Below are 56731 nucleotides of genomic sequence, written 5' to 3'. Positions count from 1 at the left end.
GGGACGTTCAGTATCAACCGCGGCTTGGGGGCGGCGCCGTCTTTACGGTGTGGTTTCCAAGCCGTCCGCGGCTGGCGTCTTCGTCGTGAGCAGATCCCGGACTAGGCTTTGGAGTTGGGCCAACTTAAAGGGTTTCTCCAGATACGCGGCGGTATCGGCTTCTTCGGCGGCGCGGGCGAGTTCGGTCGAGGCCGACATAAACACGATCGGAATCCGTGGATGGCGCTGCCGAATTTCCCGGGCGAGCTCGGTTCCAGACCGATCGGGAAGTCTCAAGTCCATCAGGATAATATGGGGAACCATGTCTTCCAAGCGAGCCAGAGCGACCGCGGCCGTTTCTGCCTCTGTGACCTCGATGTCAATTCGGCTTAAAGCCAGCTTGACAATGTGGCGAATGCCGAACTCATCGTCAATGACAAGAGCGCGAAACACCAGGTCATCTCCTCAAATTGGTATTTTTACCAAGGAATCCGGTATGATTGTATAGACTTGGGGTTGGATACGCAAGCAATTAGGGTGAGACGGGATGATGGCGGATGTATTTGATTAGGGAAAGCTGGCGGGAGCTCTGGCAAAGAAACCGTGGCGGCGGCGTCTTAATGTTGGCCTTTTGGTATACCATGCTCACCACCTTCTATCAGTATCTGGTGATTAGCCGATTGGGACCATCGTTTCCCAAGAGTTTTAGCAAGTTTTTGTCTCACCCCGGGACCACGGCCGTACTTCCCCATTTGAGCTCCAGCTTGCTATTTAAGCTGGGGTTGGTTTACCTCACTTTTATCCTGATTATTTGGCCTTTCGCCTTGGGGGGCCTCTATGGCGGCATCGCAGAGGCCATGAAAAAACGCCCCGATTACACGCCCATTTTGTCTTTCTTCCGTTTCGGATATCACGAATTTTGGCGAGGGCTGGCGCAGGTGGTGCTCGCTCTCTTGTATTTCGCCTTGACGTTGGTGGTGCTAGGGTTCTTGTATGCCGGCTTGGGGTCGATGGGTCCAATCGGCACCACCCTCTTTGTCATCCTGTTTTTTGCTATTCTGGTATGGACCATGGGAACGGTGCTGTTCTGGTTTGGCCATACCTTTGGGACGGGGCTCCCTCCCAGCACCGGTTTTATACCGGCACTGCGCTGGGCAGCAACGCACCTGTCCCGACTTTATACTGAGGTGCTGCTGCTCATTGGGCTCTTAATCGCGGCTTTGCTGGTGATAGATATGCTCGCGGCTGTCCCGGTCATTGGGGTGCTGGTGATGATTATTGGCGAGGGTATGATTATCCCCGCTTTTTTGGCTATCTATGCCCTATTGATGTATCGGCAGTCGGAAGTCTAAGAAGACATCGGGGATTGATGACCTCCGGCCATTCTGTGCTCCGACAACTCCTTTCTCCACCGCGTGCATAATTCTCCACCAGCACGGGAAATTTTTTCCCGGAGGGATCGCATGGAAAACACTCTCACGCGAAGGGGATTTATGGGCGGCGCACTGGCGGTGGCGACTGCGGCCCTGACCGGGAAAATCGCGGAAGCTAAGGTGCCGGCTGGACTTCCGGCAGCGGCTTCGCTCCGCATCGTCCATCTAAGCGACTTTCATTGGGGATATCGAGGAGATTGGAATCGGAATCTCTCGGCCACGGTGGATCGCATTTTGCAAGAGGTTCTGAAATTAGATCCCAAGCCGCAACTGGTGCTCGTGACAGGCGATCTGATTCAGGCAGTCGGCGAGAGCGCCGAGCGCAACAAACGGCTGGAGGCGGTCAAGGCTAAGCTGGATGGGCTTAATGTGCCGTGGTTGGCCGTGCCGGGCGAGCATGACACGTTTGGCGATCAAGGGCAGGCTTTCAAAACCATTGTGGGACCGCTTTTCTTTCATCGCAACTTTCAGGGGCTCCATGTATTGGGCCTGGACAACGTCAGCCAAGGACCCTTTTTGGGGCAAGCGCAAAGCGCTTGGGTGCAAGACCAACTTGGCCGGATGGCGCCCACCGCGCCGTTGGTGGTCTTGACTCATCGACCGCTCTACGATTTGTTTACACCCTGGAACTGGTACACCTATGATGGCGACTCCCTTTATGGAGCGATTAGCCGTTTTTCCCATCGCGTGTGCCTCTTCGGTCATGTGCATCAAGCCATCTCCCATCGAACCCACCAGACCAACAACACCTCGGGACTGCCCGCGTCCTGGCCGCTTCCTGCCCCTGGACCATTGGAACGATTGCAGCCATGGCCCCAAGGGGCCAGCCACCCCGACATGGGGTTAGGATTTCGAGTCATGGACTGGACTGGGAGCGGGTTTAAAGTCCATACCACCTGGTTGGAGTCGCCCCAGCCTGAGGCGGTGCTGACATGATGGCGGGGCGCTGGCTTTGGGGAGCCACGGTCCTCGCGTCCCTGGCTTGGCCCTTTCACCCCCAACCCGGCCATCCAGGCCATGAGCGACCCAAGACACCCAGCGTGGTGGAAGGCGCCCGGTTATATCAACGGGCGTGTCTCTCGTGCCACGGGCCGCGCGGCGACGGCCAAGCGTTGGTTCTGCTCCCGGATGGAACCACCGCTCCGCGTCTTGATCAGCTTTCGGAGCAGGGGAAAAGTCTACCGCGCTTGACCCAGATTATTTCAAAGGGAGATGGGCCGATGCCGGGGTGGGGATCGGTGATGTCACCGGTGGAGATTGAAAGTCTGGCACGCTATGTGGCGTCACTCAATCCCTCTAGCCCGCCTTCGCCTTCCCCGAAGGATGGCCGTTCCAATCCCTAAGGCTTTCCCAGAGGCTCCACACGCCGGCTAACACGAGACTGTAGGGGAGCAGCAATAGGGCGAGACAGCCCAGCCAATGGCGACGAATTAAGAGCCGGAGGCCAAGAAGGGCAAGGTATATGAGCACCGCGATGGCCACATCGAATCCCGGCAGGCCCAGGGCGCGGAGCCCGAAAATGATCACAATTAAGGGACCCCATTCCCCAAGGGTGCGGCTTCGGGCCGCCCGGATCTTTTGCCGCTGATAGTGGCGGTTGCAGAGCGACCGGCGGAAGCCCAAACATCCCAGGCATAAGGGCTGGCCGCAGCGCTTGCACCGTCCCATGGCTTGATATCCATGATCAGGACACATGATGGGCGGATCAGGCCGTTGTCCTTGACGGTCCGAACCTGGGGGATGGGTCGGCCCCGGCGCGGTGGTGGTCGGGGGGTGACGCAACGCCCACTCATAGGCAAAATTAATCCGCTTCATCATTTCTTCTTGCTGTCGATAACGGGACGGGTCGAGGCGATAGCGGTCAGGGTGATGTTCTTTGACGCGCGCTAAATAGGCTTCGCGAATCGTGTCCTTGTCCGCGGTCGGCGGAATGCCGAGCACCTTCCAAGCATCGGTTTCGGTATTGGCCAGCGCTCTCGCCCCCTCCGCTCCTAGGACAACATTCGCGTAGAGTATAGCGTTTTCGCGCCAGACGCGTTGTCGATTGGCGCCTGGCGCAAACGAGAGTTTTGTCGACGCTCCCCCTAACGATCCCCTTGATGGATGAACGCTGAGGCGGGAATGCCGTCCACATGAAATAGCTGCGAGGCCCAGGAAAAACCGGCGCCAAACGCGACCGACAGCAAATTTTGGCCGGGCTTGATCAGCGACTGTTCCAGCATATCGGCCAGAGCCAATCCAATTGAGGCCGATCCGGTGTTGGCGTACTGCGCAACATGGGAGAACACCTTATTGCCCGGGATGCCTACTTGGTGCGCTACCGCGTCGATAATCCGCTGATTGGCTTGATGGGGCACGACCCAGTCAATGGCGTCCAGCGTCAAGTCCGCATCAGACACCACCTGGCGTCCCACTTCGCTCATCATGGTTACCGCGTGTTTGAATACCCGCGGGCCATCCATGCGAATTCGATGGTGCTTGCCCTCGGCCACCAATGCGGTGGTGATTTCGTGCCGCGTGCCACCATAGGGCTTGCCTAGAATCTCCGCCTGGCTTCCGTCGGTCGACGAGAGCCCATGGCCAATGCGAATGCCGGCGCGTCCCGGTTGGGAGGGCCCCACCAAAAAAGCGCCAGCGCCATCGCCGAAGAGTACGGCTGTCGATCGATCGTTCCAATCCAAAGCATGGGTTAGCAACTCGGTGCCAATGACCAAAAGATTTTTCCCTTGAGCCGCCAGCGGACTGATAATTTGCAACGTCTGTAAAAATCCGGCGCAACCGCCGGTCAAATCAATCGCGGAAGCATGGCGTGCGCCCAGCATGTCCTGTACGAAACAGGCTGTTGCGGGAGACCACATTTCCGGGGTGTCGGTGCAGACGAACACCCAGTCTAAGTCCGCGGGGTCAAATCCAGCCGCTTGTAAAGCAGCCTGTCCAGCACGCGTCGATACCGAGGCAGTACTTTCATCAGGCCCGGCCGTGCGCCGCTCACGAATACCGGTCCGGGTTCGAATCCACTCGTCGCTGGTATCCATGCGCTGGCTGAGCATGTCATTGGTCAAAACATGAGGCGGAGCGTAACCGCCGACCGCCCAAATGGTAGCCTCCGTCATTAATGGAAAACCTCCTGAATCCTGTTTCGCGGATCCGCGGGTGATTTCCTGCCATGGTCAAAGCGGCCGGCGAGAAAAAGGCTTCCGCGCATCCCAATTCAGTCATTACCACCCCTCACTGTAGCACGTGGCAAAAAGTCGGTAAACTGGGGGTATAAGGAGTTTCGTTTTTATCCGCTAATCGGTAAAATAATAAAGTTATATCGGATGAATGGAGGTGAGCATGGTGTGGGAAGACTACTTGAATCTGGCGGTCCGGGATGTGGCTGACAAATATCAGGCGCGACGCCTTAAGGCACGGGTGCGTGCTCAGTTATTAGACCTCTATGAAATTTATCGATCGCAGGGGATGGAGTCTGACCAAGCGCTCGGCGAGGCCATGGCCCTGTTGGGCGACCCGCTCAAGCTGGGCGCAGCGTTGGCGCGCCCAATAAAGCACCAGCGCGGCTGGCTATGGCTCTTCTCCGTGGCGCAGCTGGTTTTGGGCGTCGGCATCATGCTGGCCAGCTACCGCACCGAATCGTTTGCCGCCCTGGCGCTTGGCCGCATCATGGCGCTTTGGGGGATGTTGGCGACCGGATTTCAGACCCGGAAGAGTGGACAAATTTTGAGCCACCTTCAACTTCTGCGCTGGCACGTGCGGCGGGCGGGCCGCAGTGTGCCGATGGCCGACTTTTCGCGTATGGTCGCGGTTGGCTTTGGATCGGGCATTTTGGTTGCCTTAGTTGCGGGTGTGCCTTGGAATCTGGTCACTGCAAATACGCTCCATCCCGTGGTGGTTTCCACCGGATCGGCTATTTTAATTAGTGGAGTTGCCGCAGCCATCCCCTGGGCGCTGTTCCGCCGGCGTTTAGGGCCGGCCTTTTATTGGGTTACGCTGCAGGCATGGGGGGCGTTGGGCGCCGCCCTGGGCGCCACCCTGCTGGTGCTGTGGAATCAAGGATTCGCGCCACCCCCGCTCTACAACTGGCAACCCGAGCTGCTCTTGGTTGGCGGATGGATTTTCAACTTTGCCGTGCTGCGCTTGGTGGCGGCCCTAGCATTGCTAAAAGACCGCGTGTTAATTGGACTTGATGATGAGCGCACCGTCGTCTAAACAAACGATGGTGATTGCTGGCGCTGGGCCTGCGGGATTATCCGCAGGCCTCTGGGCTGCACGCTTGGGGCTTCGAGCAATGGTGTTGGAAGCGGCTGATGAACCTGGCGGTCAACTTCGCTCATATTCCTTGCCAGTGGTGGATTTGCCCGGGTTTGAGTCTGACCCCGCCCCGGCCCTGATTGCGACATTGACGAAGCAGGTGGCGGAAGTTGGGATTCCCGTATACCTCCGGTCTCGAGCAGTGCGGTGGAATGGAGCAGCGCTTACCGTCGAGGCGTTATCGGATCCAATTAAAGCCGATTGGTTTTTTTACGCCCCGGGCCTCCGTGCCCGGGTTCTTGGCATTCCTGGCGAAGAATGGGCCAGCCAGGAGTCGATAAGCGATGCGGTACGGTCGCCTTCGGGGTCGGTCCTCATTATCGGCGCGGGTGATCGGGCGGTGGAAGGAGCATTTCGCCTGGCAGAAGCGGGCCACCAGGTCACACTTTTATGCCGCTCGGATCGTCTCAAGGCTCGTAGGGCATATCGGATGCGACTTCGGGAGAGTGGCGTCACGGTTAAGTACCATACCCGCCTGGTGCACCTTGCGGCCTCTGGGAAGAGACGGCATGCATGGCTTGAAGGGCCACAAGGAGCCCAGGAATGGGAAGGAGATCGGGTTATGATTCGCATCGGTATGGAGCCTCGGGTGGATCCGAATCTTGCCTCCGTACGGGGCGATTTGGCCTATCCTCGCGCGCTTCGCATGTCCATCATCGGTGACGCGGCTCTGGCTGTGCCCGACCGTAGCTTGGTGACCGCGATGGCGTCGGCGATGCGGGCTGTTAAGGCAGTTGCGGTCAATCTAGGGGAGGCGTAAGGTGGGTTTGCCCGACATTGTGATGGAGCATCTCGATGTCCTTTTTGTGGGGTATAACCCGGGGATGCGTTCAGAAGAGACCGGGCATCATTTCGCTGGGCCCGGCAATCTCTTTTGGGCGCTGTTGGCCGACTCCGGACTGACCGGCCAGCGGCTGACCTTTGAGCAGGACCGCGAGCTCTTGTTTTGGCGAATCGGCATTGTCAATCTTGTGGATCGCCCGACACCCGGCACAGCTGACTTAGATCCCATAGAGCTTTTGCAAGGGGGCCTACGGTGTCGCGCACGTGTGGACCAACTACGACCGAAAGTGGTCGCCTTCCTGGGGAAGGAGATTTTTCGCTACTATCGTCAGATGTCCAAAAGCGCACCGATAACCTGGGGGATCCAACCCGACGGTTTGGTGGCGGGAGTGTGGGAGGCAGTTCTTCCCAATCCCAGTCGACGTTCCACCATGGCCTACGAACTTCGCCTGCGCTATTTTCGGGAAGTGAAGCAACTTTCCGAGTGGGGCCCCCATCCTCGTCCCTAGGAGGGGAGTGTCTTATACAGCGCGACAAAGTGGCTAGGCCCGGGCCAAATGATGCCTTCAGCACTTTGGCTGAACAGGCTCGCGGTGACGTTAAGCGGATGAATGGCCTTCGGCGTAAGGACGGCCAAGTTCCCCTTTTCCTGCGATAGATTTTCTACGACCAGGTGATTCTGGAAAACCCCAACCTCTGGAGGATTGGGCGACGCGAAACGATACCACCGAACCGAGGTCCCATTGACCCAAATAATGAGATAGCGGGGAATGGCGGTCGGCCGTTCCAGTTCAAGAGCCACCCCGTTTCCCACGGCGCGTGCCGTGAGCAGTATCGGCCACCGTTCTTGGCGCACCCGCGCCAGGGTGCGGACCTGTCCGCTGGGAATCAGGGTGGCGTCCAATGTCCCGTGGTTATCGCTAATAATTGTGGTCGCCTGATGGATGAAAGAATGGGTGTTGGCGGCGACACCGGGAACATGCCAAGGGAGCAGGTGCCCGTTGTCTACCACCTGCCCAGACTCCAAAAGCCATACTGGTTGGCCATTGGCTGTGAGCGCCATCGCCTGGGCATGAGAAATCACGCGGGAGGTGCCACGGGCAGCCATGACTTCAGCTCCGCCACCAGGAATGGTCCATCCTAGCATAGTCCCGTTGCGTGACGCGACAAATTGATCATTCGGGTCATCGGGCGGGTTCTTTAGCGTATAGGAATGACCGTCCACCACCCATCGTGCCCGCCCATCATGTAGAATATAGGAGACGCTGGACGAGCGGGTAATGGGCCAAAACCATTCAGCGGTCGCCAGTTGGGACTTTGGAAGATTAATCGATCGCGTCTTGGCTACCCAGGACGATCCCAGCGGCAAGGGATGGCTGGGGGGGCTTAATACGGGGTTCTGGGTGTGCCAGGCGACTGGGGTGGTCGGGGCCTTCGGCGAGCGGGACCGCTCCACGCCAATGGCGACTGCGGCAAGCGCGATGAGGGCATAGACAGCATAGAGCCAGCGATTCTTCATGGCGACCTCCAATCGAGGTCAGCATACAGAATTGGTTTCGTGCTTTCAACCACGGCGCGTTGGACGGGAGGCCATCCATACGACCACTCCGATCCCCAAGCCGCACTCTAGACCGAGGCGCAACCAGTCGTCCATGGAGATCTTGAAGGCGGCTAGCCCGCCGACAATGGCGAGGATGGGAGCAAATTTATACATAGCATGACCCTCCCAAAAACCCTTTTGCGAAGGAAACGCTTTTGGGTCAAGGGAGGTTTCGCATCATTGCAAATTTGGAGGCGATGGCGTGCGCATTCACACGATTCAAGACAAGTTGGCCAACGATACAGTACTAGCCTTGGCACCCGGTGATGACTTTCGCTATGCTGCAGAATGGTCTCCCTTGGGAGACGAACGACTTACCTTTCTCCTCGTTGGGAAAGAGGGCGCCCGCTTGGTGATTGCGTCGGTCAATGCCGAGGAGGCGGTGGCGCATTTGCCGGACGGGTTTTCAATCGCCCGGTTTTCCGATGATGAAGGCCCTGTGACGGCTCTCAAGGACGCCGTGAAAAATTTTCATGGGAGCCGGTTCTTAGTCTCTGACGATGCTCGGTTTGCCCACGCGCAAATTTTGGCAGACGTGGTGGAAGGTAGTTTGGGCCTGGCCTCGACAATGATGGCAGAACTCCGCATGCAAAAGGATGAGGAGGAAATCCGTCTGTTGGCGGAAAGCCAACGCATCAACGATCTGGCCATGCAGGCGGGTTATGAGGCCATGCGCCCCGGAATGACCGAGTTGGAACTCGCCGATGTTGTCCGCCGCGCCTTTATCGCCCATGGGGCTGACCGCGAGGCCTTCATTATTGTGGCGGCTGGCGCGCACAGCGCTCTTCCCCACCATACTCCCACAGACACCAAGCTGGAGGAAGGCCCGGTTTTATTTGATATTGGCTGCTACTATCATGGCTACGCCTCTGACATGACCCGCGTCGCCTATCTTGGGACGCCGAGCCAGAAATTTCGTCAAGTTCACCAACTGGTTGAGCAGGCGGTGCAATCCGCCCACCGGACGGCACGGCCCGGGGTTCCGGCGGAAGAGGTTGATCGGGCGGCACGCCGGGTGATCGACCAGGGAGGCTACGGCCCGCAGTTTGTGCATCGCGTAGGCCATGGCATTGGGCTCTCAGTTCATGAGCCGCCCTCGGTCATGGAAGGCAACACCCTGCCGTTGCCGGTCAATGCCGCCTTCTCGATTGAGCCGGGCATCTACTTGCCGGGCGAATTTGGCGTGCGGCTGGAGGAAGTGGTGGTGAATCGGCCGGGCGGCGCCCAAATCTTGTCGCAGGTACCGCGGGACATCTTCGTCAAATCGCTTAAATAACGCGAATGGAGGGTTAGAATGGAGGACGCATTGTTGGGCAAAGAGGCCCCCGATTTCACTTTGCCGGGGACCGACGGCATCGTGCACTTGGCGGATTTAAGAGGACAGTTTGTTGTGCTCTATTTCTATCCTCGTGACAATACGCCCGGGTGCACCACCGAGGCTTGCGATTTTCGCGACGCCTATGGCACCCTCCGCGACTTGGGGGTGGTCGTATTGGGAGTGAGTACCGACTCCTTGGCCAGCCATCAAAAATTTCGGGCCAAACACCAGCTGCCCTTCCCCCTTTTGTCAGATGAGAATGCTGAGGTGGCGAGAAATTATGGGGTATACAAGCAAAAAACCCTGTATGGCAAGGTCAGCTGGGGCATAGAGCGCAGCACCTTCATCATTGATCCTGAAGGCGTTGTGCGTCGGGTGTTTCGCAAAGTTCGGGTACCAGGCCATGTGGATCAAGTTCGGGCTGCAATTCAGGATCCCCGATGAGGAAGGCCCATGTCGCGCGGGTGCTGGCACAGTTGGAACAACTCTATCCCGACGCCAGCACGGAGTTGAACTTTACAACGCCCTTTGAGCTGTTGGTCGCCACCATGCTGTCGGCGCAATGCACCGATCGGCGGGTCAATCTGATTACGCCCAGGCTTTTTGCCCGCTGCCCGGATGCGTTCCATATGGCTGAGGCGACCGTGGCGGAAATTGAATCGCTGATCCAAGACTGTAATCTCTTTCATACCAAAGCGCGCAATTTAGCTCAAACGGCGCGGCTATTGGTGGATCGCTGGAGCGGTGAGGTGCCGGCTGATCGTGACCAATTAATGACCTTGCCTGGGGTGGGACGAAAAACCGCGAACGTGGTCCTGGCCAATGCCTTTGGTCAGGACGCCTTGGCGGTGGATACTCACGTGTTTCGGGTGGCCCACCGGTTGGGATGGGCGACAGCCAAGGATGCTGAGGGAACCGAGCAGCAGTTGACCAAACTTCTACCCAAGAAAACCTGGTCTCGGGCTCATCATTGGCTGATCCTGCACGGACGTCGGGTCTGCATAGCCAGGCGGCCCCAGTGCGCCATCTGTCCACTGTCAGCCCTGTGTCCTAAGGTTGGCGTGATTAACCTGGAGGCTCCGATTTCATGAATCTTGGTATCTTAGAGGACAACATGATGGTGGCCGCGCCGTTATTGGATTTGGCGCGTCAAAGGGGATTTGCCGTTGAGGTATGGCGCACCGCAGATGAAGCCCTTTCTCGGCTCGATGCGGTCCAGCCAACCCACGTGTTGCTGGCTATGCGGCTTGTCACCCGGCCGCTGGCGGAACGCGTTGTTCAAAACGGCGTTAAAACTGCCGCCTACGGCCCACACGTGGAAGGCGCGATGTTTCAAACCATGCGGCAATGGGGCATCAGTGCGGTGTGGCCCAACTCACGGATACAGGACAAATATCCAGCCTGGCTTTCGTCCTGAGCGAATCGCCCTCCGCGTAAGCTTAAATGGGGTGATCGCATGACAGCGTTGGTATTGAGTGGTGGTGGCCTATGGGCCCTGGCCGGTATCGGGGTCGCCGAAGCTTTGACCGACCATGGGGTGACCGTGGATGCTTATGTGGGATCGTCGGCGGGAGCGCTGGTGGGGGCGCTGTTAGCGCTGGGCCATGCCCCGGGCGAATTGCGCCGGTTGGCTAAGACGCTGACAGCCCGAGATCTTAAAAAGCCCTGGCGAACCTGGATTCGGTCTCTTGTTGAGGGGCGATTGCCGCCTGCCCTGGTGAGCGACGAACGGCTCTTTCAGCGTCTTTATCCCTATCTGGCAGGCAAGGAGTGGTCCTCACTCCAGCGTCCGTTATGGGTGGTGGCCACGTCAATCACCAATCGCCATCCTCAAGTGTTTGGCGTGGGCTCGCCGGTTCGGCTCGAATTGGGACGCCGGCTGGATTTGGGTTGGCGGGGGCAGGAATTGGATCTGAAGACGGCGCTCCGCGCGTCCAATGCCGTGCCGGGGCTTTTTGCGCCGGTGCCATTGGGAGCGGAGTGGCTGGTCGACGGTGGAGTAACGGATGATTATCCGCTCGATGTGGCTGCCTGGATGGGGGCGGAGCAGGTGATCGGGGTGTGGGTGGATGAACCGCATCCTCTGGTCATGCGCCCTCGATGGAATGCCTTTCATGTATTGGAAGCGAGCATGACGGCGATGATTCGGGAGCTTTCGGTTGTTCGCCAGCGTCAGTTGTCCCTGCCGGTGACGACGGTACGCTTGGAGATGAAAGGCGGCCACCGTGTCTGGGAACGCGTGACCGCCATTATTGACCTGGGATATCAGCTGGCGTCGGAGAATATCGATGCGCTTGCCGAACTCCCTAATGCCCATGTTTAACGGTGGGTTTCGTGACCTCGTGTTTCGAATCGTGCTTTTTGGGGCTTTGGTAGTGTTCTGGGTGCTTTTTCTCCTTCGGTTGGGCATTAACCTTAGCATTAAGGCTAAGCGCAGTGAGTTTGCCATGACTCTTCACTACCCGAGCCGTAATATAAAGATGGTGGCTGTTGATGGCTGACAGCATCGCGCCCGCCGTACCGTTGGCCTCTAGATGCAAATCCGTCTTGGCCGTAATGTACACGGTTACGTTGCCATTGGGCGTCTTCACAGAGATGGACGAATTGCCTAAAATCGTGCCCACGCTGCCGCTGGCGTAGACGCCGTGAACCACGTACGGATGATTTGCCGGCTTGGCGTCACGATGATGGCTGTCGGCAAAGGTCGCACTTGAGACGAGGACACCGCCTGCGATGGCCGCGGCAGCGATTGGTGCGAGGGTCTTAAGCATTGCTTTCTCTCCTTTTTCCTTTTTCGGAGGGTTTTATGTAGCCTAAGTCATTCGCTGCCCAATCCACGACTCCTCTTTTTTCATCGACCTTTCTCTAGGGGACTCGACCGGTGTCGTCAATCGCCATCCAATCCTCGGCCCTCAAAAGCTCCTCGAGCGTTTCCACTAGGGCCACTAAATCATGCCAGCGTGTGGTGGTGGGTACTGGGGCGAGACGGATGATATGCGGATATCGAAAGTCCGAGATGGCGCCACGGGCCCGAAGCTTCACGCTGAGTGAGCGGGCCTCAGCATGGGATATGGCCAGATGGCCGCCGCGCATCGTCTTAGGGGTCATGCAGCGGACGCCCAACGGGACCAGCGCTTCCTCCGCCATTTGTTCCAAAAAACGCAACAGCGTATGCGACCGGCTCCAGAGAGCTTCGACCGGCACATCTGCCACCGCTTCCAGAGCCCCCTGAAGTCCCGCCAGCGCCAGCATGGAGGGGGTGCCCAGCTGCAGCGCTGAGGTATCGGCGGCACCACGAAAATCGTCTGGCATTAGAAATTGCTGATCGTTGGCCGACCCCCACCACCCTTTGAGACCGGGGTTCAGGGGCCAATGGCGCTGGTGGACAAAGGCCGCGCCGGGGGAACCGGGTCCACCGTGAAGATATTTGTAGGTGCAGAAAACGGCCGCGTCGATGTTTTCATCGTGGAGTTGATGCGTGAACAGTCCCGCCGAATGGGACAAGTCCCAAATCACCATCACGCCTCGGTGTCTCAGTTCTCGGGTCAATTCTTCCATCGGCAGCCGCTGGCCGGAGGTGAATACTACTGATGGCAAGATGGCCACACACACGTCGTCGGTGGCGCAGCGCACAATATCTTCCGGATTGAGCAAATCGCCTGGCCCACTGGGCACCACCACCAGCGATTCTAACCCACGTCCTCGTTGGCTAAGAAAGCTCTCTGCCACATACCGGTCGGTGGGGAACGCCAGGCTGTCGATGAGAATGTGACCGCCCGTGTAGAAAGTGGCTAGTAATTGATGCAGCATTATCGTGGTGGATGCTCCCAGCACTACCTCGCCGGGCCGTGCGCCGATGCGCGTGCCAACCGCGTCGGCAACTCGCTCAGAGCGGGTAAACCATGGATCCCGACCCCGGTCCCAGCCCAGCACTGCGAGTGTAGACCACTCGTCCAAAACAGCCTCGACGCGTTCACGGCTCTTCTGACTCATTAGTCCGAGAGAGTTGCCGTCAAAATAGAGGGTATGCGGTGGGATGACGAATCGGTCAGGCAGAGCCGCCCAGGGGTCGGCCGCTTCCTTCGTCTTCGCTTGCTCGAGCCAATCTTCTCGCACTATGATGCTCCTTTCTGTTGTTGTTCGATTTCGGCTACGCGTCAGGAAAATCCTTTTTGGCTATTCCGCCACGAGATACGCGCGAAAACGGGGTCATTAGGATGCTCGAGCTGGGGCCAGACGCCCTCGTTTGATTGTTGATAGTGGTGGTGTGCCCTGCCTTTCCAATGCTAAAGTGAGAGGGATTATGGGGTGTCCGGTACGGTGGGCATTCCCGCGAACCAGAGATAGGGAGAGTGACCAAGAGATGTTTACGAATCGGTGGCATTGGACTCCGGAATTTACGGAGACCGCCGTGGATGTCTGGGTTGTGGAAAAGCAAGCCTGGGAGAAACAATTTAACGGATCGTTGCCTATGCACGGTGATGTCCCGGCCTTGGTTGTGGGAAGCAGTCAACGCCCGCTCGTTGTGGTCCCGCCCAAGAAAACTGCGAGACGGACAAAGGCCGCCTTCGGTGAGGCTGTGAGAGTGGCTCGTGGGCTCTCTCCGTCGAAAATTGGGGTGTTGGTGGACGGATTGGACGCCGCGTTTTTGCGCGCCGCCCTGTGGGGAGTCGGACAAGGTCTATATCAATACAAACCGGAACCAGCGGCGGTTGAGGGGCCCGAGGTGTTGGTGGTTTCCCATGCGCCGCTCGAGGTGGAACTTACGATTCTTCGTGAGCAAATGCGGGTTCGTGACTGGATAAACATCCCCTCCAACCTTAAGCCGCCGACCCACTTGGCGGACTATTTCCAGGAGGGAAGTTCCGAGCGCATTCAATGGCAGATGTTTAATCATGAGGCGTTGAAAGACATGGGCGCCGGAGGTATTTTGGCTGTTGGCCAGGGAAGCCATCGGCCTCCGGTGCTGTTGACGGGACGCTATGAAGGCAAACCCGGGGCTCCGTGGATTGCGCTGGTGGGCAAAGGCATTACGTTTGACAGTGGCGGCATTTCACTCAAGCCCGGAGAAGGTATGGGTCGTATGAAGGGGGACATGGGCGGCGCTGCCGCGGTGGCCGGCGCCATTCGGGCGGTGGCCCAAATGGGCTGGCCCGTGAATGTACTGGCCGTTTTGCCCCTGGCCGAGAATTTACCCGGAGGCGGGGCGTACCGTCCCGGGGATGTCCTTACTATGATGGATGGAACGCACGTCGAGGTAATTTCCACCGACGCCGAAGGCCGATTGGTGTTGGCCGACGGCGTGACCTGGGCACGGCGTCAGGGAGCGCAAGCGGTTGTGGACATGGCCACTCTTACAGGGGCTAATGTGGTCGCGTTGGGAGGCATTCGAAGCGGCCTCATCACCAACGATGATAAGCTTGCCAATCAGGTCAAAGCCGCAGCTGACTGGGCAGCGGAACCCACTTGGGAGCTGCCGCATGATGAGGACTATGGCGACTTGATTAAGACCAGTGCCGCAGATATTAAAAACAGCGGCGGTCGGCCTGCTGGCACGGTGACGGCGGGGCTCTTCATCGGCCATTTCGCGGGATCGACCCCTTGGGCGCACTTGGACATTGCCGGTCTGTCGTTTTCCGGGGAAGGCGGCCAGATTGGCGCTGGGGCGACAGGATATGGTGTGGCCACCCTGGTCGAGGTGTGCCGACTCTGGGCCCAAGAAGACTAAACACTAACACGCCGATTCTCCCACTTAAATCAGAGCACCTCCGAACGGGGTAACACACCTTGTTGGAGGTGCTCTTTCTCTCGCCGGAAATCAACGACGGGATGTTGCTCATGAGGCTCGCTCGCATCCAAGTAGGATTCTGCGCTCGGAATAATGCGATCAGCGTCGACGATTGTCAAGGGTTGGAAAATCTCGGCAGTCAGGGCATAATAGTTGTAAAGGGAAGGGCAGGTCGGTGCTAAGTAAGCCAAGCATTGTCGGACACAGCGTTGGTATGGCTTTTCTGTGCTGGTTCCTTCCTCGGACTTGCATATCCCATCTTTGGGAATCCCCAATGGATTTGTGTCCCCAGAAACTGACATGGGTTCCAAAATAATAGACTTGGCGCCTTCCTGAAACTTCTCGACAATAATTATAGAAGTCCCCGTAGCCGCGTGGGACATTTTCTTCATCAGGGGGAAGCGTCTTGCTAGTTCTTGAGCAGGTTGGCAAAATCTATCCCGGTCGGCGCAATGCGCCGGCTTTAAGCGACGTGGATTTGACCGTGGCTGATGGCGAATTTTTGGCCGTGGTGGGTCCCTCCGGATCCGGCAAGTCGACCTTGATGAACATTATTGGCCTTTTGGACCGGCCGACAACCGGGCGATACTGGCTGATGGGCGAGGAAGTAGGGCGGTGGGCCGATCGGCGGTTGGCCAAGTTCCGCAACCGTACCATCGGGTTTGTCTTCCAGTCATTTAATTTGGTTCCGACTCTCACAGCCCGTGAAAATGTCGAATTGCCGCTCATTTATCGCGGTATGCCGCCTCGGCGGCGACGCGAGGTTGCGGACCATTGGCTTTCGGAACTCGGACTGGAACATCGCCTCGATTATCGACCGCAGGAGCTTTCGGGGGGGCAGCAGCAGCGGGTGGCGGTAGCCCGAGCGTTGGCCGCCGAGCCCAAGCTGCTGTTGGCGGACGAACCCACGGGCAATTTAGATGAGCAGAGCAGCAATGACATCATGCGGCTTTTTCAACAGTTGCACCGCGAAGGACAGACCATCGTGCTCATTACCCATGATCGTCAATTCGCGCGGGTGGCGGACCGGGCGGTGACGATTGAGAGCGGCCGTCTCGTTTCTCCTCGAGAGGGGGCACTTCATGCGAATGGATGACTTGGCTCGGCAGGCATGGAGACCCTTGTGGACCTACAAGCTTCGCAGTGGGTTGAGCCTGTTGGGCATTTTCATTGGGGTTGCGGCGGTGATTGCGCTGATGACGCTGATGAAGTCCGCGTCGTCGGGGGTTAGTGCTCGCATCGAGAATTTAGGCAGCAATTTGGTCGTGGTGACGATGAATCCGTTGGTTTCGGCTACCAACTCCCACCGTGACCTCACCCTCGCCGAGGCGAATCGGTTGACCACGGTCAAGGGAGTCGCCGTGGGTGCCCCCGTGGATTACGAGACCAGTGCCGTGACCGCACGGGGAAAGAAAGCTGTGGCGACCATTTATGCCAGTACGCCGCCCTTAACCTCGTCGGTATTGCAGTACCACCTTGCGTACGGCCGATACCTGACCCGGGTGGACGAAGCACGCCATCTCGACGTGGCGGTTTTGGGCGCCGAGACCAGCCGAACTCTCTTTGGGCCGGTCAATCCCGTAGGACGAACGGTCATGATTGACGGGGAGCCCGATACTGTGGTGGGCGTATTGGCCGCTAAGGGAGCGTTCTTTGACGTCAATCAGGATGCGGTGGCCATGGTACCCCTAACCGCTTTTCGCGACCAGCACGGCAGTCAAGCCGTGGACTCCGTCTATCTTCGCACCCGCTCGAGTTCCGTGACGAAGGTGGTGAACCGCCTGGGCCGTCATTTGAATCATTGGGTCGGAGGGAGCGCACGGTACACCATCCTCACCCAATCCCAAATTCTTAATTTGACGCAAGAGATTAGTCACTTGCTAACCCAGGTCTTAGTGGGAGTCGCGGCCATTTCCATCGTGGTTGGAGGCATAGGCATGCTGAATGTGCTTTTGATTTCGGTCTCCGAGCGCGTGCGCGAAATTGGCGTGCGTAAAAGTTTAGGCGCTCGCGGCATGGACATCTTGCTCCAGTTTCTCTTGGAAGCGGTGCTGATTTCTGGGACTGGAGGAATTCTTGGGGTTGGCGCGGGGGTAGGAATTAGTTGGGAGATTACCCGTCAGTTGCACTTGTCTATGCATCTCTCTCCCATCGTGCCCTTGGTTGCTTTAGCCTTCAGCGTGGGACTTGGCATGCTGTTTGGCATCTATCCAGCGGCTCGCGCCGCTCGTTTAGCGCCGGCGGTGGCTTTGCGATGCGAGTGAGGCGCTGGCATGTTCTCAGCCTTGGCCTTGCAGCGACGGGGCTTTTGGCCGGGTGTGGGGCGACACCGCATCCCACGGCACACCAAGCGGCGTGGCAATTGGTTCAGCGACGCTCATTGACTGTCACCCGAGAAGACTCCGGGGTGGTTGTGCCTGCTCAAACCCGTATTGTACGATATCAGGGCTTTTTGACGGAGGTTTCTCAGGACAGAGTCCATGTCGGGCAAACGGTACCGAGCGGAGCCCCTCTGGTGGCGATGAAGAACGGTCAGTTGGTTTCCGCGCCTGCCGCCGGTGTTGTCAAAGCGGTGGCCCCAGTGGGATCCTATGTCGGGACCCCGCCGCCGGGCGTGGCTGTGCCGGGTCCGACCGAGCCGACCGTGGCCGTTGTGGCCACAAAAGCTCCCTTAACGGTGGCAGTTCGGGTGCCGGCCGATCAGTCCGCCCCATGGCATCGGGGCGCGCACGTGACCCTGACGGGCAAGACAAAACCTGCGGGGACGATTGTCTCGACCGACTCTCCCCGTCAAGGATTTGTCACGGTGAAGGCCGTGTTTGCCTCCGCCGCGGCGCAACCGTTTAATACCGTGGACCTAGTGAAAGTGCTCTCGCGAACCTTGCCCGGGGTTTTGACGGTGCCCGCTGCGGCCGTGCTTTCGCATGGGTCGTCAGGATATGCGGTGCGAACGCCCAACGGACTGGTTGCGGTAAAGGTGTTGGCGGCCAATGCCAATTGGGTGGCGGTATCGGGGAATCTCTTCCCCAAGGAAAAAGTGTGGACTCCTCCGACCGAAGGCGCATCGTCCTTGTTTGCTCAAAATAGTCCGTAGCAGGAATCCATCAGCCAAAGGGCGAATAGCGTGGGGCACGAAAGCCGAAAGCTATGATTGTGTAACCCACGAAGGAGGGACCGCCCATGGCTGAGCGTCCGCCATATCGGTTGCCGCGTACGGCCTTGCCCCGACGCTACGAGTTGGTCATCGAGCCCAACTTGCCTGACGGGCGTTTTGTTGGAACCGTACGCATCGAGGTCGATGTTCACGAACCGCTGAACGAGATGATCTTAAACGCACTGGATTTGACCATTGGTGACGTGAGTTGGTCTGATGCCGACCACGCCAATCTGATCGCATCGGTCACCGACAATGCCGACGAAGAACAAATTGTGATTCACTTTGACCAAGCGATTCAGCCTGGCAGCGGAATCCTGTCTATTCATTACCAAGGCGAATTAGGCAACGATTTGCGGGGCTTTTATCGGACGACAGTTCAAGGACCGGATGGACAGCCGGTCATCATTGCTTCGACGCATTGTGAAGCCACCGATGCACGGCAGATTTTTCCGGGCTGGGATGAACCCGAGTTTAAGGCCGTGTTTCAAATCACGGCGGTCGTCGACGAGAGTCTGACCGCCATCTCCAATGCTCGTGAGGTATCCAACACCGTGGATGGGCAGGGAAAGCGCCGCATTGTGTTTGCTGATACCATGCCCATGTCTACATACTTAGTGGCCTTGGTGGTTGGCCCGTACAAGGCCACCAATCCGATCAACGTGGGGAAGACCCCAGTTCGCGTTGCCTATCGCCCCGGATTTGAGGGGATGACTGATTGGGCGGAGAAGGCGGCGCAGGAAACGCTGGGGTTCTTTGAAAATTATTTCGGCATTCCCTACCCCGGAGACAAGTTGGATCACGTGGCGGTTCCCGAATTTGCCGCTGGTGCGATGGAGAATCTGGGCTGCGTCACCTATCGCGAAGAGTATTTGCTGATGAACCCGGAACGGGCGGCATTGCAGGAAAAGGCACCGGCCGTAAGCGTAATCGCTCATGAAACCGCCCACATGTGGTTTGGCGACTTGGTCACCATGCGTTGGTGGAACGGCATTTGGCTCAACGAGGCCTTTGCCACGCTGATGCAGGAGTTGGCCAGCGATGCGCTGCATCCCGAATGGGAGGTTTGGACCACCTTTAGCCACGGGCGCGCCTATGCCATGACCATCGACGGGCTAGCCTCCACGCGCTCGATTGAGTTTCCGGTGGGGCGGCCGGTCGAGTCTTGGGCTATGTTTGACGTCCTAACCTATCAAAAAGGCGGCTCGGTGCTCCGCATGCTCGAGCAGTATCTGGGCCCTGAGGTGTTCCGACGCGGCATCTCCCATTACCTCACCACGCATAAATACGGAAATACCGAGACCAGCGACTTGTGGGACGCGCTCGAGTCCGTGTCCGGTCAGCCCGTGCGCTCGATGATGGATTCTTGGGTTTTTCAACCCGGATTTCCCTTGGTACACGCGAGCTTAAGCGAGGATGGCAAGACGCTCACGCTTACGCAAACCCAATTTCGGTATCAGGGCGAGGGTGAAGGGCGCTGGCAAGTGCCAGTCGTGGTCGGAATTCATGGCCAATCGGGAGAGTCCCAGACGGTCCGGAAAATCCTCGCGTCGGAACCCCTCGCGATTCCCGTTCCCCAGGACGTGCAATGGATTACCATCAATCAGGGCGGATGGGGATTCTATCGCTCAGCTTATGACAACCGCCTGTGGGAGAAGCTGTTGGGCGCTTTCGATCAAATGACCGCCATTGAGCGCTACCAGCTAGTGGACGATGCGTGGGCCGGGGTGGAATCGGGGGCAGTGCCGCTTCAGCAAGCGGTGCAATTATGGCGTGCCTTGGGTGCTGAACGCGACCCGGATGTATGGGGCGCTGTGGCGACCAACGTGAACCTGCTATGGCGTGTGGCGGACGAGGCGTCGAAGCCCGTGGTGGCCCAATTCATCCGCGACATTGCGGGTCCCATTTTTGCTGAATTGGGATGGGAGCCAAAGCCCGGCGAAGATGTGCGTCTTGGACGCCTTAGAGCGGCTTTGGTTCAACTTTTGGGGATATCGGGCAATGATTCCGACGTTGTTCATGAGGCGCGTCAGCGCTTCCCGGCCATCCTCAGGGGAGAAAGTTCGGTGGCGCCTGATCTCTTGACGCCGATTGTCAATGTGGTGGCAGCCAATGGGGATGCCTCGGACTGGGACGCAATTTACCGGGCGTTTAAAGAGAGCAAGACGCCGCAGGATGAAACCCGCTATCTGTTTGCTTTGGCGCGTTTTCGCAAGCCAGAGCTGATTCAGCGCACCATCAATCTGTATTACTCGTCCGAGGTACGGTTGCAGGATGCCCCCATTGCCTTGGCGTATCTCGTCATGAACTCACGCGCGACGGAGGCCGCGTGGGAATCCATTGAGCAGCGGTGGGATGCGTTGCTCGAGAAGTTCCCGAAGAGCATGTTCGCGCATTTTATCCAGCCGACAGCGACCGTCGTGGAAGAGACGCTGGCAGAGCGCATTCAGACCTGGCTTCGTGATCACCCTGTAGCCGAAGTGGCGCGTTCTACCACCCAGGCCATGGAATTCCAGGGCATCAATCGGGCCATGGCACGCCGCGTAAAGGATACGATTGCGGACGTGTTGAGCCGGCATTAAATGGTCAAATCGCCCTTTCCACGGACCGGTTGGATCAGGGACACCATGTTGGAGGAATCCCCGGGCAGTAAGGCCGCCCGGGGATTCCTGATTACTTCGGAATCTACGGCAAGTCCAACATCTTGGAGACATTGATGACAGGAGTCTCGACGTAGCCCATCAAGCCTTCGGCTCCATAATGACGGCCACTGCCGCACTGCTTGACACCTCCGAGCGGAAAGCTGACGTCAAGCCCTTGAACCGCAGCCGTGTTAATCATCGTCGTGCCTTCCTCGACACGCCTGGACACTCGGATGGCGTGATCGGTTTGGCCCCATACCGAACTGGTGAGCGGTTGTCTGGCGCATACCCGACAATTCCCCAGGGTTGGCGGGATTCTTCGTGGATGCTGTTTTTGCGTTTTCACCAGCTCACCATTGATGATGGCTTGGACTAGAACCGGCGTTTAACGATCGGTTCCAACAGCTCCTTTGGTTAGCATGTCAGCCCCTCTTTCCGGATTCAAATACGAGAAGCAATGCGGAGCATGCGTTTGGCTGCGGCCATATTTAGCAAGCTTGAGATATAGAAAGATTATTTGCTATAAGCCTGTGTTCCCCGCTTTCCTCTTGGCCATGTGGACCACTTAGCTAAGGCCAGAGTAGGGCGCGTGATATTCTTCGCTGCATTTTCGTTAATAGTAGTGCGGCCAATGGTTGCGTTTTGGCTTGGGATTCGTCTCTCTGATGAGGAGGCCGTTATATGTGCGGAGTGTGCGGTTTTGCGAGCAGCCAATTTGACAAGGCAGGGTTGGATCGGATGGTGGATACCATGATCCATCGCGGTCCGGATGACCGTGGAGTTGCCTATTTCGGGTCTGCAGGATTAGGTTTTCGACGGTTGTCAATTCTGGACTTGAGGGGCGGACACCAGCCGATGTCAGGAGAGGACCAGCAGATCGTCTCCGTCACGAACGGTGAAATTTATAACTACCGTCAGTTGCGCGATGCCTTAGAGGCTCAGGGACACCTGTTTCGATCCGACTCGGATGCCGAGGTGGTTCCCCACTTGTACGAACAGGGTGGTATCGACCATGTCGTGCGGCAGTTGCGAGGCATGTTTGCTGTGGCCATTTGGGATCGGCGCACCAATACGATGCACCTGATCCGGGATCACTTCGGCATAAAGCCGCTCTATTACACGGTCGGATCCGAGGGGCTTTTTTTTGCGTCGGACATCCGAAGCTTGTTGGCATCTGGGCGTGTGGAGCCGGCGGTTAATGCCAATGCCCTATGGCATTATCTCACCTTTCAATACGTGCCGGATCCCCAAACGATGTTTGCGGGCGTTTGGAAGCTCCCGCCGGACCACTATCTGTCCTGGCACGACCATCACGTCGAATTGACTCGCTATTGGGCCATGTCCTATGACCCTGATCCTCACTTCACCCTGCCGGAGTTGGCCGAAGCCATTCATCATACGCTCAAGGACTCGGTAGCCCGTCATATGATGAGCGATGTGCCGCGCGGTGCCTACTTATCAAGCGGAATTGATTCCAGTGCGGTGGTCGCATTTTTGCGCCAACATCAAGAACTGGATACCTTTAGTATTGGTTTTGGGACGAATCACGGCGAGATCGACGAGCTCGACTTTGCGCGTGAAACTTCACAAATTTTGGGGACGCGCCATCACGAAGTAGTGGTGGGAGCAGAGGAATACCAGGATTTGTTGCCGCAGATCATCGTTTCACAAGAGGATCCGGTGGCCGATCCCAGTGCGCCGGCATTGTACTTTTTAGCCCGCGAGGCTCGCCGACATGTGACTGTGGTGCTGTCGGGCGAAGGGGCCGACGAGCTCTTTGCCGGGTATCCCATTTATGCCGAACCATCGGCCTTGCGATTGTTCGACTACATACCTCGCGGACTGCGGCGGGCATTAGGCCAAGCTGCCCAAATACTGCCGCCGCAGATGAAGGGCCGGGGATTTCTTATCCGAGGTTCACAGCGCCTGGAGGAACGGTATTTGGGTAACGCCAAAATCTTCAGTGAGGCGGAAAAGGCGGAACTGCTCCCATGGCTCAATGCGCAGAAACCTGACCCGTATTGGACTGTGACCGCCCCATATTATCAGAAGACGGAGAATTTGGATCCCGTCAGCCGTATGCAAATGGTTGATGGCCACACCTGGCTTCCGGGGGATATTTTAATGAAGGCGGACAAGATGTCAATGGCACACTCCTTGGAGCTTCGGGTTCCCTTTTTAGACGTTGAGGTGTTCCAATTGGCGGCGCGCATTCCAGCGGCCTTCAAGGTTGGGCAAGGGACGACCAAGCTCGCCCTGCGTAAGGCCATGGCCCGGGAACTGCCGCCCGCTGTCCAACACCGGCCCAAACTGGGATTTCCGATTCCCATTCGCCATTGGCTCAAAAATCAACTGCGCGATTTCAGCAACGATATGTTGTCATCAGCCAACCTCCCGCAATTTAATCGTCGTGCAGTACAATCGTTGTTGAATGCCGCTCCGGGCACGGTGTTTAATCAGGATCGCAAGGTGTGGACACTATTAGTGTTTTCGTTGTGGCACCAACAGTTTATGGGGTCTCAGGCGGTGAACCTGGGGCGAGAGGGGGTGGCCAACGGGCATGGGGCGACGCCGACGTAGGGTCCGACCGCGTTGGGGCGGATTGGTGATTGGGATATTGCTGGTGGCTGGAGGATACATGGTCAGCCACCGGCTGTTTTCGGCACCCCGACCGGCCGTGCGAACTGGATTGCCGGCGATCGGGCATAAGCCGAAGCCTCCCAAGCGATCGGTCGCACCTTCACATCGATCGGCCCCAATGCCATCGCATGCTTTGATTCACGTGGTGGGTATCGATCAGTATCCACAGCTTCCCAATGGATGCGAGGTCACCAGCTTGACCATGTTGATGGACGCCGTCGGGCACCCGGTCAGCAAAATGACGTTGGCTGCGGAGATGCCCAAAGATCCGACCAAACTGGTGCTGGATACGACGACCAATGCTTCCGGACAAACCGTCCATCACGTGCAATATTGGGGAAACCCCAATATCGGGTTCGTGGGCAGTGTGTATCAAGCGGGGGAAGGCTATGGCATCTATCACGGGCCGATGACAAAGTTTCTCAATCAGCTGCTGCCGGGGCAAGCGGAGGACCTCACCGGATCCTCTTTTCATACCATCCTGCAACATGTGGCCGCAGGGATACCCGTGGAAGTCTGGACGACAATTACGTTCAAGCCGACGACGGACTGGGTCACGTGGCAAAGCCCCGAGGGCCCTGTGAAGGCGACGCCCTTGGAGCATGCCGTGTTGCTGGTAGGGTACGGACCGGGAGTGCTGTACGTGAACAATCCGCTCAACGGTGAGGCGGCGGAGAAGATACCCGAGGCCCCGTTTTTGCAGTCGTGGGACCAGTTGGGCAAGCAAGCCATCACCGTGAAGCTGCCGGCCTCGGGAACCCGCTAAGATCCGGCCTAGGGAATCACAGTAACGACGCATCGAAAATGGTTGGCCGTTTCCAATTTGCTGCCCAATTTCTAGTGTTAACTCACCCGAACGCTCTCCGCGACCGCCGCCAGCCAATTGATATTTTTGCTGGGCACCGTCATTGCCACCTCAACCCATTTTCCGCGAGCCCAGGTAATAAATAGCTGCTGAGAGGCCACTCGCGATGAGCGGCTTATCGGCGTGCCATAGGTGTGCGCTCCTAACCTCATGCTGGCGGATCCCGGTTTTCCCGAGACCACCGACACGGTCACATGATACGGGGTGTTCCGGCTTCCCCAGGTCCAGGATGTGGAGGATGCGGCGAGGCTGGTGTTCATGACGGACGGAACCTCAAGGCTAAACTGCACGTTCTGGTAGCGTTCATTTTCGGTCACCCAATGCTCCCCTGAAGTGGGGCTACGTGCCGGTTGAGAGACAGGTCCGGCGGTCGACGAATGGGGTGTAGAGGCTGAACGGACAGGCTTAGGATAGGTTGTGGTCGTCGTGATTACTATGGGGTGAAGAAGTGGGCTGCCGGCAGCGTGAGAGGGCTTCCCCCGGGCTTGACGAACCGCATGCGCATGGTATGACGCGATGTTTCCTTGACGCGCGTCGAGATACCTGGTCTCTGCAATTACCTGAGACTGATGATACACCACATAGGCTGCCGCCACCAGGGCTGCCACACCCACAATGGCCACCGGCCACTGCGACAGACCGAACCGTCGCAATCGCTGCTTTATGATGAGAAATTTGTGCATGGGCAATCGGCCGCCGCAGCGAAAACAGAACCTGTCTTCCGGCAATATCGTTTCGCCACACTGAGGACAGCTTAACTGGGATTGCGCCATGAGGATCCCTCCGTTTTCACCCGTATGCGAGTGCACCAATCGATGCACGATCCATTTACTGGAATTTTAAACGACAACTGCTCCTCCGGGATCACCGGTTTAGTTCTCGGGGTAGTAATCTGGTAAGTGTCAAACTTTCCCCACCTACCTTAGTTTTTTAGCTGAATCCTCTTGTTTCCGTAGACTCTTGTTCAATCCCGGGACCTCTGCGACCGTATGATCTCCATGATCTGGCTCGTCGCCGGTCGGTCCGACCAGCGAAATCCCACCGGGCGGCCTCTTTGGGTTATGTCACAGGCGAACCGTGTCGTACCTCTGACCGTGGCTGAAGTCCCTCGATAGATGGTGACCGGCGAAGACCTTGCGTCTCCCGCCGGGCAGACCGCGATTGGACTCCTTTGGGCGACAGGCCTTCGCTCAAGTGAACTCGTGACCCTCCGAACGTGGGCACACTGCTGAGCCACGAGGGCCCGATGCTCGCCATACACGCGATCACGATCCTGTCTGCGCCCGATATGGACGGCAAGCGCGTGGTTGCAAGCCCAGCGCCAGCGCCGAATTCAGGGACCGCGGTATCCATATGATCTTCCCGTTCTCATTTCGGCCTTTGAACGGAGGGTTTCATATTGTCAAAGAGCACTTCTTGCGGTCGACCGCCAAAGTATTGGACCGCATGGACCAAGCCGCGAATGACGGCGGTCCCATCCGTGGCGGTGCCGAATTCCGCATACGTCATCCGGGAGTGGCACAGAACCATCACAAAGAGCCAGAGTTTTTGGGGTCGACCCGACATCCTCGTAGCCAAAGAACCCGAAATCCACCTGAGCCTGTTGCCCGGGTTTAGTCTCGAACCGTAAAACCGCTTGAGGCGTGGGCGCCGGGCGGCGCGGTTGGAGGTAGTTCTTGACCAGCGTATACCCGTCGGCATACCCTGCTGCCAAACATCGTGAAACACCGAGTACCGTTGGTGACGCTTCGTGCTACCTGGCCGTCTAAATAGGCCGTGAAGGGCCGGGTTCGATGGTTCGGGGGTCCTTCTGCGTGGAGATCTCGGATCTTCATCACTTGCCCACTCCTTGTCACCTCGACACATCACCTTTGGTCGGGTATTAGCGTCGGATTTCGTAGGGTCAAATTTATTCTGGCGCTGACACATAAGGAAGTTCGTGACCGGGCTGCAAACAATACCCGGACGATAGCTCGCGATGAGACAGTGTTGTTGACGGTTTCAGACAACCGTGGTCCCCTGGATGCGATTAGATTGCAAACAAGAAGTCGCTCCCGGTATCCAAAGGGATTCCGGGAGCCAACCATTGCAATCCAGAGCACTTCCAGTGGTGGATGGTTAACCTCTTGTTAATGGGGGCAGGAAGGGACCAACAGGACACTCCGCCTGGGGTCCAGGTGGGACTAGACACGGCCCAAGGGTGATCACCTGCAGCTGGACCATAACAATGATCTTGATTTCTACACACACTTGGGCAGTCAGCACGACGGCCGTTCCTGACTGGTTTAGCGTAATACCGCAGTCCGGAACGCCATTGATTAGAGGCGTGAAGGCAAAGCAGGCAACCAAGTCTGACGCGTTCAATCCAGTCGGAACGGATAATACACACGTTGCGTAGCCCACAAGGTCAACTGGCGTGGCAACCCCATCACAGTCGTAGGTAGCGGGCTGAGTCACTTGAACCGTTACCGAGTAATCGTTGTTGCCGACTGGCGTTGGGGTGCCAAACAAGGTACAGGACGGGGCTCCGACGCAGGCCGCGGCACTGGCCGTACCTGTACAGGTCGACGTCCCGGTAACCGTGACCACTTGCGAACAGCTATCATACACCTGGTCGGCTAGGATACAGGTCACACAATCCTGATCCGCCATTATGAACTCCTCCTTCTTGGGTAGGGCGCGCTATCAGCGCGTTTTCCACTAGCACCGTATGTCCGGTATCGCGTTTTGGTTACATACTTTTCCGCCGCTGTCTGCATTTCCCAAAAAATACGTGCACGACCTCCCAGGGGCACGACGTGACTTAGTGTCAGCCGTGTCCTGAGTTCGGCGGATCCGGAAGGTTGATCGGCTTTGAGCTCGACGCATGTTGTGTCGAAAAGAATTTCGGTGGATACAGTTGTATTGGATTGTCGACGCTGGGTGGTGGTGTATGCTCAACAGGGGGAGGAGTTATCGTGGGAGACGTAATGGATGTAGTCACATTACGGTGAGAACGATCATTTGAATCCAGGGAATAGCGCAACATTATAGAGCCTCTGGAAGCAGAATTTGGTGTTCGCGTATTGGAGCTCCTCATCTGCGCTCCATGGGGAAGGTACCGACGCGTCTGCTGTTGTTCGACGTGGCGTCGAAGTTCGGGGACCTGTGGTTGAGACTCGGCTGTTTTGAACGACTCACGGGGCGTGATGGTAGATGCAGAATGAGATTGATCGTTTAGTGCCGTAGACGCTTCCGATGGGGAATCTGCCGTGCGCGCCAATTCGGAGTGAAGCTGCGGGGCGTCGGTCGGTTGGAGGGTCGGCGAATCTAAGGATGCCTTATCGGTTAGTGTCAGGCTTTGCTTAGTTGAAATGGCCTGTTCACCAGAGGAGCTTTTCACGTGGATTAAGATGTTCAGAGGACTATCAGCGGCCAACGCTTCTCTTGTAGGGCGTATGTGCGCAGTGGTTTCTGATGCTCCCATCGCCGCAGCAACTGCCAGGGCGTCGGGGTTCGAAAATTTCTCGATCGCGTACCACAAGAGAAGTCCTTTGGCTAGCGGCACGGCCATGTGCTCGTCGAATCCGTAAACACGGATGGTCGGACAGGACGGACCCCAGACCCATCCAGTACGCCAAGGAATGTTCAACTGCTGGGCGACAATGCGGGCGAGCAGACCATTACGAGAATACGGGAGTGGCGCGGTTATGTGGCCACCCGCATGCGATTCCTGCAATGAAATGACAACCCCCGTGGTGGAGATGTTAATGGCGATTTGCGCCCCCCACTCGGACAAAATGGTACTTAGGTATTGGGCCCGATTTAAAAAGTCCGACCGGTAATATATGGAAACAGTAAGACCACGGAGCGGATGTGTCGGGTTTAAGGTTGGCATAGAGGTCTCCCCTTGCATATAGGTTCGTTTCGCTAGTTTATGCAGAGCGAGATGCATTGGTGCAGTTACCAAGTAGGTCCTAGGAAAAGCTCGCTGATCAATATACCCGGGCGATATGATCTTGTTGGGATCACGAACGTATGCTCAGGGGGCTGGCGCCCCAGACCGTCTTCAGCACTTTGGGCAACACCTTGGCGCCATCGATCGCGATCAGAGCTCCATCGGGATCGCGAAACCCCCTATCTTCACACAAATAGCGCTGAATGACGATGCCTTCCAACATCCAATCCCAAGGCGGCTAGATATCAGAACGCCACGTTTCTGTGGAGCATCTAAGCCTATGTCGCGGGTCGGGATGTCAGAGGTAAATTTAGACTTTCAGGTATCCCAAGTGTATGAGTGCCCAGCACAGTGGGGACAGCTAAAAATGAGATGACTCAGGGAGCAATTGTCGCGCGGTTAAATGTCAAGGTCCATTTTTTTCGCGGGACAGTCGGCGAAAGCCATGATGAAATAAACCTTCCGGAAAGAATGTGGTAGTAAATGGAAAATTGGTTGCCGGTCCCCTTATTGCGGCATCAGCTTCTTTTCGTCGTAGATTTGGCCTCGGGTCAGCATCCCGTAGACCACGTCGACCAACTTGCGCGCCGTCACGACCAGCGCCCGCTTATGCGCGTGGTGCCGGGCCTCGCGATACTTCTTCTCATAAAAGGCTACGAAGTGCGGGTCCCCACGGACTCTCTCGGTTGCTTCGACGTAGTCGTACCGCAAGTAGGCGTTGCCCGACCGCGATAGCGGTCGGATGTCGGCATCGAAATCCCCCGATTGGTGGGGGCGCCACGTGAGCCACGCATATTTGGCCAAGGCATTTTCCGACGCAAAGCGTTCCACGGGCCGATTTTGGCCAGCAAGCCCGCACCGTACACCCGACCGATGCCGGGCACACTGGTCAGGGTCTGCTGGAAGGCCCGCAAATCCCGGCCAATCACCGCGTCCAGCGCGCGCCGTTGGCGCTCAAAGGCCCGGATGGTATCAGGTGCAGCACCAAACTTTAATGCCGGGCGTCCCGCTCTTCCGGGTGCAACCGGAAGGCGCGGAAAGCCAAGCGTTGCAGGGTCTGGGCAATGTCCTCCCGCGCCTTCTACCGATTGCGACCGGCCGCACCGATTTCCGCCGCGAGATCGGCCAGGGGGGTCTCTGAATGTTAGTCTGATCCATGGACACCGTGAATTCGGGGATGATACTCTAACCGAATGAGGTGAGCCAAATGGCTAGGAGATGCGACAAAGCGTTCAAAGAGCAAGCGATTCAGATGGTGATCGAGCTCCACCAGCCGGTGGCGGAGGTGGCTCGGGATTTCGGTGTTCCGGACACGACCTTGCATCAGTGGCTGAAGAATGCCCGAGAACATCCTTGGGAACCCCATGTTGGGAGTGGCCATCTGCGGGAAGCCGACCAGGCAGCACGGGAGTTACAGCGACGGATTCGCGATCTCGAAGAGGAGAACGCCATCTTAAAAAAGCGATGCGCATCTTCGCCAACAACGACCGGAAGTAAAATATGCGTTCATTCATGAACATCGCTCCCCCTTCCGTGTCACGAAGATGTGCCAAGTCCTCCATACCTCTCGGAGCGGGTATTATGCCTGGTGTGATCGACCGCCGAGTCCGCGCGCCGTGCGGCGGGCTGAGCGCCTTGTGCACCGAGGGGGCGGCAAAGCTACCGGGATAGACCGGCCGTGGCATCGACGCGGTCACCACCGGGGTCGTGAGTGCTTCGCGCTCACAGCGTCGACAGGCATAGACATATTGCAAATGCTCCCGGACGGTCACCTCGGCCGGAACGATATACAGTTCCCGCCGCACCTCCGTGCTCATTTTATGGAGCGTCTGCGCACAGCTGGGGCAGACTTACTCCTCCGGCCGATATTCGATCCGCTCGACGGGCCGCTGATCCCATGCGGCATCCCGCTGGCCAGGCATTTTCTTGTGACGCTCATAGGTCACCGCCTCGACCGGCCTGGCGTCCACCGCCGGCACTGCGGTAACCTCCGTTTCATTGAACAGCCGCAATTGCGCGGCATCCGACCGTTCGGACGAGGCGTCGAATCGGGGGTGCTGGCTCAACCGAATCTGTTCTTCGATCTGCCGCACATAATCCTGCGCATGAAGCACCATCAAGGCCAGCTTTCATCTACGGGACCGGAACATTGAACACTATGACGTCGGTTCGTGCGCGCTCATCGAAGACTTTGGTGACTTCCACGCAGACGGCTGCGCACTGGCCTAGGTCAGTCATGGCACGAGACGGGTTGACCTGATTACTCGCGGGCGGCTGGCATGGCCCCAGGTCGGGTAGTAAAAGGTCCGCCGGGCCGACCGCAGCCACCAACAGGCACAGGGTAATAATATTGCGGACTTGGACACCCGCTAACATGGATTCCACGGTAGTGCCAGGGAGCGCGGCGCAGTAGATGGTGGTGCCCGTGGGCACATAGAGGGTGACCGCCTCCAATACGACATCCGGTGCCTCGAAGGTCACGATTGGCATACCCGTCGGTCCGAGCAGCGTAATCGTGAGCACGATGGTCACCTGAAGAATGATGTCCTCAAATCCGGGCTTGTCGGGTATTGGGGTCCGGGCCAGTTGCGTGCAGGTTACCCCCTTGACGCGGCTCGTAACGCCGGTAACCTCACTAATGGGAGCCTCCAAAAAGGGTGTATATTCAGTCGGGGTTAGTCCAAGGACTTTGCCGTCCGGACCGGTGACACTCCCCCACCAGTTATACTGTGCATTGACGCGCACCAACGCATCATTCACCAAGTCATAGCTCGTGTTATTATAAATATTGTTGTCATGGATTTCGGGCGTTGTGGATACCGTATCGTTCACATGGACCCCAATGTCATTTAGTGTGATGGTGTTGTCGGTTACGGTTTGAGCGTACGGACTGCGCAGGAGCATTCCATATGAAGTGGCTCCGGTGACCTGGTTGCCAGTAATGGTGACGGGCCCAAGCATGCCGGGACTTGTGACAATTCCACGTTTCACGACTGCGTGAATGGTATTGTCTGCAATGGTAATATTCTTCGAGTCTCCGCCGCTGTTAATGCCATCATTCACTGCAACGGGGCTCTCAATGTCGTACACTGTATTGTCATGGATGTTCACACTGGTCGCCGTATCTACGGCGTCATTGCCGTAGACAAAAATGCCGATCGCCCAACCGTTGTCCGGATTAGTCTCGGCGTTGCCGATGTGATAAATGACATTATTTCCAATTTCAAGTCCGTCAACGGGTCCGACATTGATACCGAATGTCCCGAAGCTTACAACCGGGCGCGTGAGACTCCCAATGTCGTGGATGATATTGTCTAGAATTTTAATATTGTCTTGGCGTCCGCTCAAACTTGTCAATATTCCTGAAGCATCTGCTGTGCCACTGTACCGAGGGTTCGTGACGGTAAAGCCCTTAAATACCACATTGTCCGCTTCGATACTCACCATGTAATAACGTTCTGTAGCACTGTTCCCATCTAATATTGTGACGGCAGGACCATCGGTCGACTGGAGGGTCAGTGGTTTATTAATAACGATCATAGGTGTGGAAGCCGGGGTGGTGGGTTCTGTATAAGTTCCTGGCCTAACCAATACCGTATCACCGGCGACGGCGGCATCGATTGCAGCTTGAATAGATGCATAGTCGTTGGGAACATAAATCACCGCCATGTTATCATCCCCCAAAATTGTAAGTTTATGTAGATATACGATCCGGGATACGTTTTTGACACAGTTTCTAAGTGCTCGGAAATGGGCGCGAGGTCAGCGCGGCAACTGCCCCCGACTGTCGTGTTTTGATGAAGCATGGGGGTAAGCTCGGGCTCAGACACCTCATGTTGTCGATGGTGCGGCCTAGCCAGGATGGTTCTTATGGCCGGATGCAGAACTCAGACGGGTTTGTAATAGGTGACATCCTCTTGAGGCGGTGATTCAAGCGATGAGCAGCAGCGCACCCAAAGCCTTCGGGGGCTCGGGGGCGGACGCGGTCGGCCCGAGCGTCGCCCACAACTCACCATGCTGGCTTGAACTACGGCTACGAGATCTTTGGCCGCGCGTGGTATTGCGGCTGCTTAGGCTAGTAGGTAAAGAGGGGTCTTGGGGCGTGGCGGTATTAGTGAGTGTCCCTTGGGCGCCCTCTTTGCCGTAGAACCGGACGTGCGCAATTCACGCATCCGACTCCCCGATTTCACATACGTTACACCATCGGATGGACCACTCGTGGACGCGGAAGGACAAACCATGGGCGCCGTGTCAGCGCGTCCACGTGAGTTTCCGTTGCTGACTGCGGCGACACAACGACCGGTCCCAGTACCACTGGACCGCACACCCCAGCCGTCCCAATGCCGCTGTTGTATGCAGCAGGTCGAAGTATTGATAGAATCTCCGCAACTTAGCGTGCAATACCCGCGCTTTCGCACGGGGGTGGTCATGTTGGTGGACCCGTAACCATTGTTTGATGTCGAGCAGGAATTTCTGCCGGCTTTTCGGGCTCGGCAACCGCACGACGGCCATCCGACCGTGCCGGTCGTGGCTGAGGTAGTGCCGGAACCCGAGAAAGTCGAAGTGATGCGGATAGCGCTGGTCCGCGTGCCAGTGGTGCCGTCCAACGGGAATGAGTCGCGCCTTTTCCTCAGCCAGTTGTTGGGGCCAACTTTAAAATCGCCAATAACGACAACCACACTTCGCCAAAAGGACAAACCTGAAGCGGCTCTTGCACACTTTTGGTGGCGCTGGGCCATGGCGTGCTCGAACCGTGAGGGTGCACGAGCCCCATGTCCATTCCCCTCGTTCGAGACCATGCCAATGCCCGAGCGCGGCGGGCCTCGACGCGTTACCGATGCAAAATCCGGGCGCTCAACAACGGAAAGCGGGCCCCGACCATACATCATCCGCTTGAGCGTCTTGGTCCGATTGTTCAACCCTGCCACCGGGCCTTGGCTCCACGGAAGGGAAATGCCGCCACCACCGCATCCCAGTCCGCGCGGAGGGTTTCTGCAAATCGCGGAAAGACCGGCACCCCACTCGCTTCTGCGGCGCGGCACCATGTTGCTAAGGCCGTCTCGCCGCGCTGATGGATCACCAAGGTTTGAAAGTGGCGCGTGAGCGTCCACGCCAGCCGGTAGGGTGGATCCTCATGGATCCGCGCACTCAAGGTCCCCGTGGCGTGACGGGGAATGCGCTGCCCTCGGTTCACTCGGCCACGACGGCGGCACAGCCAGCGTGGGACGGTCTCCACAGATTTCGTATAGCCTTGTTGGAAGGCGGCCTCCCACAAGGCCTGCGCGGTCATGTGACGATCGCCTTGCTATAATATGCCGAGCATATCCTCAGCCGACTGGGGCCGAAGTCCGGGGATCGGGGGGCCCGCGGCGATTTCCGCCGCGAGATCCTTACGGACCGTCTCCCGATCGCAATGCAGAGAGTTGGCAATCGCGGAGACGGACCATCTTTGGGCATTCAGCCGATGCACTGCTTCCCAGCGCTGGTGCTTTTGCGGCGAGGTGGTAGGCGGCACAACAGCGTCGGCCCGCTCCGGCATTTCTTGTGGATCCATAGGAATCCCCATGGGCGGATGCCAGGTTCCGATGACGGAGGCCACTCGGTCACCCCAATTTTTGAGCAAATGAAACCGATCGGCGACTTGCTGGGCTTGGGGGGCCCCCTCGCGGGCGCCCTTGGCATACGGGCCTCCCCGATCGCGCGAAACGACCTAAATGCTGGGGTGCTGACGCAGCCAGGTCGCCAGTGTCTCGGCGGTGCGATCCGGCAACACCGCCACCGGACGATGGGTGGTCAAATCAACGACCAGGGTCCCGTAGCGCGCCCCTTGTTCCACACCTAATCATCCACGCCGATGATGGTCAACGCCGCCGTCCGGTCGTCGCATCCGGGGGGCGACCGCAGTACGCACGAGGAGCCGATTAATGGTCGACCGGCTGACAGCCATCCCTTCCGCTGCGGTCGCCTGGCACGTGGCGACTGCGGTCATATCCCAGGCCCAGGTTAAGAGCCGCGCCGTGCACGGGGCGGTGCGTCGTTGCTGGGGTGACGCCGAGGGGACCCGCTCGCAAAAAATGTGCTGGGAACACGTGGGTGTCGGGCAGACAAATCGGTGCGCCCATAGTTCCACGGTGACCGTCAACGACCCGACGGGAAGTTCCTGCAGGTGGCGCGTATATTGGCTATGGATCTGGGCGCTCCACTGCCCACACGCGGGACAGGGGGTCCGATGCGCCACCGATTCGACCACGACCTGGACGGGTTGGTCCGTCCCCCGCACCAACGTCACGCGCATCCCGCACTCTGGTATACTAAACAAGGACATGTTCACACCTCCGAAAGGCGGCATGTCCATTTGACATTTGTTGCCAATATTCCTCTTTCACCAAAAGTGTGCAAGAGCCTCGGTTTGCTACGCGCTTGGCGGTTTATACCCGCCCATAATTGCTGTGCGTGGATGAGGTGGGGTATTTGCCGTTGGAGCGGCTGGACGCCACACTGTTTTTCCGTTTGTTGTCCGCAGGGGTTTGAGCGTGGCAGCTTCCTGTGGCAGGAGACCCGCAAGGCGGACAAAACCGGCGTCATCCAATTGGCCGGCAATCGATACGAAGTGGATGCCCGGCTGGCACGCAAGACCCTAACGGTGCGGTATGATCCCTACGATCTGACCATCACCCATTGCGAATATCAGGGTCAAATCTATTCCGATGCGACGCCGCTCGTGCTTCAGCATCATCGCTATCGCGAGGTCCCCACCCGGAATCCCCGTCGCCGGCGCCGCCGACCGGTTTGAACTATCTGACTTTGGCCCAAGAACAGCAGGCGGCTCGCACCCAACAAGCAGCAAGCCCGTATTCGCTATGCCACCCAGTCCCCTCGACTCGTCGACTATGAAGGAGGATCCACTCCATGGTTAAAGGCTATTTTGGCTTTACCCGGGAACCGTTCAGCAAAGAGCTCGATCCCACGGAATACTTCCCGCACAGCGGCTTTCAGAAATTGCAAGCCCGGCTCGCCATCATGGTGGAAACCCGAGCCCTGGGGCTCGTGACCGGGGAAATTAGATCGGGAAAATCGAGTGCCGTCCGGCGGCTAGCCGCCGGTTTAGATCCGCATCGGCATCCCGTGGTCTACTGTGCCGAATCCCAGCTCACGCCGTTTGATTTTTACTCGTTGGTGCTCGACGCCTTCGGCATGACGCCCTGTTTTCCGCGCTCGCAAGCGCGTCGGCAATTCATGGCGCTCATGACCGACCTCTTTGACCAACAGCATAAAGTGCCGGTCCTGATCATTGACGAGGCCCAAAATCTTCCGGCCACCATGCTCCAAGACCTTCGGTTCATCGCCAATACCCAAACGGACGCCGTCACGCCCTTCGCGTGCATCTTGGTTGGACAACCCGACTTGCGGGCCCAACTCCGCCTGCGATACTTTAACCCGATTCAGCAACGCATTGCCTTGCGCTATCACTTGGGCGGCACTCCGAGTCTGAAACCCAGGTCTATGTCGCGCATCATTGTCAACTTGCGGGCACGACCCATCCGTTGATGGCTCCTACGGCGCTGAGCGTACTCTACGCACAAACCCAGGGCATCCTGCGGCTCATCAATCTGTTCGCCGTCCAAGCGCTCTGGGCCGCGGCCCATGCAGAGATCGTGTATGAATCACACATGCAACAGGTCATTGCCGATCGGCGCGACAGCAACTGACCCCGACCGTCACTAGACCTCCTCCCGTGTGGGCAGGGGGTCTGGTGCCAACGGCCTTAGCATAACCTTGGGGGCTAAACGCGTTGGCATTGAGCGGCAGTGCTGCCAAGAAGCGTTAGCGCCAGCACTAACGGCGGTATCACGCTGCCCGACCGGCACCCCGACGCCGACACTTCTCATGGCAGGGGGCGACCGCCTGGCCGGTCGCCCTCACGGGCCGGGTGATGATTCCACATCGGGCGGAGCGACGCGCTCGTTGACAGCCCCAGTCCGGTGGCCGAAGGGCCCGCCACCCATACAATGACGGGACGCGCCTCTGGCGGCTATGGCACGGGACCCGGCATAAGGCCGCTCAGTTAACACCGATTGGATAGCGCCTCACGGTTTCGGGGGGCGGTGTCGTTGTATATTGCCTTCTCGGCAAGGCTCGGTCCTATGCTCAAACAATGGATCCTGCACGCGTGGACCGGGGACCGGCGTGAGACGTCGCTTGAGCGATTGCCCGTCAATCCTCCACTCTACCCCAGGAGTGGATCGACCACCCGTGAACCCGGCAAGGTGGGGCGAGAGATCGGCGCAGGAACCATATTCTGGAACACTGCATACGGTATCACGGGGAAACGACAGTGACCTCAGCCGTCGCGGGACGGTAGCTGGGTGAAATTAATAGCAAAACAGGAGGGAGAACACTGTGAGCAAAGACGAGGCGTGGCTCCCGGGTTCAAAGGGCGGCCCGGACGTGAAGACCGAGAACGCACAGCCCATAGATTCAAAGACCGATAACCGTCGGAGAGACTCCTTACCGATCGGCGCGGTGTCCGTCGGAGACGGCCCCGAGCCGGGGTCCGGTTCGCGCGATATTCACATCAAGCCGCCTGACGGCCACGGGGGAGCGATCCAACTCAACATCCAAGGTCAAGCCGAATCACAGAGCCAGTGGCAAGTGCAAGGCCAACTCCAACTGATGGCCCAGTGGCAAACCCAAGCCCAGGCTCAATGGCAGGAGCTTCATCAACTGCTGGCCCAAGTGGTAGCCCAGCTTCAGGCCCAGCACCAGTACCAAGACCAGTGGCAGACCCAATGGCAGTGGCAATTGCAACTCATTCTCTTGCTACTCCTCGATGACCATCACGGTGATCGCCACAAGACGCTTCGGGAAGTCCAGGAGCTACTCGCAAACCAGAAGAGCTAGCCCGCGACGGGGCTTGATCAGAATCCGGAAGGGTCCGCGTCGCATCCGCGAGGCGGGCTCTTTTGGTGCCCGGCCTGGGCGTGTTCTTTTAGGGGGCAAGTTCGAACGGGCGCTGACCGTTCCACCCGTTAACCAAGGACCCGGGTCCCACCCAAAGGCGGCATCTAAAGTTGACGGCAAATCCTGGCCCTGATCCGCGGAGTACTGTGTTACGAGACTCTTTTTATGAGATTTGGTGTACGGAACCCCACGGCCCCCATAAAACGAGCCGCGAATGCCCAAACTAACAGGGAGAAAGGGGCACACGCTATGCGCACACGACAGAATTCGTGGGAGCGGCTCCGCGAGCAAACGGTCACCCAACTCGTGGCGGCTGCCTTAGCCGAAGACCGGGAGGCCTTCCGTCAGTTGTGGTGGAACTGGTGTTGTATTCAGGAGACCGAAGCCCTGATGGCACGGTGGTTGCGGTCCCCCGATTCTGCCGCCGCCCCACACCACGTCCGACGATGCAATGACAGCTCTTGAGCCGCGAGTTTTCCTGTTAGCGTTCGTGGGCTTCCAGGAGTTTATCGCCGGCGTGCCAATTCACCGGGCAGGAGCCGTCCGCCTGGAGCCCCTGCAGGGCCCACCACGCTTCATCCACTGAGCACCCGACGTGGACCCGTCCGGGTCCGAGACGGTGTGGGCAAGGGGCCCGGGGACCCGACCACGGTATGGGGATGGACCGGGGCGGGATACTCATGCAGGATGCGATCCCCCACCCGAATTACGACACCCCCACCCGGACGTCGTTGCACGACGACCTGCTGCCCGATCCAGTCATAGCCAACGGCCCAGGCGTGGCCCGCCCACCGCACATACCCATCGGTGTGCACGCGACGCACCAACTCCTCCCCATACCAGAAGCGATGGGCTCCGGACCAGGGCGTACAGCCCGCCACATCCGCTGCGCGGCGATCGGTCGGGCGCTCATGGATGGTGCCATGGACCCGGACATCGGCCACCGTGCGCACCCAGGTTACGACCTGATGATTCAGGTCATCCAGCCCTTCGATGCGCTGCACCCGCGGCCAGAAGTTGTCCCGGACATAGCGCACAGGCCGTTCCACCTTGCCTTTGGTTTGACCCCGATAGGGGCGGGCGGCCTTGGGCGTGAACCCATGAAACGCGGCAAAGGCGGCAAAGCGCGGATGCCATAAGACGGGGCCGTCGACCGGATGGGCGACGACCATGGGGGTCATATTGTCCGACAGGATCTCGGTGGGCACGCCGCCGAACGTGGCAAACGCATGCTCCAAGCAGGTAAAGAGCGTGTCTTGACGGGTGTCGTGGACGAACTCGATGTATAGACACCGAGAATAGCTCAAGGTCAGGATAAAGATCCACAGCGGCCGGACGGTGCCGTCCGGATATTCGAGCCGGCCAAAATGGGCCCAATCACATTGGGCTTGCCGTCCTGGGGGTGTCTCATACCGCTGCACGGGCTCAGGCACCCCCGTGGGACGCAAAGGGTGTACGAAGTTCTTGAGGGTACTCCGGCCCCCGGTATAGCCCCGTAGCCGAATCTCGTCCAGCAACATCGCGGTGTTGACGCAACCCGCTCGGACGCGTTCTCGGATATACTCTTCATAGGGTTCAAGGAGGCGCGGCCGCGCCGAGGCCGGCGGAGGGCTAGTCCGCTGGCGCGGGTCGCCCGCATCGCGAATGTCGCGAATGGTTTTCCGGTCGTGGCCCGTCTCCCGATGGATGTGGGACACGGATTGTCCGTCTTGCAACGCATCATAAATGGCCAATCGTTCATCTCTCCCCAATTGCCGCATGGAACCTCTCCTCCGCAATCGACAGGATGTACCACAGGGTGGCTTCCAGCGATTCTCGCGCGGAGGGCCGCGATCCTGCTGCGACGGAATGGATGGCGACATCTTCTTGGCCAAAATGGGGATTTTCCGTTGGCCGTTTTGGCGACTTTAGGTTGGCCCTTTTGGCGAAGTGTGATTGTCGTTATTGGGGATTTTAAAGTTGGCCGCAACAGCCCCTCCGGCACCGGCTCGGCGAGCCCGTGGGGCTCACCGCCAGGCAGAGGGACACGCGGGGCGGCATGAGGCCGCCGCCTCACGACCCCCACGCTCCTTCTTCAGTAAATTGGTACATGCCAAAGACGGGTCGGTGTCTGGAGGGTTTTTTGTCCCGCGTCTAGCCCCGCACCCTATCGCATTCGCCAGCCCAATCTCTCTTCAGAAATACCGTCCGTTCGCCGAACATTCTCGATGCGGTCGGCTCGTACGCGGTCTCCCGCCGACTCGTATAAGAAAACGTGATCGCCGTCGCACATCTTCCCCTCAGGTTGACTAGAGAAAGTCTTACCTAGAGAAAGTAGGGATGAGGCTGGCTGGTCGCGAAGGCGACTAAGGTGTGGGACGAACCCACCCTCGCATCGTGCAATCCTGTCAACTTACAGGATCGGGACCTCTCCCCAAATTAGGGAAATGGCACCAAGGTCGTACGCGGAAGTGCTCGCGTAAAAGTAAATAACAAACGCCATGGCAGTACCCGGCGGTATGACCCACAAGCCAGGCACAAAGTTATTAGTGACCCAGGATGCAGCCGCAAGGTTTCGCGCCAGCAGGACGCCATCCGGCGGAGTAGATGGCGGGGGAGTCTCTGTGACCATGTAGGCTTGGGCTACAGACGAGAGCGTCTCGGCCGAGTTTGTGCTTTGGATGGTCACCGGCGTGAGCGGAGTCGAGAATGTCGGATTGTTTTGGGCGAACAAGTCGGAAAAGATGGAATATTGATTAGCTCCAACTCCGAAAACCTGTAGTAGCTTTCCGGATCCTCCCGGGTTCTGAAGGACTAAGAATAGCTTTCCGCCATTCACAGGAACGTCGACGTCACCGGTTGACGCCTGAAACACTAACCCCTGTCGTGCTAAGGCCCACGGCTCTGTCGAGACCAGCTGCGGAGCGAAAAAACGGGAGGGCGCGGCAAGAAAAGGTGGACAGATAACGCTCGCACTCATATACAAAACCTCCCTATGCAGATTTGCTTCCACTATATGACAGTCTTGCCGAAGGGTTCCATTAGGCCATTCCATGCACGACGCCATGTCCCGGCAAGCCGAAAACCAGCGCCACGGCTCGAAAGGTCTGGTGCTCATCCAATCAGGGGGTCACGACCCGCCGTGTGAGATCGAACGAGGACGCGCTCGCGTATCTGACGCTCAAACCTGATCAAGGAGGTGGTGAAGCAGCTGTAGGCAGCTATTATCGGGTTTCGGAGCCTCCAGGAACATCTCGATACGACCTCGGCTGGCATCGCTGGAGTGACTCAACTCTCTCTGCAGGCCACCTCCCCTTGCATTGGCACCGAGTACTGTACCGCGCCACCGAAATGTCTATCGCCGCCGAGGGCAGGCCGTTGAGCACCTACACATCGCCCCACATCCTACCTCAATATTTTGATAGGTTTCCCGGTCTTTTCATCGTCTTCGAGTTTTTCCGTCGGTTCCCTCTCGAACGGTCTTTGCTTCACCCGATCACGCTAGCGAACCCTGCCATGTACGCAGGGAGGGAGACGTGACCAACCGCAAAGCAGCACAGGGGGGACTTGATGGTGTCATAGGCGTGCGGGTCCTGGCTACATGGACAGAGCCCCTCACACCTGTCGGCGCTTCCGTCTTGACAGGCTTCAGGGGGCTGCGATACGGTAGCACCACACCAATGCCCTAGACGCCGGCCGCCACGGGTAGGTTGCGCCGCCGTCTGTCTGTACCGAGAGAACCCAAGAACTCTCCTTTCTGAATGCGCATGCATGAAACCGGTGGGAAGCTCATGCGACGGGATTTTTGTCACTAAGCACCGTCACTGCGAACGACCGTGCGTGCCTGTTGAGTGGTGGTCGAATACACTACGGCAGATTTTACCAGGCAGAAACAGGAAAATGATACGCCCATGGAGAAAGTTTATAGGGTAAGCTTGTACGTTTCACGCATCGCTGTTCCGAAAGGATGCTCTGAATGCGCAAGTTAATATGAGTGTTTGCATTGATGACGAGTTTCCTGTTGGTGGCGGGCGGCGCGACCTTCGCTGCGGCGCTCTCTACGACGGCCACGACGCAAACGGCAACCTCAAAGATCGTGTCCTCGTCGACATATTTAACTCCGGGTCCCGGCACGACCCTACAGGCTCGTCCAGCCGGGTCGGCAGGGTTTTAACAGTGCTCTAAAACTTTGCTCATTATTGCTCATGGTTGTATCATTTAACCATGAACAGAAAACTTGTGGGAATCCGCGAAGCGGCAGAGTTTTTGGGCGTTAACCCCTCCACATTGCGGCGTTGGGAACAAGAAGGCCGACTCATGCCGGATGAACGGACTGCTGGGGGGTATCGCCGCTATGATCTCGCGCGATTGCGCCCCAACCAGTTTCGTCAGCAGGATGGGGAGCGCAAGACGGTGGCGTATGCCCGGGTGTCGAGCCACGACCAAAAGGCCGATCTGGAACGCCAAAAACAAGGGCTCGAATTGTACTGTGCACAACAGGGCTGGACCTTCGAGGTGATCACCGATCGGGGGTCGGGGATGAACTACCATAAAAAGGGGCTCACAAAACTCCTGAACGACATTTTGGCGGACCGTGTCAGTCGATTGGTGATTACCCACAAAGATCGCCTCGTGCGATTTGGGGCCGAGTTAGTCTTCGCGATTTGCGAAGCGAAGCACGTGGAAGTGGTGATTCTGAACCAAGGGGAGGACACCCCGTTTGAAGAAGATTTAGCCCAGGACGTACTCGAAATCATCACCGTCTTTTCAGCGCGGCTCTACGGCAGTCGCTCCCGAAAGAACCAAAAATTGTTGGAGGGCGTGAAACACGCGGTCGAGGAGGCGTCGTCGTGATTGTGGCGCATAAAATCGCGTTGGATCCCAATAACCGGCAAGAGACGTACGTTCGTCAGGCCGCCGGCGTCGCACGATTTGCCTACAACTGGGCCCTGGCAGAATGGCAAGCGCAGTATGGACGCATGGAAAGCCGATCCCACGCAACCCCAGCCCTCGGAAGCCGCTTGGCGGCGTCGCCTCAACACGATCAAAGGCGCCCAATTCCCGTGGATGCAGGCCGTGACCAAAAACGCGCCCCAGATGGCCATTAGCCACTGGGGTCGCGCGTTCCGGAATTTCTTCGCCGGAACGGGGGGTTATCCGACATTTAAGAAAAAGGGCCGCCACGATAGCTTTTCCCTCACCAACGATCAGTTTGCCATCAAAGGGACGGGGGTGCGCATCCCCAAGCTGGGGTGGGTGCGGATGCACGAACCCTTGCGGTTTGTTGGCAACGTGTTGTCCGGCACCCTCTCGCGGACCGCTGACCGCTGGTTTCTCAGCATCACCGTCGAAATCCCGGATCTGCCCATCGTCCCCCGCCAAAACCACGCGACGGTCGGGGTGGATCTCGGGGTGTCGGCATTGGCCACGCTCTCTAGCGGTGAGAAGATCGCCGGGCCAAAGGCGCACGCTGCGGCGTTGAAGCACCTCCGTCGATTGTCGAAGCAATACACTCGCCAGATGGAGGCCGCCAAAGTCCGTGCCGGGCTTCCACCCGGCCAACCGATTCCCAAGGGGATGCGGGTTCCCCGATCCCGCAATATGGAGAAGACGTAGCGCCGCATAGCGCGACTCCATGCGCGAATTGCGAATATCCGGGCGGATGCGTGACACCAACTGACCACCGATCTCGTGCGGCGCTACGATGTCATCGCCATTGAGGATCTGAACGTAGCCGGGATGCTCAAAAATCATCCGCTCGCCCGGGCGATTGCTGATATGGGTTTTGCAGAATTCCGTCGGCACCTCACATACAAAGCAGCCCAACGCGGAAAGACGGTCGTCGTGGTGAGCCGGTGGTATCCCAGTAGCAAAATGTGTTCGTCGTGTGGATACAAAACGCCCAAAATGCCCCGCGCGGTGCGGGAGTGGACGTGTCCCGAGTGCCGCACGCGGCACGACCGCGATGTGAACGCCGCGGTCAATTTGCAAAAGGTGGCCGAGAGTTCGGTTGGGAGCGCCCAACCCGTTTCTGCCTAACGGCAGCACGGCTCGGTGACAGCTTGCTGAGCGCCCTCCCGTAGACGACCGGCGGAAGCCCTCAGAAGCGGTGGCGCGATGACGCAAGAAGATGGCTAGAGTTGATCAGTGATGATCAGACTTGAGTAAGTCCATCAGAACGGTCAGGTTGCAATATCACGTCGACGCTGAAAGTCAATATGAATGGATTGACAGCGACCAGTATGGATTTTGGGGGGTCCATGGACTGTAGCCAGACCATGCCCGAGATTAGCTTGAAGCCCAACCTCCAATGGTGTCCCATCACCGCGAACTGCTCACAGTCGTCCTCGTCGTGGGTCACCGAAGACGGTCCGCCGTCCACGGATGTATCCTACACTACCGGCTTGGACATCGGTCTATATCCGTATTCCTCACCGTCCCCGGGTTATTGGCGAAATGCTCTTCAGTGGCAACTTGTATGGCCGGGCGGGTCAGGCACACGAGGGACCGAATACAGCGGCAACGCGTATGAGTTTTAAGCCGGAATGAGGGACAACGTGCCTAAGGAATCGTGCACTCTATGCGGGGTGTCTCCGGTGGTCCAGCCAAGCTGGCGCAAGAATGGCCGGACGGTCTGCGCCGATTGCCTTGAAATGGCCATCGCCACGTTGGAAAACCAGCCTCCGGAGGCGGTGATACCAGCCGCACCCGGGGTCTTAGGGCGGTTGGTGACCCTTTGTACGTTTTGTGAGAGACGAGGGCCCCATCATGTCCTAGTAAGGACGTCTCGCGGCCGCATTTGCGACAGTTGCATCAACGAAGCCCGTAAAGCCCTGCCCGCATGGGTTTTTGCCGATCTCCGCCGCGCGTGGGATGACAACCGGTTTGCTACGCGCTTGGCGGTTTATACCCGCCCCAAATTGCTGTGCGTGGATGAGGTGGGGTATTTACCGTTGGAGCGGCTGGACGCCACCCTCTTTTTCCGTTTGGTGTCCGCACGGTACGAGCGTGGCAGCATGATCCTGACGTCCAACAAGAGCTTTAGCGAATGGGGAGAGGTCTTCGGCGATGCCGTGTTGGCTACGGCGATCTTGGATCGGCTGCTCCACCGCTCGACTGTGGTCAACATCCGCGGCGACTCGTACCGGTTGCGCGACAAAAAGCGGGGCGTGAGCCCCGCGGGAACGGTCCTTGTGCCGCCGGCTTCCCGCACCGTCGACGCCTCCTAACCGTATCCCGTTGCCCGACTGACACCCCGACGCTTCTCATGGCAGGGAGCGACCGCATCGTCGGCCGGTCGCTCCCAGGGGCCGGGCGACCCGCATCGGATGGAGCGGTGCCCTCGTGGACAGTGCCAGTCCGATGGCCGAAGGGCCCGCACCCATACCGCACAGCCTACACGCATCAGGGGACTCCCTGGGGATTTCGAATTGGCCAAAATGATGATTTTCCAGGCTCTCCGGCACTTTTGCTGATCAGGAAGGATTTGGCAGTTAATGGAAGAATTATAGGACATGTCTACCCCGCGAAAGGAGATCATGTCCTATGCGCATTTTACCAAACATTCCCGGCTCCCGGTGCGTCGAAATCTGCGACGAGGGCCCCCGTATTCTCCTACATTTCGTGCGTACGGTTCCCACGGTTCGGTGTCCCGGGTGCCAGCAGCCGGCCCATCGTGTGCAAAGTGGGTATCGGCGGACCGTCAGCGATATTCCGTGGCGCGGATTCCGCGTTCAGGTGCAGTTGGATGTCCGCCGCTTTTGGTGTTCCACGCCGACCTATGCCTACCAGGTCTTTTGTGAACGGCTCGATCCATGGGTTCCCGCCTACGGACGGCGCTCGGCGGAGTTGACGGCGTGGATTCAGCAATGGGGGTGGCATCTCAGTGCAGAGGCGCTCGCCCGTGTGGCTTTAGACCAGGGCTGCGATGTCAGCGCCACCACCATTCTTCGCATTTTACGGACGGCGGCAGACCCGAGCTGGGAAGCGCCGCGAGTGGTGGGCATTGATGATTGGGCGATCCGAAAAGGACATACGTACGCGACCGTCGTTGTCGATCTGGAACGGCATCGGATTATCGAGATTTTGCCAGACCGTGGACTCGAGACCGTCACCCGCTGGTTGCACCAACATCCCGGGATTCAGGTGGTCAGCCGTGATCGGGCCCGTGGCTATGGCAAAGCGATCAGCGACGGGGCTCCCCAAGCCCGCCAAGTCGCCGACCGCTGGCATCTGCTGAAAAACCTCAGCGACGCCTTTAATGAGTTGCTGACACGCACGCCGCCACCCCGACCGCGGTCGCCCGCGCTGCCGCTTACGCACCATCTCCCGTCGACCCCGAAAGGGGTCGTGCATCAACAAGAACGGTATGCCGCCGTACAAGCTCTTGCTCACGGAGGGTATAAGGTGGCCGAGATTGCTCGCCGGACGGGATTCGATCGGAAGACCGTCACCAAGTACCTCCGAACCTCGGCTCCGCCCGAAGGTACGCCGCGTGCCACTTACCCCCATCTCCTCGATCCATTCGTCCCGCAATTGGAGCGACTGTGGGCCAAGGGAATCCGGCAAGCTAAGCCAATTCTGCGGACCCTGCAAACGGCCGGGTACCACGGGAGCCTGACGACGATTTCCCGCTGGCTCCGCCAGCGGCGGGCTCAAGAACGCGGCCGGGCCATGCCGCCGGTTCGCATTGCGCGGCGGACGTGGGCGACATGGTTTTTGGGGTCTGACACCGGCTGGCCACGCCAGGCCACTGGGACCTTAACCGAGTTGATGACGGACGCACCGGAGTACCGCCGCGCATGGACGTTGGTGCACTTGTTCCATACAATGCTCACGCACCGAAAGGGCTCCGCGCTTGCCGCGTGGATTCGTGCGGCCCACGCGAGTGGCATTCCCGAACTGGTGAGGTTTGCGAAAGGTTTGATGGAGGACACAGCGGCCGTCCAAGCGGGTCTCACGGACACGTGGAGCCAAGGAATGACCGAAGGATTCAATAACCAGATCAAATGTCTGAAGCGGATTATGTATGGACGAGCGCACCTGGACCTGCTACGGGCTCGTATCTTACACAACCAACGCTAACGTCACGTCGGCCTCGGGGAAGCTCGGGGTCCGGGAGCATCTCGACGTGACCCATACGGATCCATCAGCAAAAGTGCCGGAGAGCCATTTTCCATTGGCGTTTCTGCGGAGTCACGGTTGGCGTTTTTGGCGATTTTCAAATTGGCCTTGACAGGGGCACCGATTCTTTATGGCCAGGCATGCGGAGGAGTCTGAGTGGTAGTTCGGGCTGTGGTGCGGCGTGGGCTAGGAGTTCATCCCGCGGTGGCGCCGGTGGCCGACGGCGCGGACGACCATCCAGAGGCCCAAGCCGGTGGTTTCGAGCACGAGATAGCCACACGCCAGGGGGTCCATGCGATCCACGATCCAGTGACTACTGGCCGTGGGGGTCAGGAACACCCCAATGCCGATCGCGTAGACAAGCCCCAGGATGATGGGACTCCATCGCGGGAGCGAGGGACGGACCTGCTGGACGACCTGCAGGCTGAGGCGGAGATGCACGCTGAACGCCAAGGCGACCACGGCGGTCCAGAGGAAGATCACGGCGAGGCCCACGCGGCTGACAAAGAAGGTGCTGTCCAGTGTAATGGTCTCCAAGGTGTAGACGAGCGGCCAGCGCAGATGGGGAATGGCATCGGGACCCAAGAGGCAGATGACGAGCGCATAAATCGCGAGCAAGGTCACGCCAATCACGGCCGCGGCGGCCATGAAGCTCTGGCGGATGGTGCGGTCCGGGGCATTGATGTGGGACGTGAGGAGGACCACCGTCGGGGCCACGGGGGCCGCGAGATAGGCCATAATGGCTACCCCGTGGATCGCCGGGATGACGTAGAGGTGACCCGGCCACAGCGCCTGGCCATGGCTCGCATTGACCAGGGCGACGCTGCTGACCCCGGCGAGCAGGGCCCCCCCGAGGGGGACCCACAGTTGCGTCAGCCGGCCTAGCCCATCGAGGGAGATGACGGCGCCCCACATGACAATGCCGAGAAACGGCACCATGAACGTATGCAAACATCTGGCTGAGCGCCTACGATGGGTAACCCGGGGACGGCGATAGCAATGACCGCGAAGCGGGCCGCCCCCGCGAGGGGGGGGGGATGCTGCTGCACCCATGCGTGATGCACGAGCCCAATCCCGCCGATCCCGGCCACGATGACCAGGACACTGGCCGCGGCGTTTTCTCCGGCCGCGCTGACGACATGACCCGGCCAGACAAAGAGGATGTTGCCAATGGTGGCGCTGATCAGCAGGGTCGCGTAGTGCCATGGGCTCAGCGTGCGGGATTCGGGGGTCATGAATGGGCGACGCCTTCGCCGGTGATGCGGAAGTGCACGATGACGTGCACGGACCAATGCTGCCAACGAATGGGGGCTGGCCAGGGGCGGCCCGCCGTGTTCTGCGCCCAGTGCTGTTGCCGATGCCAGCCAAACGGGTCGACCTGCTGCGTGTCCGCCGTCTGGAGGGCCCCATCACACAAGGCGGCAATCGTGCGACTGGCGTCCCGGGCGCTCTCGGTCTTTTGGCGCGTCGTCAGCGCCAGTCCTGGCGGCAGGTCTTCGAGGGCCCCGCGGTAGACGAGGGTGTCGGTGACTACCACCATCCGGCCGCGCGCGACAATGCGAGTCCGGCTGCGGCCGCGCACTTAATTCAGACCCACGAGGCCCCAGGGGGTGCGCACCACCAGGCCGCCTTTCACGACGTGCTGGGTGAGATAGGCCCAGCCCGCCGACGTGCAGGCGGACGAGATGGACACTCGGCGGGGGCCCACGGTGGCGAACGCGGTGTTGAGGACATGGGGCCCCGCCACGGTGATGACGGGGACGGTAGGGGCCTTGACACCCGGCGTCGTGAGGCGGTCCCAGACTTGCCACGCCCGCTGGGCCCAGAAATAGGGTTGGCAATGACAGGCGAGCAATTTGAACAGCGCGTAGAGGGGAGCCCCTTCGCTAACGGGGGCGGTGGCGACGACAGCCGCTGCGGGGTGGCCCGCGACAATCCAGAACGTCTTCAAGACGCGCCCCGAGCGATTGAAGGTGCTAATGAGGCGGTCCCAACTCGCGGCCGGGAGGCGCGGTGAAATGGCGAGGACGCGGAATTGCCCGAAATACAGATCCCGCGTCGTCCGCTCTTGGGCTTTCAGCAAGGCTCCGGTCCAGGTGGCGGCTGATACGGTGACCGCATAGATCTGATCGGATGGCGACAGCGAACTGAGGCTCGAGACGGATTCCGTGGGATTGGGAAAGACAAACGTCCAAGCCCATGTGTCGGGGCGTGTCGTGGGCGCAACGCCGACCGCTTCCACGAGCACCCGTCCCTCCACGGGACGCTGGTCCCAGCAGCCGCTAAGGAGCAGGAGCATCGCGCCCAGCACCGCGATGCGGGGAATAGCCCGCCGCCCACCCATCAAGGATGCGTATCCAGTTGGCCTGCGCGCAGGCCGACCTGATCGGGGGCCTCGTCGGGTGGCGGATTCCACTGCGGGCGGTGGTCGCACGGTCGGTGAACGCACTCCAGGGGCGCGCCGAAGCGTGTCCACCCAGTCGACGGGGCGAAAGGGCGCGAGTGGGGTCAGATACGGCACACCGAAGGAGGTTTCGGTGACGAGTTTGATGGTGAGGCCCAGGGTCGCTAAGACGATGCCGTAGACGCCGTAGATAAAGGCGGAGACCAGAATCACCCAACTGACCAGCCGCCAGGTTCCGGTGAGGTCATAGCTGGGGGCGGTAAAGAAGCTCAGGGCGGTGAGGGTCATCACCACAATAATTTGGGGACTGACGAAACCGGCCTTGACGACGGCCGTGCCGACCACAATAGCGCCGACCGTGCCAATGGTCGTGCCCAGCGCCTTCGGGAGACGCAACGCGGCTTCGCGCAGGATTTCAATGATGAGAATCATGACTAGGACCTCGACGATGGGGGTAAACGGCAGACCGGGATGGCTGCCGGCGGTTAAGATGACGAGCGGGGGAGGCACCAGCTCGGGATTCACTTCCGTTAAGGCAATGTAGAGAGCGGGCAAATAGACGCCGAAGGCCCAAGCCAGCCACCGAATCGCCCGGATGAAGGACGCATCATACCACGCACTGGTATAGTCTTCTGAGGTGTGATAGAAATCGCAGACCGTCGCCGGGCCCCACAACACAAAGGGGTCGCCGTCGACCAACACGGCCACTTTGCCGCTGAGCAATTGCCACACCACTAGATCCACGCGTTCCGAGTTGCGGACGGTCGGAAAGAGGGTGCCAGGGTGATCGCGGAGATAGCTCGCCACCAGCGTGCTGTTCACGACGGTCTCGGCGCGAATCCGGGTGACTCGGGCCCGGACGGCGTCCCGGAGGGCCGGATTGACGACATCGTCCAGATAGGCGATCACGACCGAGACCGGATACCGTGTGCCGACGGTCAATTGATCGAACACCAGGTGGGGCGTCGCGAGCTGCCGGCGCAGTTGGCTCAACTATGTCGCCAACACCTCGTTAAAGGCTTCCTGCGGCCCGCGAATGGCCATTTCTGTCTGCGGGCGCTCGATGCTCCGCTGCGGCAGCTTGACGGTATCCACCAGCCAGACCTCGGGGAGGTCCTCGAGGCACACCGCCGTTTGCCCCGCCAGGATGCCCGTGATGAGCGTCTCCCAGTCCTGCGTAGCGCTGGCATGGCTCACGGGCAACCCGTCTTGTACGGGGTCCGCGCCTTGCAGCACGGGCCGCAGGATATCGCGGTCGATGATGCTCACATCCACTAGGTTATCGAAATAGCACACGAGGCCCGCGCGCGACCCGCCGATGCGGAATCGTCGAACAATGACATCAGGACTGGTCCCCAGGCGGGCCATGACCCGGGCGGCGACGGCATCCATGTCCGGCACGTAGGTGGTGAGCGTCGTTGGCCCGTCCGTGAGACTGGCGATTAACCCGGTCAGGCGTTGCTGCAGTCGCTGGAGATCCTCGCTGAGGGCGCGCCAGGCATCCATCCACTTCCATCCTTTCTTGGGCGGTAGTGTGCGCGACCGGGGGCTGGCTTATTCGCGCGTACCTGCGGGGTGTCGGTGGGGCTCCAACGGGCGGGCCCAGATTCGCGCTGCCGGATAGTGGAGCGAGGGGGTGATTTGGCGAAGCGTCGGCTGTGCGGATCGTACGGCATGTGCGGGCAGCTGTGAGTCTCTACCCGGGGTTAACGGCTTACAACCACCCGTGTGCCTTTGCCCATGCGGCGTACCAAGTGGGGAGACAACGACGGCAGACGTAATCGATGGGTTGGAGTTCCTCCGCCCGATACCGCCCGTGATATGGATACGGGAAGGGGACGTGGCAGACCCGGCAGACATGCGGGCATCTCAATAGGGGGAACTCGGCGGCTTCGAGCCGCTGGTCGGCAGGAGTCAATGGACCTCACCTCGTCGTGTGTGATATTTTTCTCAATCACCGGTCTATTATCAGGCGTCCGGCGCGCGGGTACCATACAAACCGTGTCGAAGGCTGCCCTCAGGGGGTGTTGTGAGCAACGGGGCCTTGCCGAATATGCGAGGTGCTCGCATGAGGCTGCACGGTCGGAAGCGGATGGGACCGATATGGCCGGGTACCCGAGGCGCTAGTCGATCGTTTCTCCGAGTCCATGGCAGGTCGAACATCGACCGGTGCTTTGGCGCTCGCGCACGTTCCAACACGTGGGGCACGACTCCCAGTGCGGCCTATCGTCGTTCCGCTCGGCGACCAGATATCCGGAGCCATGACAGGTAGGGCAGTCGCCGGATCCAGCGCAGGTCGGACACATCCGGACGGCATCTCCTTTCCTCTCTACTGCGTGAAATTCGCTGCGCGGTGAAATGACTCCTCCTTTTGGCGAGAAATTTAGACTTGGTTCAAGGGCGTGTAACGCGCCCTATCTCTAGTCTGCAACAAGGGCTCGGGCGGTGGCGCAGGAACGAACCCGAGGCTCTAGTTGGGGTTACCTAAGAAATAGCGTCGCATGAAGCGAGCGCTACTCGCTTCTAATGCCCAAAACTCCTCCACGGTCTTGAAACCCGCCACATTCCGATGGCCCGTTGGGCCCGCACCAAGTCTACCATGTCTTGCATGCGGCCCAGTTCAAGGGTCGTGATTGGCTCTGTGAATCATCACGTGATCAAGCTTAATCAGGACGAGATCCGACCTCAACAGGGCACCGAAGCCCGTATATTCTGGGCCATTGCCATTCGGTGCGATGGAAAAGCCGTCCGCACGTTATGTTGTGCCCACAGTAAGGGGTTATCGACAATCGGCTACCGCTTGTAGATGTCGAGGACAATCCAATGGGCAGGATTCCAGAGTGCGCCGGGAGCGGTTGCCAGATTCTTCGCCATCGTGTCGATGCCCAGACCCTACAGTTGGTAGGGCGGCGAATCTGGCACCTGCTAGATCGCCAGGCGCCGGGTATTGGATTCGAGAGCACGTGGAAGCCGGAGCCGCGCGGCGGCCATGAAGAGCGCAACCGGCTATTGCGGTCGAATCCCTTGGGATCCCAGCAACCGGGATTCATGCCCCCCTCCTGGCCCAGTGCCCGTATCCATTGACGTTGTAGAAGGTGGCTGAAGTACCCGTGTCATCAGAGCAGAATTGCCGGAAATCCCGAATGGGGCATAGCCGAATTCTTCACAGTCCATCTCTCGGCAGCCACTAACGTGAATATCATACCCCCCAGCATCTATACATACTTGAGTATCCGGCATATAGGAGTCCGTGTCGCACGGAGGTGGGAATTGATAATCTGCATTCGGCTACACTTCGGCTCCCAAAAGGTCTTTCGAGGCATAGTGTAGAGTACACTCATCCTTTCCCAGCGGATCGGAATCCGCCCCCACTTGGAGAGAGCACTACACCTCCATGTCACTGCTGAAACCCATTATCGAGCCGTGGCGGAACTGGGATGGGTGCTCGGCCCCCTTGCTGTGCAAATGGCAGGGGGCACGCTTGTGTTTTTGAGGTCTGGCCCAGTGTAGGTGAACATTTCGTCCGTCAAGAAGTCCAATTGATCATTGTCATATTGTTGCATTGACTTCTCGAAGCGGGAACTCACATCCACCGGCGCGAATACCTGCTTATCGGGATCCCCCCTTCGAATTTTGATGGTTTGGTCGTCGGATAAATTCGATAATAGGGGCTTTCAAGGTTCAGAAGCGGTTGGTTTTTTCGGCAGAAGCTAGTTAGGTCGACGATGTCAGATAGCCCCCGATTTCTGTCTCTAACTCGATTGCAAAAACAGACGTAGCTCCCTGTATCCAAAAGAAATTCCGGGAGCCAGTACGCCCAGTCGTGAACGGTTAGCCTCGTGTTAATGGGGGCAGGAAGGGGCCAACAGGGCACTCCGTCTGGGGGCCGGGTGGGATCACACACGGTCCTAAGGTGATGACCTGTAGCTGCACCATAACAATGATCTTGATTTCTACACACACCTGGGCAGTCAACACAACGGTGGTGCCCGATTGGTTCAGCGTAATGCCACAGTCGGGAACACACCATTGATCAGGGGCGTGAAGGCAAAGCAGGCAGCCACGTCCGCCGCGTTCAGCCCGGTCGGAACGGACAACACACACGTTGCGTATCCCACCAGGTCAACGGGCGTGGCCACGCCATCGCAGTTGTAAGTCGCGGGTTGAGTCACTTGAACCGTTACCGAGTAATCGTTGTTGCCGACTGGCGTTGGGGTGCCAAACAAGGTGCACGACGGGGCTCCAACGCAGGCGGCGGCACTTGCCGTTGCCGCGCAGGTCGACGTCCCGGTAACCGCAACCACTTGTGAACAGCTATCATACACTTGGTCGGCTAGGATACAGGTCACACAATCCTGGTCCGCCATGGTGAATTCCTCCTTCTTGGGTAGGGCGCGCTGTCAGCGCGTTTCCATTAGCACCCTATGTGTCGTTTTGGATTTTGGTTACATAACTCTTCCGGTGATGGCTGAATTTGCCTACGAAAATATGGCTCCCGCTCCCGGGGCACAAGGTCTCTTAGTGTCACCCGCGTCCTGAGCTTGACTGCTCCGGGGGACTTATCGGTTTGGAACTCGACTTATACCGTGCCGCACGGAATGTCGGTGGATACAAGCGTGTCGAGTTGTTGACGCGGGGTGCTAGTGTGCGGTTAGCAGGTGGAGGGGTTGTCGTCGGCGACGAAATGGATGCCGCGGCATGCTGGTGGTCATCCTGATTGGCCCCCGGTGAAGAGCGCAACATCAAGCTAGAAGTAGCACTTGGGGTTTCTGGTTTGGCGCCCATCCACACACCATGGGGAAGGTATCGGCGCGCCCGCTGTTGCTCGATTCCAGGTTGAGGGGCGGGATCCGGTGATTGAGGTGGGGGTCCATTCAACGGTCCAGGTGACAGGATGGTCAACGCAGAACGAAAGTGATCGCTCAGTACCGTGGACGCTCCCGATGAGGATTCCGCCGTGCTCGCCAAAACGGGGTCGCGTTGCTGAGGATCGATTGGTTGGTGGGGCGGTGTGTCTAGGGTTACCTTCTCGATTTGCGCTTGGGCCTGTTCAGCTGGCAGGGCGCGTTCACTCGAGGAGAATTTCTCGTGAGGTACTAAGTTGCCCAGAGGACCGGCGGTGGTCAAGGATTCCCTCGTCGGGCGTATGTGAGAAGCAGTTCCCGATGTGCCAACGGCCGCGGCAACTGCTAGGGCGTCGGGGTTCGGAGATTTCTCGATCGCATACCATAAGAGGAGCCCTTTGGCTAGCGGCATGACCATGTGCTCGGCGAATCCGGAGACTCGGATGGTAGGGCAGGACGGCGACCAGACCCAACCAGTGCTCCAAGGAATGTTCAGTTGCTGAGCGATAATGCGGGCGAGTAGACCATGTCGAGAATACGGGAGTGGTGCGGTTATGTGGGCACCCGCCTGTGACGCCTGCAATGAGATGACAACCCCCATGGGTGAGATGTTCGTGGTAATTTGCGCCCCCCATTCGGACAAAACGGTGCCTAGGTATTGGGCCTGATCGGACAGTTCCGACGGGTAATGGATGGCAACACTAAGACCACAGAGTGGGGTCGTTGGGTTGAAAGTGGGCATATTGGTCTCCCCTTGCATAGGTTGTTTTCTTCAATCTATGCAAAGGGAGATGCATCGGTGTCTTTACCAACTGGGTCCTAGGAATAGCTCACTAATCACGATATATCCCGGCATGTTCGGCAAGTTGGCGATTCCAATGCCGATTTGGGTCTCATTCGGATCAAGGATGTTTGCTCGGTGCGGGGGGCTTGCCATGAATTCGGCATTGGCCTTGCTGACGCTCGATACTTCTGCAATGTTCTCCGCCCCCATCCACACTGCGTGGATACCCGCCTTTTGCTCCATCTGATAGGCCCATCCATAAATTGGGGAATCATGAGTGTAGTAACCATCAACGGCCATCGCTGTGGCGCGTTCTTGGGCTAAGGTGGCCAATTGCTGGTTCACGGCGAGTGGGGGAAGCCCGTTCTGTGCCCGATCCTGATTGGTTAGGTCGACCAATTGTTGAATGTCTTGGATAAGGGGCTGGCTTTGGCCTACGGTTGTTCCGGCCCCTGAACTTTCCGCAACGGCTCCATGCGATGGTTGATTAGACGGGGATGACTCAGTGATTCGAGATGAACTTCCCGTGTTCCCAGAAGACGACTGTCCATAACCCCTTGGATAAAGCATCGGTGGCTGCAGCAAGGTCATAGAACTGCCTGGCCATGGTGAGAATGTCCATGTTCCGATAATTCCAGGCGATTGAATGGGGAGGGTCATCGCCATTTGCGCGGCGTTAGAGGACAGTTGCCCACTGGATGGCCGTGGCGAGCTTGTCACGACTGCCCCGGTATTAATAGGGTAAATTGGTGAGTGACTGGAGACGGTCGTTGGCACCGCGTTTGTCAAAGTCAATGGCAGCACGACGGAGGTTAGGAGCCCGGAGATGGTAACACCGCTAAACATAAAGCACGTCCTTTCATAACAATTAGGTGGTGATGGCCTGTATCCAATTATTAGCCAAAATCGCCCAGACACGAATCCGGAAATAGAGCCCTCAGGTGGCAAGTCCAGGAACAAACACCGTGTCGCGCGGTCCACCTTAGGCGTTTGCGGAACTTGTCCCAGATCCCATAAAATGGCGATTAGGTGGACACCTGACCACGCCGCTTCCGATTCGGGCACGGCACGGTACGTAGAGTTAACCGCGCCTCTCGGACGATCACCGGCGCATTAGCGGCTCCCGATACATCGTCGGAAGACCATGTGAGTGTAACATGGTGCGAGCGGGGATCCATGCCGATATACCTCCTTTCTAACCTCGACGAGGGACCGACACCCCCAAGCTCAAGCGCGCCAGGACGTGCAGTCCCTCACAAACCAGTTCCGTCGAGTAGGTAGAACGCGGCCTTGAGGCTTGGCCGTCATGGCGAGTTTCTCTTGGGCCGCGAACCCCCTCAGAACCGGACGTGCGCAATTAACGCATCCGGCTCCCCAAAACACTCACCCGTAAGTTTCCTGTCGGTTGCGTCACCCGAGGCGATGGAAGGTGGATCCACGGTTTCGCGGCCCAGTCCGTCCATGCGCGGGGGCTACGCTGGCTCCGGCGTCGCAACGATTGCCACCACGCACGATAGATGGCCAGTCGCACGCGGGCCAACACCGGCAGTGCGGTGCCGTATCCAAAGTACTGGTAGAACCCGCGGAGTCGTTGGGTCAGTTCCTGTTGCTGTAGCGCGGGCGGCGCATGGCGATTGGCCTGAATCCACTGTTTCGTGGCGAGGTAGAATTTCCGGACGCTCTTCGGCGTCGGGATTCGGACAAGCCGAAAGTTGCCCTTCCGTGATGTGCCCATCACGTGCCGGAACCCCAGAAAGTCAAACGTCGCCCGTGTGCGGGGCTGTGATTTCGTGTGCGCCCAGATGCGCCGTCCAAATGGAAGCAGACGCGCTTTCTCCTCGGCCACCTCTAGCGAAAACTTCGCCAAGCGTTGAGGAAAGACCATGGCAAACCAGTGGGCATCCCGCGCGTCCTCGAAGAGCACCACGAAATCATCCGCAAATCGGACCAAGTGGGCTTCTCCGCGGCACCGGGGTTGGACAACCCGGGCGAACCAGAGGTCGAGCACATAGTGCAGGTAGATGTTCGCTAGTATGGGCGAAGCTGGCCCACCTGCGGTGCTCCTTCGGTGGGGCTGTCCCAATAGTCACCCGCACGGGTGACTGGGGTGGACCCTGATGAAAGTCAAGTGACCCTCGCTCCTAGTAAGCGAGGGTCGCTTGCTTCAAGAGGTTGTGGGCCACGCT

General features: G+C 58.6%; 58 protein-coding genes and 3 pseudogenes (1 of these 61 cut by a window edge). 33 read left to right on the top strand and 28 right to left on the bottom strand.

Going from position 1 to position 56731, the window contains the following annotated elements; genetic code table 11:
- Positions 1 to 89: the 3' portion of a sensor histidine kinase gene (locus HIJ39_RS06965; protein WP_169098082.1), read on the top strand. 1480 nt of this gene lie to the left of the window's left edge; the window shows 89 of its 1569 coding nt (coding positions 1481-1569); its start codon lies off the left edge, out of view; it ends in the stop codon at positions 87 to 89.
- Here the strand turns inward: HIJ39_RS06965 and HIJ39_RS06960 are convergent.
- Entirely contained in the window at positions 43 to 432 is a 390-nt protein-coding gene (locus tag HIJ39_RS06960; protein WP_169098080.1) for a response regulator, read from the bottom strand. The genes HIJ39_RS06965 and HIJ39_RS06960 overlap by 47 nt on opposite strands.
- Positions 433 to 536: 104 nt before the next feature.
- On the opposite strand from HIJ39_RS06960, the gene HIJ39_RS06955 reads away from it, so the two are divergent.
- The 3 genes from HIJ39_RS06955 (at position 537) to HIJ39_RS06945 (ending at position 2755) form a co-directional block, all read left to right on the top strand.
- Complete coding sequence (locus HIJ39_RS06955) at positions 537 to 1331, top strand: hypothetical protein (protein WP_169098078.1); 795 nt, start codon at positions 537 to 539, stop codon at positions 1329 to 1331.
- 111 nt (positions 1332 to 1442) lie between these two features.
- Positions 1443 to 2348 (top strand): metallophosphoesterase family protein, encoded by a 906-nt coding sequence (locus tag HIJ39_RS06950; protein ID WP_169098076.1) that lies wholly within the window; start codon positions 1443 to 1445, stop codon positions 2346 to 2348.
- On the top strand, positions 2345 to 2755 hold the full coding sequence (locus HIJ39_RS06945) for a c-type cytochrome (protein ID WP_169098074.1): 411 nt from the start codon (positions 2345 to 2347) through the stop codon (positions 2753 to 2755). The genes HIJ39_RS06950 and HIJ39_RS06945 overlap by 4 nt, the downstream gene beginning before the upstream one ends.
- Here the strand turns inward: HIJ39_RS06945 and HIJ39_RS06940 are convergent.
- The gene (locus HIJ39_RS06940; RefSeq protein ID WP_338055104.1) at positions 2709 to 3353 is read right to left on the bottom strand and encodes a J domain-containing protein; all 645 of its coding nucleotides are present in this window, start codon (positions 3351 to 3353) and stop codon (positions 2709 to 2711) included. The two genes, HIJ39_RS06945 and HIJ39_RS06940, sit on opposite strands and share 47 nt — an antisense overlap.
- A 143-nt stretch (positions 3354 to 3496) precedes the next feature.
- The gene (locus HIJ39_RS06935) at positions 3497 to 4525 is read right to left on the bottom strand and encodes a beta-ketoacyl-ACP synthase III (RefSeq protein WP_169098072.1); all 1029 of its coding nucleotides are present in this window, start codon (positions 4523 to 4525) and stop codon (positions 3497 to 3499) included.
- A 223-nt stretch (positions 4526 to 4748) separates the two neighbouring features.
- Here HIJ39_RS06935 and HIJ39_RS06930 point away from each other — a divergent pair, with 223 nt between their 5' ends.
- From HIJ39_RS06930 to HIJ39_RS06920, 3 genes are read left to right on the top strand one after another with little or no spacing between them, the layout of a single operon-like run.
- Positions 4749 to 5621 (top strand): hypothetical protein, encoded by an 873-nt coding sequence (locus HIJ39_RS06930; RefSeq protein WP_207711527.1) that lies wholly within the window; start codon positions 4749 to 4751, stop codon positions 5619 to 5621.
- Positions 5599 to 6483, top strand: coding sequence for an NAD(P)/FAD-dependent oxidoreductase (locus HIJ39_RS06925; protein WP_169098070.1), 885 nt, complete (start codon positions 5599 to 5601; stop codon positions 6481 to 6483). Before HIJ39_RS06930 ends, HIJ39_RS06925 begins: the two co-directional genes overlap by 23 nt.
- A gap of 1 nt (position 6484) precedes the next feature.
- Complete coding sequence (locus HIJ39_RS06920) at positions 6485 to 7015, top strand: mismatch-specific DNA-glycosylase (RefSeq protein WP_338055103.1); 531 nt, start codon at positions 6485 to 6487, stop codon at positions 7013 to 7015.
- On the opposite strand, the gene HIJ39_RS06915 is transcribed toward HIJ39_RS06920, so the two are convergent.
- A complete protein-coding gene (locus HIJ39_RS06915; RefSeq protein WP_169098068.1) occupies positions 7012 to 8025 on the bottom strand; it encodes a hypothetical protein in 1014 nt (337 codons plus the stop codon). The genes HIJ39_RS06920 and HIJ39_RS06915 overlap by 4 nt on opposite strands.
- A gap of 45 nt (positions 8026 to 8070) precedes the next feature.
- A complete protein-coding gene (locus HIJ39_RS06910) occupies positions 8071 to 8220 on the bottom strand; it encodes a hypothetical protein (RefSeq protein ID WP_169098066.1) in 150 nt (49 codons plus the stop codon).
- A gap of 88 nt (positions 8221 to 8308) precedes the next feature.
- Here HIJ39_RS06910 and HIJ39_RS06905 point away from each other — a divergent pair, with 88 nt between their 5' ends.
- Genes HIJ39_RS06905 through HIJ39_RS06885 form a run of 5 tightly spaced genes read left to right on the top strand, consistent with a single transcriptional unit; the run spans position 8309 to position 11747 of the window.
- Positions 8309 to 9382, top strand: coding sequence for a M24 family metallopeptidase (locus tag HIJ39_RS06905; protein ID WP_169098064.1), 1074 nt, complete (start codon positions 8309 to 8311; stop codon positions 9380 to 9382).
- A gap of 18 nt (positions 9383 to 9400) precedes the next feature.
- Entirely contained in the window at positions 9401 to 9868 is a 468-nt protein-coding gene (locus HIJ39_RS06900; protein ID WP_169098062.1) for a peroxiredoxin, read from the top strand.
- On the top strand, positions 9865 to 10515 hold the full coding sequence (gene nth / locus HIJ39_RS06895) for an endonuclease III (protein ID WP_169098060.1): 651 nt from the start codon (positions 9865 to 9867) through the stop codon (positions 10513 to 10515). Before HIJ39_RS06900 ends, nth begins: the two co-directional genes overlap by 4 nt.
- Positions 10512 to 10841, top strand: coding sequence for a response regulator (locus HIJ39_RS06890; protein ID WP_169098058.1), 330 nt, complete (start codon positions 10512 to 10514; stop codon positions 10839 to 10841). The genes nth and HIJ39_RS06890 overlap by 4 nt, the downstream gene beginning before the upstream one ends.
- Positions 10842 to 10880: 39 nt before the next feature.
- Positions 10881 to 11747, top strand: a complete 867-nt coding sequence (locus tag HIJ39_RS06885) for a patatin-like phospholipase family protein (RefSeq protein WP_169098056.1) — start codon at positions 10881 to 10883, stop codon at positions 11745 to 11747.
- Here the strand turns inward: HIJ39_RS06885 and HIJ39_RS06880 are convergent.
- Both HIJ39_RS06880 and kynU read right to left on the bottom strand, forming a co-directional pair.
- Positions 11731 to 12195, bottom strand: coding sequence for a hypothetical protein (locus HIJ39_RS06880; RefSeq protein WP_169098054.1), 465 nt, complete (start codon positions 12193 to 12195; stop codon positions 11731 to 11733). The genes HIJ39_RS06885 and HIJ39_RS06880 overlap by 17 nt on opposite strands.
- A gap of 94 nt (positions 12196 to 12289) precedes the next feature.
- Complete coding sequence (gene kynU / locus HIJ39_RS06875; protein ID WP_169098052.1) at positions 12290 to 13540, bottom strand: kynureninase; 1251 nt, start codon at positions 13538 to 13540, stop codon at positions 12290 to 12292.
- 247 nt (positions 13541 to 13787) lie between these two features.
- On the opposite strand from kynU, the gene HIJ39_RS06870 reads away from it, so the two are divergent.
- From HIJ39_RS06870 to HIJ39_RS06850, 5 genes are all read left to right on the top strand, one after another.
- The gene (locus HIJ39_RS06870) at positions 13788 to 15152 is read left to right on the top strand and encodes a leucyl aminopeptidase family protein (RefSeq protein ID WP_169098050.1); all 1365 of its coding nucleotides are present in this window, start codon (positions 13788 to 13790) and stop codon (positions 15150 to 15152) included.
- Between the two features lie 466 nt (positions 15153 to 15618).
- Positions 15619 to 16308 (top strand): ABC transporter ATP-binding protein, encoded by a 690-nt coding sequence (locus HIJ39_RS06865; RefSeq protein WP_169098048.1) that lies wholly within the window; start codon positions 15619 to 15621, stop codon positions 16306 to 16308.
- Entirely contained in the window at positions 16295 to 17476 is a 1182-nt protein-coding gene (locus HIJ39_RS06860; protein ID WP_169098046.1) for an ABC transporter permease, read from the top strand. Before HIJ39_RS06865 ends, HIJ39_RS06860 begins: the two co-directional genes overlap by 14 nt.
- Positions 17467 to 18306, top strand: coding sequence for an efflux RND transporter periplasmic adaptor subunit (locus tag HIJ39_RS06855; protein ID WP_169098044.1), 840 nt, complete (start codon positions 17467 to 17469; stop codon positions 18304 to 18306). Before HIJ39_RS06860 ends, HIJ39_RS06855 begins: the two co-directional genes overlap by 10 nt.
- 86 nt (positions 18307 to 18392) lie before the next feature.
- Entirely contained in the window at positions 18393 to 20948 is a 2556-nt protein-coding gene (locus HIJ39_RS06850; RefSeq protein ID WP_169098042.1) for a M1 family metallopeptidase, read from the top strand.
- A 103-nt stretch (positions 20949 to 21051) separates the two neighbouring features.
- Here the strand turns inward: HIJ39_RS06850 and HIJ39_RS06845 are convergent, their stop codons facing one another.
- A complete protein-coding gene (locus HIJ39_RS06845) occupies positions 21052 to 21354 on the bottom strand; it encodes an aldehyde dehydrogenase family protein (protein ID WP_207711526.1) in 303 nt (100 codons plus the stop codon).
- A gap of 335 nt (positions 21355 to 21689) precedes the next feature.
- Here HIJ39_RS06845 and asnB point away from each other — a divergent pair, with 335 nt between their 5' ends.
- A complete protein-coding gene (gene asnB, locus HIJ39_RS06840) occupies positions 21690 to 23588 on the top strand; it encodes an asparagine synthase (glutamine-hydrolyzing) (RefSeq protein ID WP_169098040.1) in 1899 nt (632 codons plus the stop codon).
- On the top strand, positions 23569 to 24414 hold the full coding sequence (locus HIJ39_RS06835) for a C39 family peptidase (RefSeq protein WP_169098038.1): 846 nt from the start codon (positions 23569 to 23571) through the stop codon (positions 24412 to 24414). The genes asnB and HIJ39_RS06835 overlap by 20 nt, the downstream gene beginning before the upstream one ends.
- Before the next feature lie 77 nt (positions 24415 to 24491).
- Here the strand turns inward: HIJ39_RS06835 and HIJ39_RS06830 are convergent, their stop codons facing one another.
- The 3 genes from HIJ39_RS06830 to HIJ39_RS06820 all read right to left on the bottom strand — a co-directional run bounded on the left by HIJ39_RS06830 (position 24492) and on the right by HIJ39_RS06820 (position 29281).
- Positions 24492 to 25286 (bottom strand): zinc ribbon domain-containing protein, encoded by a 795-nt coding sequence (locus tag HIJ39_RS06830; protein WP_169098036.1) that lies wholly within the window; start codon positions 25284 to 25286, stop codon positions 24492 to 24494.
- Between the two features lie 595 nt (positions 25287 to 25881).
- Positions 25882 to 26079, bottom strand: coding sequence for a DDE-type integrase/transposase/recombinase (locus HIJ39_RS06825; protein WP_169098034.1), 198 nt, complete (start codon positions 26077 to 26079; stop codon positions 25882 to 25884).
- 2878 nt (positions 26080 to 28957) lie between these two features.
- On the bottom strand, positions 28958 to 29281 hold the full coding sequence (locus HIJ39_RS06820; RefSeq protein WP_169098032.1) for a transposase: 324 nt from the start codon (positions 29279 to 29281) through the stop codon (positions 28958 to 28960).
- 145 nt (positions 29282 to 29426) lie between these two features.
- Between HIJ39_RS06820 and HIJ39_RS06815 the strand changes: the two genes are divergently transcribed.
- Together HIJ39_RS06815 and HIJ39_RS06810 are read left to right on the top strand one after the other, a co-directional pair.
- On the top strand, positions 29427 to 29591 hold the full coding sequence (locus HIJ39_RS06815; RefSeq protein WP_169098030.1) for a hypothetical protein: 165 nt from the start codon (positions 29427 to 29429) through the stop codon (positions 29589 to 29591).
- Positions 29592 to 29657: 66 nt separating this feature from the next.
- The gene (locus HIJ39_RS06810; RefSeq protein WP_169098028.1) at positions 29658 to 29966 is read left to right on the top strand and encodes a transposase; all 309 of its coding nucleotides are present in this window, start codon (positions 29658 to 29660) and stop codon (positions 29964 to 29966) included.
- A 217-nt stretch (positions 29967 to 30183) separates the two neighbouring features.
- Here the strand turns inward: HIJ39_RS06810 and HIJ39_RS25110 are convergent.
- The 7 genes and pseudogenes from HIJ39_RS25110 to HIJ39_RS06780 all read right to left on the bottom strand — a co-directional run.
- Positions 30184 to 30288 (bottom strand): annotated as a pseudogene (locus HIJ39_RS25110) (IS66 family transposase zinc-finger binding domain-containing protein); the annotation flags it as partial.
- A gap of 12 nt (positions 30289 to 30300) precedes the next feature.
- A complete protein-coding gene (locus HIJ39_RS06800) occupies positions 30301 to 30567 on the bottom strand; it encodes an IS66 family transposase (RefSeq protein WP_169098026.1) in 267 nt (88 codons plus the stop codon).
- Between the two features lie 16 nt (positions 30568 to 30583).
- On the bottom strand, positions 30584 to 32119 hold the full coding sequence (locus HIJ39_RS06795; protein ID WP_169098024.1) for a right-handed parallel beta-helix repeat-containing protein: 1536 nt from the start codon (positions 32117 to 32119) through the stop codon (positions 30584 to 30586).
- A 1246-nt stretch (positions 32120 to 33365) separates the two neighbouring features.
- Complete coding sequence (locus HIJ39_RS06790; RefSeq protein WP_169098023.1) at positions 33366 to 33740, bottom strand: transposase; 375 nt, start codon at positions 33738 to 33740, stop codon at positions 33366 to 33368.
- A gap of 15 nt (positions 33741 to 33755) precedes the next feature.
- Entirely contained in the window at positions 33756 to 34004 is a 249-nt protein-coding gene (locus HIJ39_RS24050) for a hypothetical protein (RefSeq protein ID WP_243239404.1), read from the bottom strand.
- 47 nt (positions 34005 to 34051) lie between these two features.
- A pseudogene (locus tag HIJ39_RS25105) lies at positions 34052 to 34277 on the bottom strand (transposase); the annotation flags it as partial.
- A gap of 15 nt (positions 34278 to 34292) precedes the next feature.
- A complete protein-coding gene (locus tag HIJ39_RS06780; protein WP_169098021.1) occupies positions 34293 to 34775 on the bottom strand; it encodes a transposase family protein in 483 nt (160 codons plus the stop codon).
- 132 nt (positions 34776 to 34907) lie between these two features.
- Between HIJ39_RS06780 and HIJ39_RS06775 the strand changes: the two genes are divergently transcribed.
- The 5 genes from HIJ39_RS06775 (at position 34908) to HIJ39_RS06755 (ending at position 37876) form a co-directional block, all read left to right on the top strand.
- Complete coding sequence (locus HIJ39_RS06775; RefSeq protein WP_243239403.1) at positions 34908 to 35243, top strand: Mu transposase C-terminal domain-containing protein; 336 nt, start codon at positions 34908 to 34910, stop codon at positions 35241 to 35243.
- Positions 35244 to 35359: 116 nt separating this feature from the next.
- On the top strand, positions 35360 to 35998 hold the full coding sequence (locus HIJ39_RS06770) for an ExeA family protein (RefSeq protein ID WP_169098019.1): 639 nt from the start codon (positions 35360 to 35362) through the stop codon (positions 35996 to 35998).
- The gene (locus HIJ39_RS06765; protein ID WP_169098017.1) at positions 35998 to 36159 is read left to right on the top strand and encodes a hypothetical protein; all 162 of its coding nucleotides are present in this window, start codon (positions 35998 to 36000) and stop codon (positions 36157 to 36159) included. Before HIJ39_RS06770 ends, HIJ39_RS06765 begins: the two co-directional genes overlap by 1 nt.
- A gap of 691 nt (positions 36160 to 36850) precedes the next feature.
- Positions 36851 to 37351 (top strand): hypothetical protein, encoded by a 501-nt coding sequence (locus HIJ39_RS06760; protein WP_169098015.1) that lies wholly within the window; start codon positions 36851 to 36853, stop codon positions 37349 to 37351.
- Positions 37352 to 37660: 309 nt separating this feature from the next.
- A complete protein-coding gene (locus tag HIJ39_RS06755) occupies positions 37661 to 37876 on the top strand; it encodes a hypothetical protein (RefSeq protein WP_169098013.1) in 216 nt (71 codons plus the stop codon).
- Between the two features lie 110 nt (positions 37877 to 37986).
- On the opposite strand, the gene istA is transcribed toward HIJ39_RS06755, so the two are convergent.
- On the bottom strand, positions 37987 to 39171 hold the full coding sequence (istA, locus tag HIJ39_RS06750; protein ID WP_169098011.1) for an IS21 family transposase: 1185 nt from the start codon (positions 39169 to 39171) through the stop codon (positions 37987 to 37989).
- Positions 39172 to 39803: 632 nt separating this feature from the next.
- Positions 39804 to 40370 (bottom strand): hypothetical protein, encoded by a 567-nt coding sequence (locus tag HIJ39_RS06745; protein WP_169098010.1) that lies wholly within the window; start codon positions 40368 to 40370, stop codon positions 39804 to 39806.
- 1244 nt (positions 40371 to 41614) lie between these two features.
- Here HIJ39_RS06745 and HIJ39_RS06740 point away from each other — a divergent pair.
- The 6 genes from HIJ39_RS06740 to HIJ39_RS06720 all read left to right on the top strand — a co-directional run bounded on the left by HIJ39_RS06740 (position 41615) and on the right by HIJ39_RS06720 (position 46474).
- On the top strand, positions 41615 to 42244 hold the full coding sequence (locus HIJ39_RS06740; protein ID WP_169098008.1) for an IS607 family transposase: 630 nt from the start codon (positions 41615 to 41617) through the stop codon (positions 42242 to 42244).
- Positions 42241 to 42498, top strand: coding sequence for a helix-turn-helix domain-containing protein (locus HIJ39_RS06735; RefSeq protein WP_207711525.1), 258 nt, complete (start codon positions 42241 to 42243; stop codon positions 42496 to 42498). The genes HIJ39_RS06740 and HIJ39_RS06735 overlap by 4 nt, the downstream gene beginning before the upstream one ends.
- On the top strand, positions 42467 to 43006 hold the full coding sequence (locus HIJ39_RS23660; protein WP_207711524.1) for an RNA-guided endonuclease InsQ/TnpB family protein: 540 nt from the start codon (positions 42467 to 42469) through the stop codon (positions 43004 to 43006). The genes HIJ39_RS06735 and HIJ39_RS23660 overlap by 32 nt, the downstream gene beginning before the upstream one ends.
- Positions 43007 to 43066: 60 nt before the next feature.
- Positions 43067 to 43429 (top strand): RNA-guided endonuclease TnpB family protein, encoded by a 363-nt coding sequence (locus tag HIJ39_RS06730; RefSeq protein WP_275107276.1) that lies wholly within the window; start codon positions 43067 to 43069, stop codon positions 43427 to 43429.
- Between the two features lie 518 nt (positions 43430 to 43947).
- Positions 43948 to 44619 (top strand): ATP-binding protein, encoded by a 672-nt coding sequence (locus HIJ39_RS25100; protein ID WP_420824563.1) that lies wholly within the window; start codon positions 43948 to 43950, stop codon positions 44617 to 44619.
- A 316-nt stretch (positions 44620 to 44935) separates the two neighbouring features.
- Positions 44936 to 46474, top strand: coding sequence for an ISL3 family transposase (locus HIJ39_RS06720; protein ID WP_169098004.1), 1539 nt, complete (start codon positions 44936 to 44938; stop codon positions 46472 to 46474).
- 225 nt (positions 46475 to 46699) lie between these two features.
- Here HIJ39_RS06720 and HIJ39_RS06715 read toward each other — a convergent pair whose 3' ends face one another.
- The 5 genes and pseudogenes from HIJ39_RS06715 to HIJ39_RS25405 form a co-directional block, all read right to left on the bottom strand.
- Positions 46700 to 47452 carry a hypothetical protein gene (locus HIJ39_RS06715; protein ID WP_169098002.1) on the bottom strand — a complete coding sequence of 251 codons (753 nt, stop codon included), beginning with the start codon at positions 47450 to 47452 and terminating at the stop codon, positions 46700 to 46702.
- Positions 47395 to 47748 carry a hypothetical protein gene (locus tag HIJ39_RS06710; protein ID WP_169098000.1) on the bottom strand — a complete coding sequence of 118 codons (354 nt, stop codon included), beginning with the start codon at positions 47746 to 47748 and terminating at the stop codon, positions 47395 to 47397. The genes HIJ39_RS06715 and HIJ39_RS06710 overlap by 58 nt, the downstream gene beginning before the upstream one ends.
- Positions 47745 to 48095, bottom strand: a complete 351-nt coding sequence (locus HIJ39_RS06705; RefSeq protein ID WP_169097998.1) for a hypothetical protein — start codon at positions 48093 to 48095, stop codon at positions 47745 to 47747. The genes HIJ39_RS06710 and HIJ39_RS06705 overlap by 4 nt, the downstream gene beginning before the upstream one ends.
- Entirely contained in the window at positions 48096 to 48812 is a 717-nt protein-coding gene (locus tag HIJ39_RS25410; protein WP_476718340.1) for a Ger(x)C family spore germination protein, read from the bottom strand. It lies immediately after the preceding gene.
- A gap of 165 nt (positions 48813 to 48977) precedes the next feature.
- Positions 48978 to 50285, bottom strand: a pseudogene (locus tag HIJ39_RS25405) (spore germination protein); the annotation flags it as partial.
- 1455 nt (positions 50286 to 51740) lie between these two features.
- Between HIJ39_RS25405 and HIJ39_RS06690 the strand changes: the two are divergent.
- The gene (locus HIJ39_RS06690) at positions 51741 to 52001 is read left to right on the top strand and encodes a hypothetical protein (RefSeq protein WP_169097992.1); all 261 of its coding nucleotides are present in this window, start codon (positions 51741 to 51743) and stop codon (positions 51999 to 52001) included.
- Positions 52002 to 52915: 914 nt separating this feature from the next.
- Here the strand turns inward: HIJ39_RS06690 and HIJ39_RS06685 are convergent.
- From HIJ39_RS06685 to HIJ39_RS06675, 3 genes are all read right to left on the bottom strand, one after another.
- A complete protein-coding gene (locus tag HIJ39_RS06685) occupies positions 52916 to 53284 on the bottom strand; it encodes a hypothetical protein (RefSeq protein WP_169097990.1) in 369 nt (122 codons plus the stop codon).
- Positions 53285 to 54566: 1282 nt separating this feature from the next.
- The gene (locus tag HIJ39_RS06680) at positions 54567 to 54944 is read right to left on the bottom strand and encodes a CAP domain-containing protein (protein WP_169097987.1); all 378 of its coding nucleotides are present in this window, start codon (positions 54942 to 54944) and stop codon (positions 54567 to 54569) included.
- A 958-nt stretch (positions 54945 to 55902) separates the two neighbouring features.
- Positions 55903 to 56628, bottom strand: a complete 726-nt coding sequence (locus HIJ39_RS06675) for a reverse transcriptase domain-containing protein (RefSeq protein ID WP_169097985.1) — start codon at positions 56626 to 56628, stop codon at positions 55903 to 55905.
- Positions 56629 to 56731: the final 103 nt, after the last annotated feature.

Origin of the sequence: Sulfobacillus harzensis (assembly GCF_012933365.1) — a bacterium.
GTDB classification, from domain to species: domain Bacteria; phylum Bacillota; class Sulfobacillia; order Sulfobacillales; family Sulfobacillaceae; genus Sulfobacillus_B; species Sulfobacillus_B harzensis.
The sequence above is the reverse complement of the archived record's forward strand: the minus strand, read 5'-3'. Positions and strand labels throughout refer to the sequence as shown.

Excerpts from the sequence above, each read along its gene's own strand:
- HIJ39_RS06955 (WP_169098078.1), top strand. The coding sequence starts at position 537 with ATGTATTTGATTAGGGAAAGCTGGCGGGAGCTCTGGCAAAGAAACCGT.
- HIJ39_RS06950 (WP_169098076.1), top strand. The coding sequence starts at position 1,443 with ATGGAAAACACTCTCACGCGAAGGGGATTTATGGGCGGCGCACTGGCG.
- HIJ39_RS06945 (WP_169098074.1), top strand. The coding sequence starts at position 2,345 with ATGATGGCGGGGCGCTGGCTTTGGGGAGCCACGGTCCTCGCGTCCCTG.
- HIJ39_RS06935 (WP_169098072.1), bottom strand. The coding sequence starts at position 4,525 with ATGACGGAGGCTACCATTTGGGCGGTCGGCGGTTACGCTCCGCCTCAT.
- HIJ39_RS06930 (WP_207711527.1), top strand. The coding sequence starts at position 4,749 with ATGGTGTGGGAAGACTACTTGAATCTGGCGGTCCGGGATGTGGCTGAC.
- HIJ39_RS06925 (WP_169098070.1), top strand. The coding sequence starts at position 5,599 with ATGATGAGCGCACCGTCGTCTAAACAAACGATGGTGATTGCTGGCGCT.
- HIJ39_RS06915 (WP_169098068.1), bottom strand. The coding sequence starts at position 8,025 with ATGAAGAATCGCTGGCTCTATGCTGTCTATGCCCTCATCGCGCTTGCC.
- HIJ39_RS06910 (WP_169098066.1), bottom strand. The coding sequence starts at position 8,220 with ATGTATAAATTTGCTCCCATCCTCGCCATTGTCGGCGGGCTAGCCGCC.
- HIJ39_RS06900 (WP_169098062.1), top strand. The coding sequence starts at position 9,401 with ATGGAGGACGCATTGTTGGGCAAAGAGGCCCCCGATTTCACTTTGCCG.
- nth (WP_169098060.1), top strand. The coding sequence starts at position 9,865 with ATGAGGAAGGCCCATGTCGCGCGGGTGCTGGCACAGTTGGAACAACTC.
- HIJ39_RS06890 (WP_169098058.1), top strand. The coding sequence starts at position 10,512 with ATGAATCTTGGTATCTTAGAGGACAACATGATGGTGGCCGCGCCGTTA.
- HIJ39_RS06885 (WP_169098056.1), top strand. The coding sequence starts at position 10,881 with ATGACAGCGTTGGTATTGAGTGGTGGTGGCCTATGGGCCCTGGCCGGT.
- HIJ39_RS06880 (WP_169098054.1), bottom strand. The coding sequence starts at position 12,195 with ATGCTTAAGACCCTCGCACCAATCGCTGCCGCGGCCATCGCAGGCGGT.
- HIJ39_RS06870 (WP_169098050.1), top strand. The coding sequence starts at position 13,788 with ATGTTTACGAATCGGTGGCATTGGACTCCGGAATTTACGGAGACCGCC.
- HIJ39_RS06860 (WP_169098046.1), top strand. The coding sequence starts at position 16,295 with ATGCGAATGGATGACTTGGCTCGGCAGGCATGGAGACCCTTGTGGACC.
- HIJ39_RS06855 (WP_169098044.1), top strand. The coding sequence starts at position 17,467 with ATGCGAGTGAGGCGCTGGCATGTTCTCAGCCTTGGCCTTGCAGCGACG.
- HIJ39_RS06850 (WP_169098042.1), top strand. The coding sequence starts at position 18,393 with ATGGCTGAGCGTCCGCCATATCGGTTGCCGCGTACGGCCTTGCCCCGA.
- asnB (WP_169098040.1), top strand. The coding sequence starts at position 21,690 with ATGTGCGGAGTGTGCGGTTTTGCGAGCAGCCAATTTGACAAGGCAGGG.
- HIJ39_RS06835 (WP_169098038.1), top strand. The coding sequence starts at position 23,569 with ATGGGGCGACGCCGACGTAGGGTCCGACCGCGTTGGGGCGGATTGGTG.
- HIJ39_RS06830 (WP_169098036.1), bottom strand. The coding sequence starts at position 25,286 with ATGGCGCAATCCCAGTTAAGCTGTCCTCAGTGTGGCGAAACGATATTG.
- HIJ39_RS06825 (WP_169098034.1), bottom strand. The coding sequence starts at position 26,079 with ATGTCGGGTCGACCCCAAAAACTCTGGCTCTTTGTGATGGTTCTGTGC.
- HIJ39_RS06810 (WP_169098028.1), top strand. The coding sequence starts at position 29,658 with ATGGCTAGGAGATGCGACAAAGCGTTCAAAGAGCAAGCGATTCAGATG.
- HIJ39_RS06800 (WP_169098026.1), bottom strand. The coding sequence starts at position 30,567 with ATGGTGCTTCATGCGCAGGATTATGTGCGGCAGATCGAAGAACAGATT.
- HIJ39_RS06795 (WP_169098024.1), bottom strand. The coding sequence starts at position 32,119 with ATGGCGGTGATTTATGTTCCCAACGACTATGCATCTATTCAAGCTGCA.
- HIJ39_RS06790 (WP_169098023.1), bottom strand. The coding sequence starts at position 33,740 with ATGACCGCGCAGGCCTTGTGGGAGGCCGCCTTCCAACAAGGCTATACG.
- HIJ39_RS24050 (WP_243239404.1), bottom strand. The coding sequence starts at position 34,004 with ATGGATCCACAAGAAATGCCGGAGCGGGCCGACGCTGTTGTGCCGCCT.
- HIJ39_RS06780 (WP_169098021.1), bottom strand. The coding sequence starts at position 34,775 with ATGTCCTTGTTTAGTATACCAGAGTGCGGGATGCGCGTGACGTTGGTG.
- HIJ39_RS06775 (WP_243239403.1), top strand. The coding sequence starts at position 34,908 with ATGAGGTGGGGTATTTGCCGTTGGAGCGGCTGGACGCCACACTGTTTT.
- HIJ39_RS06770 (WP_169098019.1), top strand. The coding sequence starts at position 35,360 with ATGGTTAAAGGCTATTTTGGCTTTACCCGGGAACCGTTCAGCAAAGAG.
- HIJ39_RS06765 (WP_169098017.1), top strand. The coding sequence starts at position 35,998 with ATGGCTCCTACGGCGCTGAGCGTACTCTACGCACAAACCCAGGGCATC.
- HIJ39_RS06755 (WP_169098013.1), top strand. The coding sequence starts at position 37,661 with ATGCGCACACGACAGAATTCGTGGGAGCGGCTCCGCGAGCAAACGGTC.
- istA (WP_169098011.1), bottom strand. The coding sequence starts at position 39,171 with ATGCGGCAATTGGGGAGAGATGAACGATTGGCCATTTATGATGCGTTG.
- HIJ39_RS06745 (WP_169098010.1), bottom strand. The coding sequence starts at position 40,370 with ATGAGTGCGAGCGTTATCTGTCCACCTTTTCTTGCCGCGCCCTCCCGT.
- HIJ39_RS06740 (WP_169098008.1), top strand. The coding sequence starts at position 41,615 with ATGAACAGAAAACTTGTGGGAATCCGCGAAGCGGCAGAGTTTTTGGGC.
- HIJ39_RS06720 (WP_169098004.1), top strand. The coding sequence starts at position 44,936 with ATGCGCATTTTACCAAACATTCCCGGCTCCCGGTGCGTCGAAATCTGC.
- HIJ39_RS06715 (WP_169098002.1), bottom strand. The coding sequence starts at position 47,452 with ATGGTGCCGTTTCTCGGCATTGTCATGTGGGGCGCCGTCATCTCCCTC.
- HIJ39_RS06710 (WP_169098000.1), bottom strand. The coding sequence starts at position 47,748 with ATGACCCCCGAATCCCGCACGCTGAGCCCATGGCACTACGCGACCCTG.
- HIJ39_RS25410 (WP_476718340.1), bottom strand. The coding sequence starts at position 48,812 with ATGCTCCTGCTCCTTAGCGGCTGCTGGGACCAGCGTCCCGTGGAGGGA.
- HIJ39_RS06690 (WP_169097992.1), top strand. The coding sequence starts at position 51,741 with ATGGGCAGGATTCCAGAGTGCGCCGGGAGCGGTTGCCAGATTCTTCGC.
- HIJ39_RS06685 (WP_169097990.1), bottom strand. The coding sequence starts at position 53,284 with ATGGCGGACCAGGATTGTGTGACCTGTATCCTAGCCGACCAAGTGTAT.